This is a genomic window from Chishuiella changwenlii, from assembly GCF_900142565.1.
Lineage (GTDB): Bacteria > Bacteroidota > Bacteroidia > Flavobacteriales > Weeksellaceae > Empedobacter > Empedobacter changwenlii.
On sequence record NZ_FRBH01000002.1, the window covers coordinates 230,686 to 288,356 of the forward strand.

The following is a 57,671-nucleotide window of genomic DNA, read 5'->3' on the forward strand; positions in this document are numbered from 1 at the left end:
TTAATCTATTATTGTCTGCAGTAGTATTATTCCTAGCGGGTAATTCTTTTGTAGATGCTCAGAATTCTAAGAATCCTTGGGCAATTACAGTTGGTGCTCACGCAGTAGACCACAATTCAATTACTGGACCTTTCAACCAGTTTTTTAAAACTGATAACTGGGACATCGTTCCTCCTTTATCTAAATTATCTGTAATTCGTAACTTAAACAGATCTTTTGATGTTGATTTAACTGCTTCTGTTGGAGAAGTTGATAACAACAGATTAAGAGTTAAAGACGAATTATTTATTAATGCAGGTTTAGGTTTACGTTATAAATTAGCTAATGGTTACATTTTAGACGAAAATTCTTGGTTTGATCCTTACATTCGTGTTGGTGCAGGTTACCATAGATACGATTACACAGGATTAGCATTCCCATTAACTGCTTACTACGGTAACGGAGATGGAAATGAAACTTACCAATTAACTGAAACTGAAAACTTAGAGAAAAACCACTTTGTGGCTTCTTTAGGAGCTGGGGTTAACTTTTGGTTTACTAAAAACTTCGGTTTAAACATTGCTTCTGATTATAACTGGTTACCTGCTTATGGAGGAAACAACTATTTTGATTTCTTCCAACATTCTGTAGGAGTTACTTTCCGTTTCGGAAGAACTGATAGAGATAATGATGGTATTCCTGATGATGAAGATGCTTGTCCAGATACTCCAGGTATCGCTACAGGTGATCCAGCTACAAACGGATGTCCTGATACAGACGGTGACGGAATCTTTGATAAAGACGATGCTTGTCCAGACGTTCCAGGTTTACCAGAATTCCAAGGTTGTCCTGATACAGATGGTGATGGTGTTCCAGATAAAGATGATGCTTGTCCAGACGTTGCAGGACCAGTTGAAAACAACGGATGTCCTTGGCCAGATACAGATAATGACGGAATCTTAGATAAAGATGATGCTTGTCCTACAGTTCCAGGTTTACCAGAATTCCAAGGTTGTCCTGATACAGATGGTGATGGTATCCAAGATAGCGAAGATCAATGTCCTACAGTTCCAGGTCCAAAAGAAAACAATGGTTGTCCATGGACTGAAGTTCACGTAGCTAAGAGATTATCTTCTATCTTATTTGAATACAATTCAGATAAAATCGTTCCTTCTTCTTACGAAGATGTACGTGTAGCAGCTCAAATCTTAAACTCTAACGATTTAAAAGAGAAATCTTTCTACATCGATGGTCATGCTGATCAAAGAGGTAAAGATGCTTACAACAAAACATTATCATTAAAACGTGCTCAAGCATTAGTTAACGTTTTAGTTGAAAGAGGTGGAGTTGATAAAGCTCGTTTAACTGCTCGTGGATTAGGTAAATCTCAGTTATTATGTACTGAAGCAACAGAAGAATGTTACCAAAGAAATAGACGTGTTGAGGTATTACCAAGAACGGCTGTTGTAACAGAAACTAAAGTTGTAAAACCAGCAAAAAAGAAATAATTAAATAATATTATATCTTAATAAAAAGGGTCGGATTTTTTCCGACCCTTTTTTTGTTTTAATAATTCTCCTATCTATACAGTTTTAAACCAATTTTAATAAACATAGAATATAATTTTAAGCGGAGTATTATTTATACTGATTTAATATTTTTATTAGTTATAAATAAATTAACATTTATTTAACTAAACAATTCGTTAAAATTTGTTATATAAATAATAAATTAGCGCCTTCATAATCAAACAGATGATTGTGGTTTAACCAACCAAAGAAACTTTTATAAAACCTATGAATTTATTTTTCACTTTCTAGAATACCTAAAACCAATTTCAATAAATATATAATCTATCACTCAAAAAGTGAGTTAACATGCTATTTTTTAATTATAGTGTGAATGATATTTTATTGATTTTTTTATATAAAAATATAAAAACAACATACCAATGAAAATGAAATTAAATTTACTACCTTTTTTAATCACCTTATTTGTTAATGCCCAAGTTGGTATTAATACTATTCCACACAATACTGCAGCTTTGGATATGTCAGGCTCTAAGAAAGGTATATTATCAACTAGAGTTGCGTTATTATCTACAGCAGATGTTTCTACAATTCCCAATGCGAAAGAAGGTTTATTAATTTATAATACAACTTCTGTAAATGGGTTAAGTTCTGGTTATTACTTTTGGAGTAAAAATAAATGGGAGCCACTAAATAACTCAAATAATGAAATCCATCAAGATACATCTACTGGGATTTTTGCATCAAAATTGGGTTATAATCCATCTGGTAAGTCATCAACAGCACCTTCGTCATTCACTTTAAATGGAGTAGTTGCTACAAAAAATGGTAGTTGCAAAGCTTTTACACAACCTTATTCAGGTGCTATTCCTCATAATTATTGCGGGTATAGCTTGAGTAAAGGGGTAGATTGGGAAACAGCATTTAAAATGGCAAAATATCTTAAAGGTTATTTGCCTGTAATTACGAGTACTGAAGAATGGAATTATATAAAAGCGAACTCAATAAATTCGACTGATAACTCAAAGAATAATATTTGGATAGGTTATAATATCATTGCAAACCCCGGAAATCCTGCAGAGTTTATTTGGATTACAGGAGAGCAATCTATGATTAATTGGTCTAACTCTTCTACATTACAAGATGATTATGCTGCCCAAACAAATACCGCTTCTAAGAATTGTGTAAATATTAGCAATTCTACTGCAAATGCAAATAGACAATGGTATAGAAATGCTTGTACAAGTATAACTTCTGATAATGGGACTAGTTTTAATTACTTATTGGTTGAATTTAATTATTAAAAAAATGAAATATTTAAATATTATAATCTTATTAATTACAGTTAATTTTTCTACTGCTCAATTATATATAAATGTAGAACAAGCTAATCAAATAAGTTCTGCTGATTTACAGTTAGATGCAAATAATAAAGGAATTGGAATGCCAATTATTAATCTTGTTTCTGTAGATGACTATTCTCCAATTCGAGAATTACCAAAAGATGGTTTATTGGTTTATAATAATAATGTTACAGATGATTTACAAATAGGTTATTATTATTGGAAAAGTTCACCTTCACCTCATTGGGAAAAAGCAGGAGGAGAAAATACTAGAAGTACAATAATTCAAAATATAGATGAATATGTTTTAGGTTATTCTCCACAAGGTAGTGCAACTTCATCTCCTTCTAATTTTACTGCTGATGCAGGAACATTTTCTAAATCGAGATGTGTTAAATGGGATATAGCTGATGGAGGTAATGGACATAGTTACTGTGCGTATACGCGCTCAAATAGTAGAGCTGCTAGTTTTGAATATGTTTATAATGCTGCTAGAGCTGCTGGTGGATATATTGTTACAATTACATCAAATGCGGAATGGGATTTCGTCAAGAATAATGTGATATATGATGGTTTATCTCGTGGAGGTTCAAACTTGTTAGATGACATGTATATAGGCTACACATCTGTTGCTACACCAGGAAATAGAGTTAAAGAATATATGTGGATAACAGGAGAAACTTGGGATAGTAATTGGGCAAATTCATCTAATACACAATCACAATTTGCACCTATAGCACTTAATGGTACTGCTAATCCAGAGCCAGCTACAGAAAATTATTCAAGATGTTCATACATTGCTGCTGCTGCTGTAAATGCAAATAGACAATGGTACACAAGATCATGTTCTACAGGTGCTACTAATGTTATTATAGAATTTAATCAATAAACTCATGAAAAATATATACAAATTAACTTTTATTACATTTATATTCTTTTCTATAAATGTATATTCACAAATAGGAATCGGTACAGAAACCCCACATGCTTCAACGCTTATTGATGTTGTTTCAACTGATAAAGGGTTTCTTGGACCTCAAGCTTCTTTAGTAAGCAGAACAGATAGGGCTACTATTCCGAATCCTGTTAATGGATTATTAATCTATAATACCAGATCATTAAATGGTAATGCAGATACAGTTCTTTCTCCAGGATATTATTTTTGGAAAGATGGAAGTTGGCAACCATTTGTGACGAAAGTTATTGGTAATGTAACAACAAATGGTGTAATTAAAGATTATTTGGGTTATACAGCTGATGGAACACGTAACTCTTCAAATACTACTGTTGATGGGTTTGCTATGACAGGAAGAGGTTGTAAACAATGGACAGTTGCAGAAGGAGGTAATGGGCACTGGTATTGCGCATTTACACATAGTAATGTTGGATGGCAAACATCATTTAATTTAGGTAAACAGAAAAAAGGTTATATAGTTACCATACTTTCTAATGCTGAATGGAATTGGATTAAGACAAATATAATTGCAGAAACTACAGGATATAATTTAAGAGAGAATATATGGATAGGTTATAATAAGGTAGATTTTAAAGGAAATCCAACAGATTTTGCTTGGGTAACTGGAGAAAAATCAAAATATGTGTGGACGAACTCGCCAAGTACAGAAAGTAATTTTAATGGAGGAGAGCCAAATAATTCTAATGGTGAAGAAGGGTGTGTTCACATAATTGGTCTAGGAACAAATGCGAATAGAAATTGGAATGATTTAAAATGTGATGGTACAAATAATTACGGAGGAAGTTTTAGTAGTACAATCATAGAATTTAATCAATAAATTAGTTATAATAAAAGATTCAAATAAGAGCTTGTTTAGATTTTTAAATATTTAGCTAATTTTCTTTTTTAAACGGATTAAAAAAAAATGGTCTTTAAAGGTTTGACGTTAATAAAATTGAAAAAGCGTAGGATATAGATGATTTAATGAACGAATGTGAATTTTTAAATCATTTCCGTAGCGTTGATAATTTTTAGTCAAAGATTTACGACCTTGATTTTTTTGTTTCGTTTTTTTATCAAGAAAAAAATGAAAGTAAAAATAAAACTATATTTAATAGTTGAATGTCACATTGCACATTAAACAAAAAAGTATAAATAATTTTAAATTTATAATAAGGTTTTCTAGAAATAGAAAACCTTATTATTTTTTCTTAATAATTAGTAGGATAATACTTCCTGCTGTTAAAATAGACATTAAATAACCTATCCAAGCTAGTAATGGCATGTCTAGTAAAAATGGACGTACAGATGTATTGGCTAACATACTTGCACCAATACCAAATGTTAATGTAAGAATGGCTAAAACAAGTTTATTAATGCTATCTTTTGTGAGCTTTTTAATGCTTTCAATTTCGTCAACTTTAAAATTTAAAGCGAGTTGATCGTTATTTATTTTTTCAATTAATTTTAAAGTATCTTCGGGTAAATCATTCAATATATCTTGAATATCTTTAAAATTATTCAACATTTTTTTTCCTACATACTTCGGGTAAAGCTTTTGTCTAGCTAATTTCACAGCATAAGGTTGCATCGATCGTTGTATATTTAAATCTGCATCCAATTGTTGTCCTATTCCTTCTATTAAAGCAATACCTCTCAGTAATAAGTAAACATATTCTGGTAAAAGAATATGATTTTTATGAAGTATTTTATTAAATTTTCTAATAATTATTTGTACCTCGATAGTGTCTATTGTGTTGTATTCAAGATAATCAAAGACATCAGCAATGTCGCGTTCTAATTGCTTTTCATTTTCTATATAATGTTTTAAAGCCATTTTTTTTAATGAACGAACAATTCTTTTAGGATTTTTTAAACCAAAATCAATCACAACATTTTCTAAATCTTGTTTCTCGTTAATGGTTAAAGTTCCCATAGAACCGAAATCAATAAAAACAATTTTACCATCTTTTAAAATAAAAATATTTCCTGGATGAGGATCCGCATGAAAAAAGCCATCATCTAGGATTTGTTTCAAATAAATGTCAAATCCCTTTTTTACAATATTCTTTGGATCAAGACCTAATGCTTCTAATTGTTCAACATCATTTACTTTATAGCCATCAATAAATTCCATGCAAAGGAAATTATTGTTAGAATATTCGCTGTATGTTTTTGGAACATAGACATCTTTACTGTTCTTAAAATTACTTCTAAATCGTTCTATATTCTGTAATTCATTGTTTAATGAGAGCTCTTTTAATATTGCATTTTCGAACGATTTCTCTATTTCAGAAATAAATAGTTTTTGAAGGTTTTCATATTTATTTTCTAAAAAACGAACAATGTCTCTAATTAAAGCTAAATCAGATTCGATGATTTGTTGAATGTTAGATCTTTTTACTTTAAAAATAACATGTTCTCCATTTAATAAAGTTGCACGATAAACCTGTGAAATACTTGCTGCAGCAAAAGGTTGTTTTTCTATAAAAGAAAAATGCTCGTCTGGTTCTATTCCAAATTGATCTCTAATTTTTTCGTAAATATCTATTTCTTCAGCAGGAACATCGTCTTGTAGTTTTTTTAATTCTTCGATAAGAGGTTCTGGAACTAAATCTTTTCGATTACTTAATAGTTGACCAAATTTAATATATGTAGGACCTAATTCTTCTAATGCTAATCTAAATCGTTGATTAAAATTTGAATTAAATAGCTCATTATCCTGATCTTGATGAATAAAATTGTTTCCACGAGATATAATTTCTTCAAATCCATATTTGGAAAGAATTCTGACAATTTTAGAGAATCGTTTTAGCTTTTTTAAATTATCCATTACATCTACTATTAATTAATACACCGAAGTTAGAAATAAATTACAGAGTATTTTTATAATAAATTGTTTAATTTCTTTTAGTTAAAGTAAAAAATCTGTTAAATGATAAAAAATATTTTCATATATTTGCAGTCGCTAAAATGGTACGGAAATCAAGCGGTAAACTATTAAGTTAAACATCTCTCGATCATTTATTTACATTTTATGATTTCTAAATAAACAAGATTGAGATACAAATTTTTAGATTATGTCTGAAGAAAAAAAACAAGAGGAGGTACAAGAAGTTGTAGTTAACACTCCTGCAGTAGATGCGTCTGCTAACGCAAACGTAGCACCAGAATCATTTGATTGGGAATCTTTCGAATCAGGATTAAACGAAGAAGATCGTAAAGAAAAAGCTGAATTAGAGCAAATGTACGACACAACTTTAGAAGACTTACATGAAAATGAAGTTTTCAAAGGACAAGTTGTACGTATTACAGATAAAGAAGCTATCGTTGATATCAACTTCAAATCAGAAGGTGTTATTTCATTAAACGAATTCCGTTACAACTCAGATTTAAAAGTTGGGGATATCGTTGAAGTAATGGTTGATCAACGTGAAGATAAAAACGGACAATTAATCTTATCTCATAAAAAAGCTCGTACATTAAACGCTTGGGATGCTGTTAATAAAGCACATGATTCTCAAGAAATCGTTAATGGTTACATCAAAGCTCGTACTAAAGGAGGTATGATTGTTGACGTATTTGGAATCGAGGCTTTCTTACCAGGTTCTCAAATTGATGTTAAGCCAATCCGTGATTACGAACAATTCGTAGGAAAAACTATGGAGTTCAAAGTTGTTAAAATCAACCCAGAATTTAAAAACGTAGTAGTTTCTCACAAAGCGTTAATCGAGGCTGATATTGAAGTTCAGAAAAAAGAAATCGTTGCTCAATTAGAGAAAGGACAAGTATTAGAAGGAGAAGTTAAAAACATTACTTCTTACGGTGTATTCGTAGACTTAGGAGGTGTTGATGGATTAATCCACATTACTGACTTATCTTGGTCTCGTATCAACCACCCATCTGAAATCTTAGAAGATGGACAAAAAATCAACGTTGTAATCTTAGATTTCGACGAAGATAAATCTCGTATCCAATTAGGTATTAAACAATTAGAAGCTCATCCATGGGATGCTTTAGATGCTGATATTAAAGTTGGTGATAAAGTTAAAGGAAAAGTTGTTGTTTTAGCTGACTACGGTGCATTCGTTGAGGTTGCTCCAGGTGTAGAAGGTTTAATCCACGTTTCTGAAATGTCATGGTCTACTCACTTACGTTCTGCTCAAGATTTCGTAAAAGTAGGTGATGAAGTTGAAGCAGTTGTTTTAACTTTAGATAGAGAAGAAAGAAAAATGTCTTTAGGTATCAAACAATTAACTCCAGATCCTTGGACAGATATTACAACTAAATACCCAGTAGGTTCTACTCACAAAGGTAAAGTTCGTAACTTCACTAACTTCGGTGTATTCGTAGAATTAGAAGAAGGAGTAGATGGATTAATTTACATCTCTGACTTATCTTGGACTAAGAAAATCAAACACCCATCAGAATTCTGTGCAGTTGATGATGTATTAGATGTTGTTGTTTTAGAATTAGACGTTGAAGCTCGTCGTTTATCTTTAGGACACAAACAATTAACTGAAAATCCTTGGGATAAATACGAAGATAAATATGCTGTAGGTACAACTCATACAGGTGTTGCTGTTGACGTATTTGATAAAGGTGCTACAATCCAATTCGAAGATGCTGACGTTGAAGCTTTCGCTCCAGCTCGTACATTAGAGAAAGAAGATGGATCTCGTATCAAGAAAGCTGATGAAACAACTTTCAAAGTAATCGAGTTTAACAAAGAATTCCGTCGTGTAGTAGTTTCTCATACAGCAACTTTCCGTGAGGAAGAAGTTAAAGCTGAGAAATCATCTAACAACAATAATTCTAACTCTAACACAATCGAAACTTCTACTTTAGGAGATATCGATAGTTTAGCAGAATTAAAAAAGAAAATGGAAGAAGGAGGAAACTAATTCTCTAACCGAAATTTTTTAAGATAATAAAGCTGTCCTATTTTTAGGGCAGCTTTTTTTATATTAGAATGATATAATCTTTTACATATTACTTTGTGTCGTTTATAAAATAGTAAACAGTAGAGTTGTTTAATATTTCTATTGAGTATTTTTATGAAAAAGTTTACCTTTAAAACCAAATTGGAAAATAAAAGGAATTTTATTGCCTTTTATTAAAACAATTAATAATTGTTTAGTGTAAATCGCTAAACGCAAACTGAAAAACAAAATGAAACTTTTATTGGTCGAAGACCATCAGGAATTAGCAGATAATATACTTCATTTCTTAAAACAAGAAAATTATGTTTGCGAATGGGCGTCAAGCATAGCTGAAGCAAAAGATATTCTTTCTATGTTCGAGTATGACTGTGTTTTACTTGATATGACTTTGCCAGATGGAATGGGGTTAACATTATTACATTACATAAAACAACTTTATCCATCTACACAAGTAATTATTATATCTGCACAAAATTCTTTAGATTATAAAATTATTGGTTTAGACAGTGGTGCAGATGATTATATTACAAAACCATTTCCATTACCAGAATTACATTCGCGTATAAAAGCTGTTGCTAGAAGAAGTAATAAAGAAACAAATAGCGACTTATTAATTTATAATGAGATTGTGATAGATATGCAATCTATGGAGTGTAAAGTGAACGATAATGTACTTAGTTTAACAAAGAAAGAACTTAACTTGTTAATCTATTTTATTAATAATAAAAATAGAGTCTTATCTCGACAAGCAATTGCAATTCACTTATGGGGAGATTATACCTATAATCTTGATAATGTAGATTTTATTTACCAACATTTAAAAAATCTTCGTCGTAAAATTTCCGAAGCTGGAGGAACTGATTATGTACAAACTGTTTATGGTTTAGGTTATAAATGGACAGATAGCTAATGCGTTTAAGTAAAAAAATAACACAATATCTTATTGCTGTCGTTTTTTGTTCAATGGCATTTGGTTTCTTTGTTTTTTATTTTGCTATAGAAAGAGCAACAACACAATCTGCAATTGGAAAACTAGAACACTTAAATAGTGTAATAGAAAAAAAACTTTCTAAAGAATCAATACCTACAATAGAATCTGCACATAAAAATGTGAAGATTAAAATTCTAGATAAATCAAAGTACGATTTAACAGAAGAAGTCGTTAAACAAGGAAATTATGAATGGGATAATGATTTACAAACAATGGTTAATCATGTATCAGTTGTAACTTATCCTTATATAGATCATGTACATTATCAGATAGAAAGTAAAATTAGTTTAACGATTATAGATGATAAATATTTTACTGGAATTTTAATGGTTATCGCATGGATTTTTGTGTTCGTAATTATTACCATTATATTTTTCGGAGAATTAATATCTAGAAATCTTTATACATCTTTCTATTATTTGATTGATAGAATGAAGCATTTTGATTTAAAAGAAAATCAAGAATTACAAATTGTTCATTCTAATATTAATGAGCTTAATCAACTTAACGAGCTCTTTGTTAAAACATCTCAACAATCTATAGAGCATTACAATGCCTTAAAAGAATTTTCTCAAAATCTTTCGCATGAGCTGCAAACGCCAATGGCGAATATGAAGGCAAAAATAGAATTGATGTTGAATGATGAATTATCCGAAGATCAAATAAAATCTTTAAGTGGTATGTATGATGACTTGAATAGAGTTTCTGCAATTAATCGCTCATTAATTTTATTAATGAGTTTAGAATACCATGAAATATCTGAAGATCAACTCAATTTATCTGAACTAATTGAAGAAATTATTGCAGAACATGAAGATTTGATGTTAATGAATGGTGTAGAGTTGACGTTGAAATTGATTCCGAATGTCTATATTAAGATGAATACATTATTAGCGCATACTGTTTTTAATAACTTGATTAGTAATGCAAATAGACATAATTATCCGAATGGTAAAATTGAAATTGAATTAACCGAATCAAAATTTATCATTAAAAATACAGGACGTCAACAAGAATTTACAAATAAAACTATTTTTCAACGATTTAATAAAAGTAAGTATAATCCAGAATCAATTGGTCTTGGATTGGCTTTGGTGAAAAAGATTTTAGATATTTATAATTATCAAATCAATTATAAATACAATTCAGAAGTACATCAATTCACAATTAATTTAAAGTAAAAATCTGTTGAAATAAAATTTCAAACTTTCTTCAATAAAACTTCAAATTTTCTTCAAACTTCATTTGTTACTTAGTGGTGTATTAAATACACAAATAAATTAAATAACACATTAGAATAAATGAAACTAAAAATCTTATTAACTACATTCGCTTTTTCAGGCTTCTTATTTGCTCAAGATTCCATTAATGTAATCGAAGAAAAAATAGAAGAACCTAAACAAGGACCAAAGTTTAAAACATCTTTAGGAGAGATAAAGTTAAATCTTGATGAATCTGGAGATAAAAACATAAAATTCGGTTTATCGAGTCAAATCTGGTTAAGAAGTATTGATAATAACCCTGGAACATTAGTAAATGGTATTCCACAAACTTCAACATACGATGCAAGTTTACGTCGAATGAGAATTTCCATTTCAGCACAATTATCTAATTACTATTCTATTGTTATGCAATTAGGTATCAATAATCAGTCTTTTATAAGTGGAGGAGGAGCAGGAACTGGCGCTAATGGTCAAGGAAAAAAGCCTCAAATATTTTTTATGGATGCTTATAATGAGTTAGCAATTATTCCAAGAAAAGATGAAATTAAAAAAAAAGAAAATAAACATCATTTATATATAGGTGCTGGTTTACATGGTTGGGCAGGAGTTAGTAGAATGACAAATGCAAGTACAACAAAATTGTTGACAGCAGATTTACCAGTTTTTAACTTTCCGAACATCGAAGTTTCCGATCAATTTTCGAGACAATTTGGTGTTTTTGTTCATGGTGAGTACGATAAATTTAATTACCGAATAGCTGTTAATAAACCATTTGCTACAAATAGAAATCCAGAAGTAGGTCAAATAGTAGATAATAATCAATCGGGTAAATTATCTTATGCAGCTTATGGTATGTATCAATTTTTTGATAAAGAAAATACAGCTACATCATTTTTTGCAGGAACATATCTAGGTTCTAAAAAAGTATTTAATATCGGTGCAGGTTTTTACTCTAACAACGATGCCACTTTGTCTCAACCAACGGAGGGTGTTTTTAAATCACATAACGAATTTATTTTTGGAGCAGATGCTTTTTTAGATATGCCAATTGGAAGAAAAGCGAGAGAAATGTCAATAAGTCTTTACTCGGTATTCTATCGTTATAATTTTGGACCAAATTATTTAAGAACAACAGGATTATTAAATCCAGGAACAGCAGATCCAAATTTTACGGGGACTAAAGCTTTAGAAGGATTTGGTAATGCAAGATTTCTTTTAGGAACAGGAAATATATGGTATTCACAAGCTGGTTTTGTTTTACCAAAATTTAGTGACAGAGTAAAACTTCAACCATTTTTTGCTTATGCTTTAAAAGATTTAGAAGCATTAAATGAAATAGGAAACTATTTTGATATTGGCGCTAATTTATTTATTCTAGCTCAGAATGCAAAAGTTGCTTATCAATATTCATCTAGACCTTTATATACACAAGATACAAAAGAAGTTTTTACAATAAGAGGAGAACACTTAATAACATTACAAATCGCATTTTAAAAATAAATAAATCATAAAAAGATAATATTACACACATGAATACTCAAGAAAATATAACAACAGACTTAACTGTAAAAGATCGTGTAAAAGCGATTGTGGGTGGATCTATAGGTAACCTTGTAGAATGGTATGATTGGTATGCATACGCAGCATTTGCTATTTACTTTTCATCATCATTTTTCCCAGCAGGAGATCAAACAGCACAGTTATTAAATACAGCAGGAATTTTTGCCGTTGGTTTCTTAATGCGTCCAGTAGGAGGTTGGTTATTTGGAACAATAGCAGATAAAATTGGTAGAAAAAGAGCCATGACATTATCTGTATTATTAATGTCTTTCGGATCTTTATTAATTGCATTAACACCAAGTTACGAAACAATAGGAGTTTTAGCGCCAGCACTTTTATTAATAGCGCGTTTATTACAAGGATTAAGTGTAGGAGGAGAATATGGTGTTTCTGCTACTTACTTATCAGAGATGGCGACAGCAGACAGACGCGGTTTTTATTCTTCTTTCCAATATGTTACATTAATTGGAGGGCAATTAATTGCATTAGGAATTTTATTAATCTTACAAAAATTACTTTTAACAGAAGATCAATTACTTTCTTGGGGATGGAGAATACCATTTGTTATTGGTGCAATATTATCTGTAATAGCATTGTATTTAAGAAAAAATCTTCATGAAACAGAAGCGTTTGAGAAAAATAACGATTCAGTTTCTGCAGAGAAAAAAGAAAAGAATGGTAGTATGAGACAATTATTAAAATATCCAAAATCTATTTTAACAGTTGTTGGGCTTACTATGGGAGGAACATTAGCTTTCTATACGTATACAACTTACATGCAAAAATTCTTAGTGAATACGGTAAATCTAACAAAAGAAGAATCGACTTTAATTTCATTTTTATCATTATTTATTTTTGCGGCTTTACAACCAGCTTTCGGTTTATTATCAGATAAAATTGGACGTCGACCATTATTATTAGGTTTTGGTATTTTAGGTACATTATTTACAGTTCCATTACTTACAGGTTTAAGTCATGCGACATCTATGTGGTCTGCCTTTGCTTATTTAATGGTTGCATTAATCATCGTTTCTGGTTACACATCTATTAATGCAGTTGTAAAAGCAGAAATGTTTCCAGCAAATATTCGCGCATTAGGTGTAGGATTACCTTATGCATTAACAGTGAGTATTTTTGGTGGATCTGCAGAATACATTGCTTTATTCTTAAAGCAACAAGGTTTAGAAACATACTATTACTGGTATATAACAGGATGTATCGCTTTTTCTTTAGTTGTTTATTTCTTTATGAAAGACACAAAAGAAAACTCAATGTTGAACAACGATTAAAATCAAAATGTAATTTTTGATTAGTTTTTTATATTGTAAGTAATAAGGCTTTCCATTTTGGAAAGCCTTATTTTTTTTTTGGTGAATAATGATTAGTTTTTAAGTTTTTAATTCGAATTTAATTACGCATGGAAAAAGATTGTCAGAATAACATACATTATTTGATAAATATTTTGAATATTATTCAAATATTTATAATTTTGCACTCGAAATGGATAAGATAGAATTTAATTTAGATGCTACTGATTTGAAAATCATGCGATTAATGCAAGAAAATGCACGTATTAATAATGCAGATATCGCAAGAGAATTAGGAATGGCACCATCAGGAATATTAGAACGAGTAAAAAAACTTGAAAATAAGCAAGTTATTTTAGCTTATCATGCTAAGATAAATCCTATAGCAATTGGTCAAAAATTGTTATCCTTTATTTTCATTAAAACAACTGATATTATTGGTGATGAAACTGTAGGGAAATTACTTGCTGAAATTCCAGAAGTTTTAGAAGTTCATGATATTGCTGGAGAAGACGGTTATTTAATAAAAGTTAGAACAACAGATAACCAAGGGTTGGTAGAATTAATGAGACAATCTCTAAGTAAAATTAGTGGAATAACTTCTACAAGAACAACAATTGTATTACAAACAATTAAAGAAGAACAAAATATCGTTATACCAACGATAGAATAAAAAACAAAGAATTAGAATGAAAGGAAATCAACCAAATAAATGGTCAGTAATATTTGCATATTTCGTAGTTTATGTTGTTTGGGGGTCTACATACTTTTTTATAGACAAAGCTTTACATGGATTTAGTCCATTTATTTTAGGATCGTTCCGTTTTATTGCAGCAAGTACCATTTTAATGGGATTTTGTAAAATGAAAGGGTATAAACTATGGAATAAACAAGTAATTAAACAATGTATGTTTACAGGGTTTATGCTACTTTTTATTGATATGGCTGGTATTATCTGGTCAGAACAATTTTTGCCAAGTGGTATTGTAGCTATTATGGCTGCATCTGCGGCGATTTGGTTTGTGGTTTTAGATAAGCCAAAATGGAAGCAAAATTTTTCTAGTTTGCCAACAATTTTAGGTTTAGTATTTGGTTTCTTAGGTGTGTTAATGTTGTTTTATGAACAAACATCAACCGCACATATAGATCCAGATCAGCAATTCCTTAATATGATTGGATTAATTGTTTTGGTTTTTTGTTCTATTGCTTGGACATTGGGATCTCTTTATTCAAAATATGCAGCAGATAAACAAAAGAAAGAAATAGTAAAGTCTAAAGAAGATTTGCATATTATGGTAAAAACAGCTTGGCAAATGATAACTGCTGGTGTGTTATTTAACCTTGTTGCTATTTGTAATGGTGAATATGCAAGATTTAATTTTTCTAATGTAGCAACTCAAGATTGGTTATCAATGGCTTATTTAATTACATTTGGATCTATATTAGCTTTCGGATCTTATGTATGGTTATTACAAGTTCGTCCAGCATTAGAAGTTTCAACTTATGCGTATGTTAATCCAATAGTAGCAGTTGCATTAAGTTATTTCTTTACAGATGATGTTGTAACTGAGTTACAAATTTATGGATTGATTGTTATTCTTTTCAGTGTTCTGTTAATGAATTGGAGTTTATATAAGAATACAAAACCAATTCAGAAACTTATAAATTTAACGAATGTAAAGCGTTATACTAACGCACATTAAATATTATGATTGATTAAATAAGAAGGCTATTTTGCAAAACTGTGAAATAGCCTTTTTTTATTGTGTTGTATAACTACTAATAAATTATTTTGGGCATTCCTTTAGGTCGGGCTTTTGCTACAATCTTTTTCCTTCGCTAAATCGCTTCGTAAAAAGGATTTTCACTACAATCCCTAATGCGAATTTTTTTTTTACTTTTTAGAAAGCTAGTAATAATCAGGTATAAGAAACTTTTTTTTAAAATATTCGATCTTAAGTGTTTAATATTCTTTACTTTAAATAGTACTTAAGTATCTTAGCACCGAGTTATAAAAGTAACAATAAGTATCAAAAATTTTCATAGAAGTTATTAATTACTAAAGCTGTTTTGCATAATTGTAGAGCAGCTTTTTTTGTAGATTAAAATATAATTAAATCACTGATAATCAGAGTTTAAATTTGGTTTTAAAAAATAAGTGATCTTAAATACTTAATGTTGTTTATTGTAGAATTACTTAAATAAATTTGCAATCAAGTAGTATAAAGATTGATTTTTTCATATAAAATTGATTAAATTGTTTAGGCTGTTTCATATAAATATGGAGCAGCTTTTTTTGTAGATTAAAATGTAATTAAATTAATGATAATCAGAGTTTAAAGTTGATTTTAAAAAATAAGTGATCTTAAATATTTAATATTGTTTATTGTAGAATTACTTAAATAGCTTTGCAAACAAGTAGTAAGAGATTAATTTTTTCATACAAATTAATTAATAGTTGAAGCTGTTCCATATAACATGGAACAGTTTTTTTATTTTAATTAATTTAGAAATCCTTTAATGCAGATTTTTAGAAATAGAACTTCATATATTAAATAAGCTCTTGTAATTTGCTATGTATAAAGATTAATGTAATCAAAACGCTGTAAATCAGATAGTAAATCAATTTATTTAAAATAAATGATCATAAGTATTTAATATAGTTTATTATAAAATTACTTAAATAACTTAGCGATTGAAGTATATAAGTAAGTAAATTACTAAAGATTGATTAAACAAAAAGGCTATTTCACATTTGTGCGATAGCTTTTTTTATATTAAATCCCTTATAGCTGCTAGTTTAAGTAATTTACTATCAATTTAAAAAACATTTTTTTTAAAATAAATGACCTTAAATGTTTAATATTATTTATTTTAATATTCTTTAAATAGTTTTGCGGTAGGGTGATAGAAAGATTAATTTCATATTAATTGTAACGGCTGTTTCACATAATTGTGAAATGGCCATTTTTATAAATTAAATTTCTTTTTTAAAATTTTTGTGTAATTTTTTATAAAAGCTTCTTTATCTTTTTTAATCTCTTTTAATAAAGGTTTGTAATCTTCTGCAACATCAAAATATTTTTCCGCCCAAAGATTAACTTCTATAATAATTGGTAATAAATTTATTCCTTTTTCTGAAAGAGAATAAAGGACTTTAGCTTTACTTTCTGGATGTTCAGATTTTATAATGATACCATTCTCTTCCAGCATTTTTAATCTTGATGCTAAAATATTAGTTGCTATTTTTTCATCAGATTTTAAAAAATCTCCATAAGTACATCGGTCAGAAAAAATTAAATCTCTTATAATTAATAATGACCACTTGTCTCCAACAATATCTAGAGAACAACTAATTAAACAGTTAGATCTTGTTTTAATATTTTTCATAAAAAATAAAATTACTTGCTTTTTGAAAGTGAATTTAATTATATTTGTAATTGCAATATGCAAGCAAATTTACAACTAAATATAATTTAACAATGAAAGAAGAATCATTATTTAATAATTACGAAGAGAATAATTTACAATTAAACAATCGTATTGTAATGGCACCAATGACTCGAGCACGTGCAGATAATAAAGAAAATGTAGCAACAGAACTTATTGCAGAATATTATGCACAGCGTACAACAGCAGGACTTATTATTACCGAAGGTACATTTGTAAGTGAAGAAGGAATAGGTGTAATAAACGTTCCTGGAATTTATACAAAACAACAAATTGATGGTTGGAAAATTGTTACGACTGCAGTTCATGAAAAAGGCGGAAAGATATTTGCGCAGTTGTGGCATACAGGTGCTATGTCTCATCCAGATTTGCACGAAGGAAGATTACCATTAGCTCCGTCTAATTATAATCCAGAGCAACAAGCATTTACAGCAGAAGGTTTTAAACCAACTGTTGCGCCTCGCCCAATGACAATAGAAGATATCAATAAAACAATAGAAGATTTTAAACAAGCAACATTAAATGCAATCGAAGCTGGTTTTGATGGTGTTGAAATACATGCAGCAAATGGATATTTACTTCAACAGTTTTTTAGTAAAAACTCTAATAATAGAACAGATGAGTACGGACAAACAATAGAAAATAGAGCTCGTATTCTTTTTGAAATTTTAGATGAGATTAAAAAAGTTGCAGATATAAAAAGAGTAGGAGTTAGATTAAATCCATCTTTAGACGGAATGATGGGAATTTTTATAGATGATGAAACAATTGCTGTTTACGATTATATTGTTACAAAATTAAATGAATATGATTTAGCATACTTACATTTATTAGAACCATTTACAGATGTAACAAATAATCCGAATGCAGTAAAAGAGGTGGCAAAATATTACCGTAAATTATATGAAGGGACGATTATTATAAACAAGTCTTTTGATAAAGAAACGGCAATTAAAGTGATAGATGCTGGCGATGCTGACTTAGTTTCTTTCGGAGTACCATTTATTGGAAATCCAGATTTAGTGGAGCGTTTTAAAACAAATCAGCCATTGAATAAAGCAGATGATAAAACATTTTATACACCAGGTGAAAAAGGATATACTGATTATCCTTTCTTAAATGAGGAATAATTTGCTGAATAAATAAAAAGGCTCACTATTTAAATAGTGAGCCTTTTTATTTATATAAATTACTTTTTTTGAATATTAAAAATTAAAATCTTTTAATAAACTTACATAACGTTCTATACCATGTTCTATTTCTGATAAATAAATATATTCATCTGGTGTATGAGAACGAGCAGAATCTCCAGGTCCCATTTTTACTGTTTCGAAATTCATCATTGCTTGATCTGACATTGTAGGAGAACCATAAGTTGTACAACCTAATTCTATTCCTTTTTGTACAATTGGATGATCCTCTGAAATGCGAGAAGAATTTAATCGTAACGAACGAGCCTTAACTACAGCTTTAGGTAAATTTTTAATGATTATATCAACTAATTCTTCATTAGAATATAATTCGTTTACACGACAATCTACAACTAAATTACATTCGTCTGGAACTACATTATGTTGCTTACCAGCCTCTATTTGAGTTACAGTCATTTTTACTGGACCTAACATATCAGAAACTCGATCAAACTCGTAAGTTTTAAACCAGTTCATAATCTCAATAGCTTCATAAATAGCGTTTATACCTTCATTTCTAGCTGCATGTCCTGTTTTTCCTTTTGCAATAACATCTAAAACAACTAAACCACGTTCAGCAATTGCCATATCCATTTGGGTAGGTTCACCAACAATTCCTAAATCTATTTTAGGTAAACTAGGTAAAATACTTGCTACATTTAATTCACCAGAACTTTCTTCTTCAGCTGTTATGGCAACAATTAAATTATAAGGTAAATCTTCGTTTAAGAAATTAACATAAGTTGCTAATAAACTAACTGCAGAAGCTCCGGCATCGTTACTTCCTAATCCAACTAATTTATCACCTTCTATGGTTGCTTTTAAAGGATTATAAGTCCAAGAAGAGCCAAACTTAACTGTGTCGTGATGAGAGTTTAATAAAATTGTTTTTTTATTTTCATCGTAATTTGGATGAATACTCCATACATTGTTATTCTGACGATGAGCTGTTGCACCATGTTCAGTTAAAAAATTGAAAATAATATCCGCAGTTTTATCTTCTTCACTCGAAAAAGATTGGGTTTCGATTAATTGACATAATAAATCGACAGCTTTCTTTTTTAGAACAGCTAATTCTAGCATAAAATTGTTTTAATGTCTGAGTTAATGTTACGTGCGTGAACTAAGCATACGTTTTTAACGCCTGCATTAATCACATTGAATGAATTATCCAACTTAGGGATCATTCCTTCAAAAATTACACCTTCTTCCTTTAATTGCAAATATAAAGTTTCGTTAATTTCTGGAATTAAAGTTTCATCATTATTTACATCGCGTAAAACACCAATCTTATCAAAAACAAAATTTAATTCAACATCATTTTGTTTAGACATAGCTACAGCAATTGTAGAAGCAATTGTATCAGCATTTGTATTAAACAGTTGACCATTTCCATCATGCGTAATTGCACAAACTATAGGAGTTATATTGTTATCTATTAATAATTGAAATAAATCTTTATTCACACTTTCGTTATCTAAATCACCTACAAAACCATAATCTATAGACTTTACAGGACGTTTCTTTCCTTTTATAGCATTTCCGTCTGCACCAGATAATCCTAAAGCGTTACAACCAAATTGTTGTAATTTAGAAACAATCAATTTATTAATATTTCCAGCATATAAACCTGTTACAACATCCAAAGTAGGTTTGTCAGTAATTCGTCTTCCATCAACCATTTTAGGTTCTATTCCTAATTGGTTTAATAGCTTAGAAGCGCCTTTACCACCACCATGAATTAATATTTTTGGACCTTCGATTGTAGAAAAAGTTTTTAAGAACTGTTCTAGTTCGATTTCATTATCTATAATTCCACCGCCTATTTTAATAATTTTCAACATGTTAATAAATATGTAAATTTTGTTTGTTTTTTTTGGTTTGACAAAAATAAAGTATTTAACTTTGCATCTCAGTATAATAACTGAATATCTTATTGATTAATGGAAGAAATTATTGAAATTATTCTTCTCAAATGTGAGGATCACTTTCCAAAGGAAAGCAAACTTAACCTTTCTCATAATCTTTTTGTGTGTGATGAAGATAATTCATCTTTTTATCATTCTTTTTTATTAATCAATCCTCTCTTAAATTATGTATGTTAGAATAGCAAATGCAGATGATGCCAAGTACACAGAATTATTGTGCGAATGGTACGAAGAATCCGCTCGTATGAGAAAAACGGGCATTGCTAAACGAAATCCTGTTTACTTAGAGCGTAAAATGCGCAATGGTAATGCAGTGATTGCTTTTGATGACGAAGATCAATTAGCAGGCTTTAGCTATATAGAAACTTACGAAGAAGAAAAATTCGTAGTTAACTCAGGATTAATTGTTCGAACAGATCTAAGGAGTTCTGGAATTGGACGAGAAATAAAACATGCTGTTTTTGAATTGTCACGAACAAAATTTCCTAAATCTAAAATTTTTAGTATTACGACTTCATTAGCCGTAATGAGAATGAATACAAAATTAGGCTACATGCCAGTTACTTTTTCTGAATTAACACAATCTGATGAGTTTTGGAACGGATGTAAAAGTTGTAAAAACTATCACATCTTAATGGAGAATGATCGTGAACGATGCATTTGTACAGGTTTGGTGTATGATAACTTTAATGATGAGTATGCGAAGAAAAATGCCGAAAATAAAGATGAAAATAATAATGAATAAATATACGAATTAAGGTTTTTTTTTGTCTAAAACGAGTATATTTGCATAAAATTTCGAATAAATATTCAATATGAGTAATAAAAAATACAGATTCCAAGTTATAAAAGACCTTATAACAGATCAAGAAATTAGTAATCAAGATGAATTACTGAAAAAATTAATTGATTTAGAAATCTCAGTTACTCAAGCAACTTTATCGAGAGATTTACGCGAATTGAAAGTTTCAAAAGTTCCTAATAATTCAGGACAATACATTTATCAACTTACAGAAAGTACAGCGCCGGCTACAATTGTTACTCATAATGATAAAATGACCTTAACATTTTCTCAGAATATGGGTGTAATAAAAACAAAGCCTGGTTATGCAAACAGAATTGCATTTGAAATTGATAACACATATTTCAAAACAATTTTGGGTACAATTGCAGGAGATGATACAGTATTAATTATCATGAAAGAAGAATGTAGCCGAGAAGAGGTTATTAATGAAATTAGAAGAATTATTCCTAATATAAACAAATAGAAACAAACAACAATGAGCAACAAAGCAGTTTTAGCTTACAGTGGAGGTTTAGATACTTCTTATTGTTTAGTCAACTTAACAAAAGATCAAGGAATGGAAGTGCACACAGTAATTGTAAATACTGGTGGATTTTCTGAAGAAGAATTAAAAGAAATCGAAACTCGTGCATACGAATTAGGTTCTTCAAAACACGTAACTATAGACATTACAGATAAATATTATAACGATTGTGTTCGTTATTTAATTTACGGTAATATCTTAAAAAATAACACATATCCATTATCTGTAAGTGCAGAACGTATGTTTCAGTCTATTGCAATTGCTCAATATGCAAAAGATGTAGATGCGGAATACATTGTACATGGATCTACAGGTGCAGGTAACGATCAAATTCGTTTTGATGTTGCTTTTGCTGTAATCTCTCCAAACTCAAAAATTATTACGCCAATTCGTGACGAAAAATTATCTCGTCAACAAGAAGTAGAATACTTACAAGCGAATGGAGTAAACTATTCTTGGGAAAAAGCAAAATACTCTATTAATAGAGGGATTTGGGGAACTTCTGTTGGTGGAGTAGAAACATTAACATCAAACGAAGCTTTACCAGAAGAAGCATATCCAACTCAATTATCTAGAACTGAACCATCTGTAATTGAGATAGAATTTGAAAAAGGGATTCCAACTGCTTTAGATGGAGAGAAATTATCTCCGGTAGCTTTAATACAGAAATTAAACGAAATAGGAGGAGAATATGCAATTGGTCGAGACATTCATGTCGGAGATACAATTTTAGGAATTAAGGGTCGTGTAGGATTTGAAGCTCCTGCCGCTTACCTTTTAATTAAAGCTCACCACTTATTAGAAAAACATACATTAACAAGATGGCAATTGTTGCACAAAGATTCTTTATCTAATTGGTATGGAACATTGTTGCACGAAGCACAATATTTAGATCCAGTAATGCGTGATGTAGAAGCATTCTTAGAATCTTCACAAAACCATGTAACAGGAAAAGTTAAGGTACAATTAAATCCTTATCATTTTTCTATGATTGGAATTGAATCACCTTATGATATGATGCAATCTAAAGTTGCTACTTATGGAGAAGAAAATGAGGCATGGGATAGTAGAGATGCGAGAGGTTTCATCAAAATATTCGGTAATCAATTAAAGATAGTTCATAGTTTCGACTAATTGATTCATTAAAGTGGGTTCATTAAATTGAATCCACTTTATTTCAATAATAAAAAGAATAAACACGCACAAAAAAATATAAATGACAAATAAAATTAATGTAAGCATTGTTGGTGGTGCTGGCTACACAGCAGGAGAATTACTTAGGATTTTGATTCATCATCCTAACGTTACAATCTCGTCTGTGTACAGTACATCAAATGCAGGTAATCCAGTTACCAAAATACACGACGATTTGTTAGGTGAGACAGACATCATATTTTCGGATAAAATAGACGAAAATGCTGATGTCGTTTTTTTATGCTTAGGTCATGGGAAATCAGCAGACTTTTTAAAGAATAACCAATATTCTGCAAAAACAAAAGTGATTGATTTAAGTAATGATTTTCGTTTAAATACAGACCGTGTATTTCAAGACAGAACATTCGTTTATGGTTTACCAGAAGTGAATAGAGAGGAGATTAAAGGAGCAAATAATATTGCAAATCCGGGTTGTTTTGCAACAGCAATTCAATTAGCCTTATTACCATTGGCTGCAAAAAATGAAATCAAAAATGATATTCATATCAATGCGGTAACTGGGTCTACTGGTGCTGGACAAAGTTTATCTGCCTCAACACACTTTAGCTGGAGAAATAACAATGTGTCGTTCTATAAAGAGTTTTCTCACCAACACGAAGGAGAAATTTATCAAACGATTAATCAATTGGAAGAAGACTTTAATAATAAAGTTTACTTCTTACCAATGCGTGGAGATTTTGCTCGCGGAATTTTAGCAGGTGTTTATGTAAAATCAGATTTATCAGAAGAAGAAGCAAAACAAATCTTTAATGAGTATTACCAAAATGAACCATTTACACATGTTTCTGATGCACCAATTGCCTTGAAACAAGTTGTAAATACAAATAAATGTTTATTACATGTTCAGAAACAAGATGATGTTATTTTAATCACATCGATTATAGATAACCTAACAAAAGGTGCTTCGGGACAAGCAGTAGAAAACATGAATTTGATGTTTGGTTGGGACGAAAATCTTGGACTTAATTTGAAAACGGTGGCTTTCTAAGAAGTAATGAGTTATGAGTAAAGCAATAAGATATATCATCATTTTAACTGTAGGTATTTTAATTAATTCGTGTGGTACATACCAATTGAATAGAACAAAAGAATTTACAAAATTAAATTCTTCAACAGATTTAAATGCTGAATACGTAGCTTATTCTATACCGACTAAAAAACAAGAAACTCCAACTTCAGCATTTCCATTATTTAATATTCAATCATTATCAGATATTAATTATTTTAAAGTAAATCTTTTAGATTCTAAGAGCATTAAAATAGAATATTTTGATTATAAAGAAAATGCAAATAAAGAATTGGTATTTGAAGGAAAATTGAAAAAGAAATTCTTTGAAATTTACTTTGAAAAAAAACAATTAATTATTCCCTTAATAGTAAGTAACATTGATATTAATCGCTTAAGAATAGGAAAAGATAAAAATGATAATTTAGTATTAATGAATTTTTACGAAAATTCAGGCAATTTATTAATAATAGGAGCTGGGTACAGCAGAGAAACTCCTTATTTATTCAAAAAATCTAATCAATTTGATGATTTTAAGCCTTTTAATAAAAATAATAAATGGGGATATAAAGACTCTAATGATAATATAGTTATTGAAACAAAATATGATTATGCAAGTTTTTTCTATAACAATTTAGCAATTGTGCAAAAGAATGGAAAATATGGATTGATAGACAAAGAAGGCAATCAATTAGTAGATTTTGAATATGATAATTTAGAATTAAAATTTGCTTCTGAACAAACATATTATCTTGTAACATTAAATGATAAAAAAGGAGTTTTAAATCTTGAAGGTAAGCTTGTAATTCCTATAAATTATGATGCAATAAGATCTAATACTAAAGATATATTTAATTTAAAAATTGGTAATAAATATGGTTTTGCTTCTTTAGGAAATTTTATCATACCAGCAATATATTCTCGTGAATTTTATTTATCAAGAGGCGATAGATTTATAAAAGTTGAACGAGACGGTAAAAGATTTTTTCTAGATAATGAAGGCTATGAATACGAGTCTGATAATGTAGAACCTATAAAACTAGGTTTTTTAACAATGAATGAATTAGAAGCACCAATTTTATCAACCAAGAGAAAGCCTGAATTAAGCGAACAAAACATAAAATAATTTACAAAATACAAGCATAACTTAAAACGTATCACGTAAAAAAGAAAAAAAATGAAACTATTCGACGTATATCCATTAATGAATGTAACTCCGGTAAAAGCTAAAGATTGTATTCTTTGGGACGAAAACGGAAAAGAATATTTAGACCTTTACGGAGGTCATGCAGTGATTTCGATTGGTCACTCGCATCCACACTATGTAGAAAAAATTACAGAACAAGTAAATAATATAGGATTCTATTCTAATTCAGTACAAATTCCAATTCAACAAGAATTAGCAGAGAAATTAGGAAAGTTATCTGGATATGAAGATTACACATTATTTTTAATCAACTCTGGAGCAGAAGCAAATGAGAATGCTGTAAAATTAGCATCTTTTCATACAGGGAAAGACCGAGTAATAGCTTTTAATGGAGCTTTTCACGGGAGAACTTCAGGAACAGTTGCTTTCACAGATAATCCAAAAATTGTAGCACCATTTAATGCACATCATAAAGTATCTTTTGTAGATTATAATATAGATGAGGTTAAAGAGGTAATTGCAGGAGGAGATGTTGCAGCGGTAATATATGAACCAATTCAAGGAGTTGGAGGTATTATTTTACCATCAGATGAATTTATCCAAGAACTAAGAAAAGTTTGTACAGAAAACGGAGTAGTTCTAATAGCGGACGAAATACAATGTGGTTACGGTCGTTCTGGAAAATTCTTTGCTCATCAACATTCTAATATCAAAGCAGATTTGATTACGATGGCAAAAGGAATGGGTAATGGATTTCCAATTGGAGGAGTTTTAATCTCACCAGAATTCGAAGCTTCTTATGGATTATTAGGAACAACTTTCGGAGGTAATCACTTGGCATGTGCAGCAGCAGTTGCAGTATTAGATGTTATAGAAAAAGAAAACTTAGTAGAAAATGCTAAGGAAATTGGAGAATATATTGGAATCCAATTAAATAAATTTCCAAAAATAAAAGAAGTTCGTGGAAGAGGTTCTATGATAGGAATCGAATTCGATTTTCCAATAGGAGAATTGAAAAACAACTTACTAACAAAGCATAACATTTTTGTAGGATATGCAGGGACAAACGTTATTCGTTTATTACCACCATTAACTATAACAAAAGCTTATGTAGATAAATTTATAAACGCATTACAAACAGAAATAAACACAATCATCAATGGATAAGAATGTAAAGATCGTCTTTCAGGACGGATTGGAAATTGAAGGTAAATCTTTTGGTGCTTACACTTCTGCTGCAGGAGAAATTGTTTTCAACACAGCAATGGTAGGTTACAATGAGAGTTTGACAGACCCTTCTTATAAGGGACAAATTATGGTTATGACTTTTCCTATCGTAGGAAATTATGGAGTTCCAGATGATAACGCTTTAGTTGATGAAATTGAAGCATGGGTAGAATCTAATAAAATTCAAGTAACAGGTTTAGTTGTTTCTTATTATTCTGATGATTATTCACATTGGAACGCTATTCAAAAATTAGGAGATTGGTTAAAAGCACACAATGTTCCTGGTGTTTATGGAGTTGATACTCGTGCAATCACAAAAAAATTACGTGAAGAAGGTTCTACATTAGCAAAAATCGAAGCAGATGAGAAAATAGACTTCTACGATCCAAACGTTATAAATTTAGTGGATGAGGTTTCTATTAAAGAAGTAAAACGCTACAATGAAGGAGCAGATACAAAAATTGTTTTAATAGATTGTGGAGTAAAAAATAACATTATTCGTTGTTTTGTAAAGAGAGGAGTTGAGGTAATTCGTGTGCCTTGGAATTACGATTATTCAACATTAGAATATGATGGATTATTTATTTCTAATGGACCTGGTGATCCAGAAATGTGCGACGTAACTATTTCAAATCTTAAACAATCTTTACAAGAAGATAAACCAATTTTCGGAATCTGTTTAGGAAATCAATTGGTAAGTTTAGCAGCTGGTGCATCTACATTTAAATTAAAATATGGTCACCGTTCTCACAATCAGCCAGTACAATTAGTAGGAACTAAAAAATGTTTCATTACTTCTCAAAATCATGGTTTCGCAGTAGATGATTCTAAATTACCAGAAGGATTCAAAACATTTTTTACCAACTTAAATGATGGGACATGTGAAGGAATTCGCCACGAATCAAAACCAATTTTTACAGTTCAATTTCACCCAGAAGCAATGGGAGGACCTGTAGATACAGAGTATTTATTTGATGAGTTTATCGCAGAAGTAAAAAAATATAAAAACGCATAATCAGAATAACGATGTTAAAAGATATTAAAAAAGTATTAGTATTAGGATCAGGAGCTTTAAAGATTGGAGAAGCTGGAGAGTTCGATTATTCTGGTTCTCAAGCGTTAAAAGCTTTAAAGGAAGAAGGAATCCAAACCGTTTTAATTAATCCAAATATTGCAACGGTACAAACTTCAGAAGGAATTGCAGACGAAATTTATTTTTTACCTGTAACACCTTACTTTGTAGAAAAAGTCATAGCAAAAGAAAAACCAGACGGAATTATGGTTGCCTTTGGTGGGCAAACAGCGTTAAACTGTGCGGTTGAATTAAATAAAAATAAAATCTTTGATAAATATAATGTTCGCGTTTTAGGAACACCAATTTCTGTAATTGAGTCAACTGAGGATCGTGATATTTTTATTGAGAAATTAGATCAAATCGGCGTATTAACTGCTCGTTCAGAAGCTGTAGAAACAGTTGCAGATGCAATGGAAGCTGGAAAAAGAATTGGTTTTCCATTAATTATTCGTGCAGCTTACGCTTTAGGAGGTTTAGGTTCTGGTTTCGCAAATAATGACGAAGAATTATTCGAATTAGTAGAAAAAGCATTCACATACTCTAACCAAGTTTTAGTTGAGGAATCATTAAAAGGATGGAAAGAAGTAGAATACGAAGTTGTTCGTGATGCGGAGGATAACTGTATTACAGTTTGTAATATGGAAAACTTTGATCCAATTGGAGTACATACAGGAGAATCTATTGTTGTTGCACCATCGCAAACATTATCAAATTCAGAGTATCATAAATTACGTGAAGTAGCTATTCGTACAATTCGCCATTTAGGTGTAATTGGAGAATGTAACATTCAGTATGCTTTCGATACTGTTTCAGAAGAATACCGTGTAATCGAAGTAAATGCGCGTTTATCTCGTTCATCTGCTTTAGCATCAAAAGCTACGGGGTATCCATTAGCTTTTGTTGCAGCTAAATTAGCATTAGGTTATACATTAGATGAATTGAAGAATAGTGTTACAAAAACTACTTCTGCAATGTTTGAGCCTGCATTAGATTACTGTGTGGTAAAATTACCTCGTTGGGATTTAAATAAATTTTACGGAGTTCGTAGAAATATTGGTTCTGCAATGAAATCTGTAGGTGAAGTAATGGCAGTAGGACGTTCTTTCGAAGAAGCAATTCAGAAAGGAGTTCGTATGTTAGACATCGGACACAGAGGATTTGTTGCAAATGGATTTAAAATTCCAGAAGGAGAATCATTAGACACTTGGTTATCAGAACCAAATGACGAGCGTTTATATGCCGTTACAGAGGCTTTCAAAGCAGGATATTCTATTGAGAAAATTCATGACTTAACAAAAATCGATTTATGGTTTTTACAACGTTTAGAGCGTATTTTTAATACATCTAAAGAATTTGAAGCTTTAGAAAGATTTGAACAAGTAGATGCTGAGTTAATTGGAAGAGCTAAGAAATTAGGTTTTTCTGATCAACAAATTGCTGTATTAGTTAAAGGAGAAAATGGAGTTCATAGAAACGAATTAACGGTTCGTGAATTACGTAAAAACTTCGGAATAAAACCAGTTATCAAACAAATTGATACATTGGCAGCAGAGTTCCCAGCACAAACAAATTACTTGTACACGACATATCACGGAACAGAAAACGATTTAACACCAGAAACAGAAAAATCAGTTTGTATTTTAGGTTCAGGAGTTTATCGTATTGGTTCTTCTGTAGAGTTTGACTGGTGTGGTGTAAATGCAGCGCAAACAGCAGCTAAAAATGGTTACAAAACAATCATTATTAACTATAATCCAGAAACGGTTTCTACAGATTATGATACTTCGGATAGATTATATTTCGAAGAATTATCATTTGAGCGTGTAATGGATATTTTAGAATTCGAGAATCCTCATGGAACAATTATTTCGACAGGAGGACAAATTCCGAATAACTTAGCAATGAAGTTGTACGATCAGCAAATTCCAATTTTAGGAACATCTCCTTTAAAAATTGATGATGCAGAAAATCGTCACAAGTTCTCTGAAATTTTAGATGAATTAGGAATAGATCAACCACGTTGGAAAGAGCTTTCTTCTTTAGAAGCAATTCATAAGTTTGTGGAAGAAGTTAGTTTCCCTGTTCTTATTCGTCCATCGTACGTACTTTCTGGTGCTGCAATGAATGTAGTATCTAATCCGCATGAATTAGATGCTTTCTTAAAATTAGCAAAAGAAGTTTCACCAGATTATCCTGTAGTAGTTTCAGAGTTTGTACAAGGAGCAAAAGAAATCGAATTAGATGCAGTTTGTCAAAATGGAGAAATTGTAGATTATGCAGTTTCAGAACACGTAGAATTTGCGGGAGTTCACTCAGGAGATGCAACAATGTATTATCCACCACAAAAAGTGTACATTGAAACAATTCGTCAAATGAGAAAAGTGGCTGCTAAAATTGCAAAGAGATTTGAAATTAGTGGACCAATGAATATTCAGTTCTTATCTAAGAACAATACCGTTCGTGTTATAGAAACAAATATTCGTGCTTCTCGTTCTTTCCCATTTGTATCAAAAGTTTCTGGAAATAATTTAATAGAAAAAGCGACAAAAGTTCTTTTAGGAATAGAAGTAGAAAAAGGAAACTCAGAAATCGTTTACGATTTAGATTATGTAGGTGTAAAAGCATCTCAATTCTCATTTACTCGTTTACAGGGAGCAGATCCAGTTTTATCGGTAGATATGTCATCTACAGGAGAAGTTGGTTGTATTGGAGATACAGCGGAAGAAGCATTATTAAAATCAATGTTATCTGTTGGATATAAAATTCCAGAAAAAACAGTATTAATTTCTGGTGGACCAATTGCTTCTAAAGTTGCTTTATTAGAGCCAGCAAAACAATTAATTGCAAAAGGTTATAAAATCTATGCAACAGAGGGAACACACAAATTCTTTACAGAAAATGATGTATATTCTACATTAGTTTACTGGCCAAGTGATAACAAAGAGCCAAATGTAAAAACATACTTACACGATCATAAATTTGATATGGTAATCAATATTCCAAAAAACTTAACAAAAGCGGAATTAGATAACGATTATCAAATTCGTCGTACAGCAGTAGATTTTAATATTCCATTGATTACAAATGCACGTTTAGCTTCGGCTTTCATCAACGCATTTACTAAATTATCTATCGATGATTTAAAAATAAAAACTTGGAATGAATATAGAAATAAATAGAATTAGATTCTAGATATTAGTAATTAGAAAGCCTCGCAATGCGAGGCTTTTTTTAGTTTATTACTATTAATTTTTCTTTGTGAAAACAAAATAATAAAAAAATTATCCTTTACGTTTTATAAAAATATAAGTAAACATTGCTGCTATTACAAATGCCATACATGCAATTATACTAATGTAATTTCGCTCTTTTTCTTTTGATTCATTAATGTAATTATTTAAATTATCAATGTTTATCGAAGGTTTAAAATCACTATAATCAGTTAAATAATCAACTTCTATTTCATTTTCTTTAGTTTTAAACAAATCTATTTGTAAATTTTTTAAAGAATCTAATTCATTTTTAGCAATAAGTTTTAAATCATTTGTTCTTGTACAATAGTTGGTAGATGTGCCAATTATGTTTTTATAACCATAAACTAAATAAGTTTCGTTTAGCTTAAAATTTCTTCCACAACCTCCATACATAGTTGATGTGGGAGTGTATATTGTTGTATAATATTTTTTATTTTTAACTTCATTAAATTCTCTTCTTTTGAATTCTTTTTTAATTTCGAATGTAAATGCAAATACTCTGTTCGAATTAAAATCGTATTTTGTTGAATCTACAGAAATAACTTTACCAATAAAAATAGCATCAGAACTACTAAAGCTTCCCTTAATTGAAGATCTGCTACATGAGCAAGCAAAACTATAAGTTGATATAAATAGTAGAAAGAGTAGAAAATTTTTAGTCATATTATGTGTTTTTACTAAAATACAATTTTATAAGTAATAATTCATTTTTTCTGTCTAAGTTCTCGATACATTTTTCCTTGAAAAACACTCGAACTGACAGAAAGTAAAATCGTTTTAGAGATAGCTAAATCCGTCATTTCGAGTGAAATTCGTTCAGAATTTTGTATCGAGAAATAAGTAAGGATTTACTAAATCTCTAAATGAATTAAAATTTCTTTTAGATTTATATATTGAAAAATAGATGAGTGTTTTCATTTTTTCTGTCTAAGTTCTCGATACATTTTTCCTTGAAAAACACTCGAACTGACAGAAAGTAAACTTGTTATAGAAATAGATAAATCCGTCATTTCGAGTGAAATTCGTTTAGAATTTTGTATCGAGAAATAAGTAAGGATTTACTAAGTCTCTAAATGAATTAAAATTTCTTTTTTGATAAGTTAGGCAAGTGTTCAAAATAATCTTGTATCAATGCTAATTTTTTACTTCGTGACCATTTTTTTATTTGTTTTTCCTTCTCAATAGCAATTTCAATATTATTGAAAGATGTAAAAAATACTAATTTTAATGGTTTTCGATTAAAAGTATATGATTTGTAATCATTATTATCTTGGTGTTCAATAAATCTTTTAAAAACATCATTTGTTACTCCAACATAAAATGATTTATCAGAACATTCAATTATATATACATAATAAATTTTCATATTTTAATGTACAAATAATCTATCACCTTTAATAAACCTTTGAAGAGGTTATGGATATTAAACTTCTAATTTTCTAAATAAAACACAAAAAATCCATTCGAAAGAATGGATTTTTATATTTTTATCGAGATGATGTTTAATTAAAACTCAGCAAAAAAAGCAGTTACTTTTTCAACACCATTTTCGTCAAGAGAATTTAATAATTCAGTTTTAATAGCTTCAACTTCTTTCTTTTTCGCTTTCTTTAAAATAGATTTAGAAATATCTAAAAAGTTTTCAATATTTTCTAATCCACGAGAGCTCAAGAATTTTTCATCAGTTTTTTTCAGTTTAGCATAAACCTGTGTTAACATTGTAGCTTGTTCTAAAGCTAAAGCATATTCTTCTATCGTTTCTAACGTAATCATATAATGCAACATCAATTGTACAGATGGCATATTACGTTGATGACCGTGTTTTGTATACTTATCTAATGCAATGCTAAATGCTTCTTTACTTCTTTCTAAATTTTTATTTAAAGTAGAAGAAATAACGACATTAAACCAATCATCAGAATTATTAGAATTTTCAGCTAATTCAAAAAATGCAGTTTCGGCCTTTTCAAAATCTTGTAAACTATAATAAGATAAAGCAATTAATTTCTTTGCATCGTATAATTGTTTAGGATCTTTAGCATCTAATAAACCTTCACAAACTTTTATACACGTCTCGAAATTATTTTGACCAAATAAATCTCTTGCTGTATTTAAAATAGAATGTGTAGCGTTTTGTTCAAAAGCTTGTTCGTACATTAATTGACGAGCTTTTAAAACATCTTCGTATGTGATATAATCGTAATTGATTTTCATTTTATCTCTTTGCGTTAATTTTTACTAAATTAATTAAATATTGAATAAATGATTAATTTATTTCTCGTTTTTTAATAAATGTTTTACTACAGTTTCTGCTGCATATAAACCAAATAATCCTGGCATCCAAGAATTAGTTCCGTAAAAGGATTTTTTATAGTTTTTTCCGTCTGTTAATTTTAATGAAGTTTCATCTGTTTCTTCTGTAGAAAAAACAGCTTTAATCCCTTTGTCTATCTTTTCTTTTTTTAGACGTTTACGAATTTGTTTAGCTAATGGACAAACCTCTGTTTTACTAATATCTTTTACAAAAACTTTAGAAGCAGACATTTTTCCTCCCGCACCCATGTTACTAACAATCTTAACTTTTTTGCGCTTAGCAGCAATAATTAAGTTTATTTTAGGTGTAACAGAATCTATACAATCCATTATATAATCAAATTCTTTGGTAACAATCTCTAAAGTACGTTCTGGAGATAAAAACTCATTAATACGTGTTAACTGTAATTCTGGATTAATGTCCATTAATCGATCACCAACTATATCAACTTTATGCATTCCTACTGTAGAATGTAGCGCTGGTAATTGTCGGTTAATATTTGTTATATCTACAGTATCACCATCTACAATGGTCATTTTTCCTACACCTGCACGAGCAATAAACTCTGCAGCGAATGATCCCACTCCTCCTAAGCCGACGATTAAAACATGAGAATTTTTAAGTTTTTCTAAACCCTCTTCCTTGAATAATAATTCAGCTCTTTCTTGCCAAACTGCCATTTAAATATTTTTTATGATGATTGAACTTCATAGTCAAAAATTGTTTTCCAATTTTCTGCTTGTTGAAGTTGTAATTCTTTGATTGTTATCTTTCTCAGATTAGCTGCAAAAGTATAAATTTCTTCAATAGAAATATCATTTGCATCATTTTCTAAGAAAAACTGATTGTTAGAAAGGTTTGCAAATGTAGTTTGTAAGTTTTTATTAACAAGAAGATTTTTACCAAATGAAAGAAAACAATTTTGTGAAACAATTTGTTGTGCTAATTGTTCATTTTTATTAAATCCATGAAAGATAAATGGAAGATTAATTTTTAATTCTTTTCTGATTTGTAAAATTTCTTGGTAAGCACGAACCGAATGGATAATTACAGGAAGTTGATATTCTTCTGCAATTTTTAATTGTCGTTCAAAAACTGTTTTTTGCAATTCGAAATCTGTTTCGCATAATTTATCTAATCCTATTTCTCCGATTGCTAAGCAATTATTTTCTGTAATTTTTTGCAAGATAATTTCAATATCATCTTCTAATGTTGATACTTTAATATAAGCAGGGTGTAAACCGATAGAAAATGTTTTTGCATCACGATTCCAATCAGAAGGAAACTGATTGTATAAATCAACAGTATTCTTTTGTTGAGATAAATTATGTGTATGAACATTAAGAAACATACTTCAAATTTAATCTTTTTTCCGAAATTTGATACGTTCAAAAAAAGGAATAAAATTTGAAAAAAAGAGTGTATGAATGATTTAACTGCTGATAGAAAAATATCAAAATTTTTACCTTGGCTTGGCGCTATGGCAATTTTTATGCAAGCTTTAGATGGAACAATTTTAAATACATCTTTACCAACAATAGCAAAAGAATTAGGAAAATCTCCTTTAGAAATACAATCTATAATTGTTTCGTATACTTTAACCGTAGCTTTATTAATTCCACTTAGTGGATGGCTTTCTGATAAATATGGAACGAAGAAAATTTTTCAGTTAGCTATTTTTATTTTTACACTAGGTTCAACATTCTGTGCTCTTGCAACAACTTTACCTTTTTTAGTTATCTCTAGGATTATACAAGCCATTGGAGGATCAATGATGGTTCCAGTTATTCGCTTAGCAATTCTTTATGCTTATCCCAAAAAAGAATTATTAAAAGTAATTAACTTTATTACAATCCCTGGTTTAATAGGTCCTTTGCTTGGTCCAAGTTTAGGAGGTGTTTTAGTTGAAACATTATCTTGGCACTGGATCTTTTTAGTAAATATCCCTTTCGGAATTTTAGCATTGTGGATAACCACTTTTGCAATGCCAAATTTTAAACATCCCGTTTTTAAATTTGATATAAAAGGTTTGCTTCTTTTTAGTGGAGCAATTACAGTTTTTACATTGGTAATGGAATTAACATCATCAAACGTAATTGGACTTACAACTATCCTTTCATTACTATTATTAGCTGTAATACTTGGAGCAATTTATGTTGTTTATTCAAAAAAGAAACAGCATCCTTTAATAGATTTAAAGTTGTTAAATATTAGAACTTTAAAAATAGGTATAATTGGAAACCTTATAACAAGACTTGGAATAGGAGGAATGCCTTTTCTTATTCCATTATTATTACAAGTTGGTTATGGTTACACAGCTACAGTAGCAGGTTTAATTATGATTCCAGCAGCTGCAAGTAATATTGTAGCAAAATCTTTTGTTGTGCCAATTGTAAGTAAATTTGGATATAGAAATACATTAATTGCTAATACAATTTTATTGGGATTAATTATTTGTATGTTCTTTTTCCTACAATCTACTTCACCTATTTATTATATCGTTCCTTTAATGATTTTGAATGGATTTTTTAGTTCTATTCAATTTACTGCAATGAATACTTTGGCTTTAGCAGATTTAAATGAAGATACATCCAGTGAAGGAAATAGTTTATTATCTGTTACACAACAATTATCGTTAACATTTGGAATTTCAGTATCAGCACTTATCTTAGGTTTTTACAGACAATTAGAGTTTATTACCAAGGGAGTTGAGGTACAGGCTTTCCGATATTCTTTTCTAACAATGGGAGTAATGACAATGTTATCTACTTTTATATTTGTTCAATTAAAAAATGCTGATGGGCAACAAATGTCGAGAACTAAAGTTGATTAATTTCTTAAATTATATTTAGTAAAAAAGCCCTTCTCATAGAGAAGGACTTTTATGTGATACTATTTTTTGTTATTTATTTTTTAATAAATCACGAATTTCAATTAATAATTGCTCTTGCGTTGGTCCTGCTGGAGCCTCTTCTTCTTTTGGAGCTTCTTTCTTTAATTTATTAATTCCTTTAATCATTAAGAATAATGCAAAAGCAACAACAATAAAAGAAATGGTTGCAGCTAAGAAACTTCCGTATTTTATAGCAGTTCCAGGTATTACTAATGACGCTAAATCTTCTGCGTTAATAGCTTTTAAAGCTGGACTTAGAAGTGCAGGAGTAATAAGGTCTTCTACTAAAGAAGTTACAATTTTACCAAAGGCACCACCAATAACAACACCGACAGCTAAGTCAACAACATTGCCTTTTACAGCAAACTCTTTAAATTCTTTAAAAAATCCCATAAGTCTTAATTTTTCTTCAAAGTTTAATAATAATATATATCGTTAAAACAAATAAACTAGATATTTGTTTTATAACAGTTAAGTTGACGATAAAGTTATCATTTTATCTTTAAAATACAAATTGTCTTTTTAGGGATTGGTTATTTTTTATTAAATGAAAATGCATTATTTTTATTAAAAAATAGAAATACATTTATCGCTTATAGTGTATTTTTCTCCTTTAATATATCACGAATTTCAGTTAATAAATCTTCTTGTGTTATAGCATCATCATCGTCTTTAAGCGTGTCTTTTTGTATTGTATTAACACCTTTTACAATTAAAAACAACGAAAAAGCTACTATAATAAAAGAGATAGTAGCAGCTAAAAAACTACCATATTTTATAGCAGTTCCAGGAATTACCAATGCTGCTAAATCCTCTGCATTCATAGCTCTTAATGCAGGTGTAAGAATAGCAGGGGTAATAATGTCTTCTACTAAAGAAGTTACAATTTTACTAAAGGCAGCTCCAATAACTACACCAATAGCTAAATCAATTACATTGCCTTTAATGGCAAATTCTTTAAATTCATCAAAAAATTTCATAGGTTTTGGTTTTAGGTTTTTAAAAATTTTACTAATCTACATAGGCTCTATTTCTGGTCTCTTTTTAGATGAAATAAATAAGTACAAACCAATAAGCATAAAAGGAATGCTTAACACTTGTCCATTATTTAGTCCAATGTTCAAAGTTTGGGCAACAGCCTCTTCACCTTGATTTTCTTTAAAGAACTCAACAATAAACCTAATTAGAAATAATAAAAATAAGAAAATTCCTAATAACGCACCAAGATATTTTCGTTTATCTGTTTTATGATATAAATAAAGCATTATAATTCCTAAGATAATATATCCTATTGCTTCATAAATTTGTGCAGGATGTCTCGATACTATTTCTCCATAACCAGAACTTTGTTGATAAAATTTAACAGCCCAAGGTAAGTCAGAAGGTTTTCCAACAATCTCAGAATTATAAAAGTTTCCAACGCGAACTGCAGCTCCACCAAATGGAACAACAACAGCCATTCTATCTAGTAGCCACAAAACATTACGACGTTGTAAATATTTTCTTGAAAATAAATAAGAAGTAATGATAACCCCTAATGCAGCTCCATGACTTGCTAAACCACTAAAACCTACAAATTCATAATTTTGTAATAATCCAAAAAATGTAGATTCTCCTGGAGCATATTGTACAGGTAAAAAGACTTCAATAGGTCTTTCTATAAAAGCAGCTGGATCATAAAATAAATATTCTCCTAATCTTGCGCCAACAATAGCACCAATAAATGTATATAAAAATAAAGGATCAAGTAATTCCTTTTTTTGATTTTCTTTTTTAAAGATGTTAGACATTAAATACCATCCTACAACGAATGCTACTATCCAACATAAACTATAAATATGCACTTTAAATCCTGCTACTTCAAATAAATAAGATTGCGGATTCCAGTCGATAAACGAAATAAAATTAATCATAGATTTTTCTTTTTAGGTACAGGGTCATATCCATGTCCTCCCCAAGGATGACAACGTACAATTCTTTTTGTTCCAAGCCATAAACCTTTTAATAAGCCATGTTCTTTTAAGGCATCAATCATGTATGATGAGCAAGTTGGTTGATATCTACAATTGCTTCCTAACCAAGGCGAAATTGCTAATTGATAAAAACGAACAAGTAAAATAAATGGTTTTATTAAAATGTTATTCATTGAGCAAAGTTAATTATTCGAATGAATATTACATTATCTAACTTGGATAGTTTCTAAATAATATAATATTAAATTATTTTTTAATGTACGAAGCAGGATCTAATGCTTTATAAGACCAACCTTGTAAAAATTCTAATACAACTTTCGGGTCATGACCTTGTGTTTCTTTACTTTCTAGGTAAGCAGAATTTTGTGTATGTATAACCTCTCCCTTACCATTTAATATAACAAATACTGGAAAACCGAAACGTTCCGGATGTTTTAGAGAAGCTAATGTTTCTTCGTTCTTATTTTTTGGAGAATAATTTACGTGAACAATTTCATAATTATTAGCTAAATAATCTTTTATCTCTTGGTTTTCTTTTGTCAATTTATCAAACATCATACACCATGCACACCAATTCCCTCCAATTTGCAACAAAACATGTTTTTTATCTGTAGATGCTTTTTTAACAGCATTAGCAATGTCAATTTTCGGATTTGCTTCTTCGTTGTAAATTTTTGGTTTATCTGCTTGTTGACCAAATGCAAAGCTTAATGATAAAAGCATTAAGCTAAAAAAGATTGATAATTTTTTCATTTTAAAATCTAAATATTCATTCGAATTTACAATAAAAAATATTTTTTTAAGTATTTATAAGGCTATAAAATGAATCTAATTTTTTCTGAATTAAATTTATTTCTCTTTTTTTCTCTGAAGTTTTTAATTGAGAAATTAAATTAATATAAAATGTAGCTTCAAACTCTAATCGATCTAACTCTATTTCGTAAAAATTTATTTGATGATGAATTTGTGTAAAGTAGTAATTAATCAGTTCAGTATAAATTAATTTTAACTCAGGATTTAGTTTTACGAGATAAATAAAATCTTGTAGCTCAATCAAAAATTCAATCATTTGTTTATTGATTTCAATCTGTTTGTCTTTCAATTCAATCTTTTCTAAATAATTAGTAGATTGAATAATTTTATTTCCTAAAAGCTGATGTTTTCTCGTTAAAACTAAAGCGAATTCTAATGCTTCTTTCATCTTATAAAATTTATATTGGCAAAGTAAAAAAATGATAAAGCCAAAATATGTCGTCGAAAAAACTCTTAAGGTTTGATAAAACTTTTACCTAACTTTGAGTTCTAAATTGTTTTTTATGAATGCGCCTCTAGCTGAAAGAATGCGTCCCAAATCGCTCGAAGAATACATAAATCAAAAGCATTTGGTAGGAGAAAACGGACCTATAAAAATGATGCTTCAACATAATATGATTGCATCAATGATATTTTGGGGACCTCCAGGTACTGGGAAGACGACATTAGCTCAATTAATTTCAGAATTAACAGATCGACCTTTTTATACATTAAGTGCAATAAATTCAGGTGTTAAAGAAGTGAGAGAGGTTATAGAAAAAGCTAAAAGCCAAAATTTATTTTCTGGAACAAAAAACCCGATTTTATTTATTGATGAAATTCATCGATTCAATAAATCTCAACAAGATAGTTTATTGGGTGCAGTTGAAACTGGATTAGTAACTTTAATTGGCGCTACAACAGAAAATCCAAGTTTTGAGGTTGTTCCAGCTTTACTTTCTCGTGCGCAAGTCTATGTTCTGAAACATTTAGAAAAAGAAGATTTAGAAGATCTAATTAGAAAAGCAATAGAAAAGGATGAAGTATTATCTAAATTAAATATTCAGTTAGATGATACAAATACTTTATTAAGATATTCTGGTGGTGATGCAAGAAAATTATTGAATGGTTTAGAATTAGTTGTAAACAGTTTTTCACCAACAGATAAAATTATTATTAATGATGAGGTTGTTCATGAAAGAATTCAGCAAAATCTCGCTCGTTACGATAAAACAGGAGAACAACATTACGATATTATTTCAGCATTTATAAAGTCTATTCGCGGATCTGACCCCAATGGAGCAGTCTATTGGTTAGCAAGAATGATAGAAGGAGGAGAGGATTTAAAATTTATAGCACGAAGATTGCTTATTTCTGCATCGGAGGATATTGGTAATGCAAACCCAACAGCGATAATTATGGCAAACAATACTTTTCAGGCAGTTTCTGTTATAGGTTATCCGGAATCTCGAATTCTGCTTAGTCAATGTGCTATTTATTTAGCAAATTCGCCTAAAAGTAATGCAACTTATTTAGCGATAGGAAAAGCACAGCAAATAGTAAAGCAAACGGGAGATTTATCTGTTCCATTACATTTACGTAATGCACCAACAAAATTGATGAAAGATTTGGATTATGGAAAAGAATATAAATATTCGCATGATTTTCCAGGTAACTTTGCTGAACAAGAATTTTTACCAGATGAAATATCGGGAACTGTATTTTATGATCCTGGTAATAATAAACGAGAGCAGCAAGATAAACAGTCCTTAAATCAGAAGTGGAAAGGTAAATATGGTTACTAAATAAAAATCTCAATTGTAATGTGTACAATTGAGATTTTAAGGTTGGTAGTTTAGGTAAAAAATGATTTAAATATATATAATATTTAGGTTGGTTATTCGCCTTTAATCAATTCGTGTGCCAAAAACGATTTTTATAAAAAAATGTTTAAAAAATATTTAAAAAAAATAATTTACACTTTAAAAGAATACTATGAAACAGATACAAATTATAAATGGACCTAATTTAAATTTATTAGGAGTTAGAGAGCCAGAGATATATGGAACACAAACTTTTGAAGATTTCTTTAGAACCATGCAACGTCAGTTTCCTACTGTTTCTTTACATTATTATCAATCTAATCATGAAGGAGATATTATTGATAAGTTACACGAAGTAGGATTTAAATATGATGGTATAATTTTAAATGGTGGAGCTTATACACATTATTCTTATGCAATTGCAGATGCTATAAAAGCAATTAAAACAAAAGTTGTAGAAGTTCATATATCAGATATATATGCTAGAGAAGACTTTCGTAAAAATAGTGTAACAGGAGAAGGGTGTTTAAAAATTATCTCAGGAAAAGGTTTACCAGGTTATATAGAAGCTGTAGAGCTATTTATGAAGTAAAATTGAAATAATAAAAACTATAAATATGAATAAAATTATTTTTGGATTAGCTATCGGTCTATCTGTTATTAGTTGTAATACTAAACCAGATAAAGATGATGAAACATTGAAAAAACAAACAATGGAAGCGTGTGAAAAGGCTGCGATACAACCTAACATGACGGATGGTCAGAAAACAGCATTAAAATCTTACTGTAGTTGTTCTACTGATAAAATGATTGGAGAGTTCTCTTATGTAGAAATGATGCAAATGAATGAGCCTTCACCAGAGTTAAAGAGTAGGTTAGAGAAATTAATTGCTCCTTGTATAAAAGAATTGGAAGTAAAGATGAATGAATTAAAGAATTAATTCAGATTAGAGTAAAATAAAAAAGAGATGTAATAAATTACATCTCTTTTTTATTTTTTAATAAGGTTTAAAACGATCTTTTAATTGTTCGTTTAAACTATCAATGTATCCTGTTATTTCTAATTTTCCAATTTTACTTGTAGAAGAACTTGTAAAAATCTTAGGCAATTCTTCCCAAGTTTTTAATAACTCTGTTTTGTAGTTATTCAAGTTTTTTTGCATTTGCGTACTGGTTAACTTATCAAGTTTTGTAAATACAATAGCAAAAGGAATTTGTTTGTTTCCTAACCATTCCATGAACTGTAAATCAATTTTTTGAGGTTCATGACGAGAGTCTATTAATAAAAAGACATTGACTAGATTTTCTCTAAATTCAATATAATCATAAATCATTTTATTAAAACCACCACGAACACCTTTAGGAGCTTTTGCAAAACCATAACCAGGTAAATCTGCTAAATACCAAATATCATCCATTTCGAATGTATTGATTAATTGTGTTTTTCCTGGAGTTGCAGAAGTTTTAGCCAAAGACTTTTTATCTGCGATCATATTGATTAATGAAGATTTACCAACATTAGATCTTCCAATAAATGCGTATTCTGGTTTATGTGGAGGAGGGCAATCTTTATATTTTTGTGAACTTTTTATAAATTCAGCTTTCTTTATCATATTATGCTTTTACGGTAGAATCAAGTTGTTTCTCGATTAACCATTTTTGTAAAATTTCATTAAATAATTCCGGATGTTCCATCATTGGAGCATGACCACATTCGTCTATCCAATAAAGTGTTGCTTCAGGTAACTCTTGTTCAAATTCAATAGCTACTTCTGGCGGAGTTACATTATCTTGTTTTCCCCAAATTAAACATACAGGAATTTTAATATCTTTTAAATCATTTTTCATGTTAGATTTCATTGCATCACGAGCGATATATAAAGTCTTGATAGCTTTATTACGATCATTTACAGTGCTAAAAACATCATCAACAATTTCTTTAGTAGCAACATTTGGATCAAAGAAAACCTCACGCGTTTTACGTTCAACATATTCATAATCGCCACGTTTAGGATATGTTTCACCAAATGATTTTTCATATAGACCAGAACTTCCTGTAAGACAAAGAGCCTTTACATATTCAGGATGTCTATGGCTAATTACTAAGCCAATATGTCCGCCAAGAGAATTTCCGACTAAAATAGCTGGTTCTTTAACAATTACATCAATAAAATTAGCAACATGTTTTGCGATGTTCTTGATATTTGTATTGATAACTGATAAAGAATATAAAGGTAATTCTGGTGCAAAAACTTTGTATCCTCTTTGAGTATAAAAATTTGTAAGAGCACTAAAATTACTAAGTTCACCCATTAATCCGTGAAGTAAAACGATTGGTTGTCCTTCACCTTCTTCTATATAAGAGAACTTATCTTTCTTTTTTAATCTAAAAAACATTTACTCGATATTAAGTCGACAAATTTAACTATTAATTACGGTTTATGTATACTAATCTAAAAAAAAACTTTATTACATAATTATTATCAATCATTTTACAACTGCTATATAAATAAAAATTTAGAGACTAGTAGGTGTGTTTTAATTATTAATTACTTAACTCATTGATAATAAAAATTAAATTGTTAATAAATAATTAAACAAAAGTGGTAAAAAATGGTATTTAGTGGTAATATTTTTTTATTTTTGAAAAAAATCTATCGTGAATTCATTGATTGGTACATATGAGTGTAAGGTAGACACAAAAGGAAGACTCCCAATTCCAGCGGGTTTGAAAAAACAATTAGCTGATTATTTGGAAGACGGTTTTGTGTTGAAACGCTCTGTGTTTCAGAATTGTTTAGAGCTTCATCCGATGAAAGAATGGGATAAAGTAATGAACGATCTGAATAAACTGAACCGATTTGTGAAAAAAAACAATGATTTTATTCGAATTTTTACAGCAGGTTTAAAACTTGTTGATATTGATTCTAACGGAAGGGTTCAGATATCAAAAGATTTAGTGAAGTTTGCAAATATTAATAAAGATGTAGTATTAAATTCTTCAGTAAATATGATTGAGATTTGGGACAAAGATAAATACGAAGAGGTAATTAACGTAGAAGATTTCGATTTTGCTACGTTGGCTGAAGATGTAATGGGAAAAATAGGAGAAGATGAGTAGTTATCATAATCCAGTTTTATTAAATGAAAGTGTCGATGCATTAATAATTAATGAATCGGGAATATATATAGATTGTACATTCGGAGGTGGAGGACACTCTCGCGAAATATTAAATAGATTAGATGAAAATGGGAAATTATTCTCATTTGATCAAGATGTAGATGCAATTCGTAATAAAATTGATGACAATCGATTTGAATTAGTTGAACAGAATTTTCGCTTTCTTAAAAATAATTTAAGAATTAGAGGAATTAAACAAGTTGATGGAGTTTTAGGAGATTTAGGAGTTTCTTCTCATCAGTTTGATACACCAGAAAGAGGTTTTTCAACTCGATTTGATGGAGAGTTAGATATGAGAATGAATCAAAATGCTAAACTTTCTGCAAAAACAATTATTAATGAATACGAAGAAGAGGATCTGGCGCGTATTTTTTATGATTTTGGAGAGTTGCAAGGTTCTTATCGTTTAGCGAGAGAAGTTATAAAAGCAAGAGCTAATAAATCAATTGAAACAATTGATGAATTGAAGCAAATCTTTTCATTTATTCCTAAAATGAAAGAAAATAAGTTTTTTGCACAAATGTTTCAAGCTTTAAGAATTGAAGTGAACGATGAAATGGCAGCATTAAAAGATATGCTTTCTCAATGTACAGATGTTATTAAGCCAGGAGGTCGTTTGGTTATTATCTCTTATCATTCTTTAGAAGATCGTTTAACAAAACGATTTATGAAAAACGGAATGTTCGAAGGTGAACCAGAAAGAGATGTATTTGGTAATTGGTCAGCGCCATTTAAACCATTGCAATCAAAAGTTATTATTCCAACACAGGAAGAAATAAACGAGAATCCAAGAGCACGTAGTGCTAAAATGAGAATAGCTGTTAGAAACGAAGATTAATAGTAGATGGCGAAAAAGAAAAAAATATTACCAGAGAAAAAAACATTTTCAGGATTGTTAAGAGGAGAGTTTTTAATAAAAACAGGATCTGAGCAAAACTGGAAATTTATGTTGTATTTGGTAGGATTGGCTTTCTTAAGTATTTCTAGTTCGCATTTAGTAGATCAAAAAGTTGTTCGTATAGCAGAATTACAAGATAAAGTTGAGGATTTAAAATCTCAATACACAGATAAGCATCGCAATTTAATGCGTATGCAATTAGAAACAGAAATATTAGACCGTACAGCAGTTTACGGATTAAAGATACCAGATAAACAACCTTATTATATAGTGAACAAGGTATATGACAACGTCAACGAAAAATAAAAACAACATGGTCATCAGAGGATGGGTTTTTGCCGGCGCGCTTGCGATTTGGGCAATACTCATTGTTGTTTTTATGTTCCGAATAAATATAATAGAAGGTGTTGAATTAGAAAAGTTTGCAGAAAAAAATAACTTCAGATTAGATACTGTTGCAGCAGAAAGAGGTAATCTTTATGCTTCTAATGGTGCGCTAATGGCAACAACTGTAACAAAACATAATGTATTTGTTGATTTAACAGTTATTAAAGATGAGTTATTTAAAACAGAAATGCATGGTCTTGCCGATTCTTTAGGTAAGATGTTCTCAAAATCCCCATCTTATTTTTACGATAAATTTTCTACAGAACGTAAAAAGAAGAATCGTTACATGATGCTTGTAAAAGATTTAGATTACGAGCAATATCAGCGTATAAAAACATTTCCAATCTTTAAGAGAGGTCAAAATAAAGGAGGTTTTATTCACGAAACAGAATCTAAAAGAGAATTAATTGTTCAAGATATAGGAATTCGTACAATTGGTTATGATGACCGTAGAGGTAAAGTTGGTTTAGAAGGAGCTTATTCTGATTTACTAAGTGGTACTGAAGGTCGTCGTTGGGAACAATTTATGGGACGTGGTAAATGGAAACCAATGAAAAGTTGGGAACAAGAACCACAGGCCGGTTCATCGGTTTACACAACAATTGATGCTGATTTACAAATGGTTTCTTATGATGCTTTGTATAAACAACTTTCTGAGTTTGAAGCAGAACATGGTTCTGTTGTTATAATGGAAGTTAAAACAGGAAAAGTAAGAGCAATTGTTAATCTATCTCGTAAAAAAGACGGTACTTATATAGATGACTATAATTATGCGGTTGGAGAAGCTGCAGAACCAGGATCAACATTTAAAACTGTTTCATTGTTAGCTGCAATGGACGATGGATTTATTAATAAAAATTCTACAGTTGAAACGGGGAATGGTAGTTATAAATTCTATGGTAGAACAATTACAGATACGCATGGTTATGGAACATTAACTGTGGATGGAGTTGTTAAAAAATCTTCGAACATTGGAACGGCTAAAATAATTAATAAATATTACGGTGAAAGCCCTAAAAAATTCTTCAAAAAAATGGACGAATGGCATATGACATCTCCATTAGGTATTGATATTTTAGGAGAGGGTAAACCTATTATGCACCGTCCAGATAGTAAAGTATGGAGTAATATTACACTTCCTGTAATGGGATACGGTTACGGTCTGCAATTAACACCAATACAAATTGTTACTTTTTACAATGCTGTTGCAAATAATGGTAAAATGTTGAAGCCGTTATTTATGGATAAAATAACAAAAAAAGGAGAAGCAGATGTAAATTTTAAACCAGTTGTTTTGGTTGAGCAATTAACATCGCTAGAAAATATAAAACAAATGCAAGAAATGCTGCGTGGAGCAGTAGAGCAAGGAACTGGAAGAATTATTAGTAATAGTAATTATGATATTGCTGGTAAAACAGGAACAGCACGTGTTGATTATTGGAAAAAAGAAGGAAAAGGAATGCAGTATCGTGCATCTTTTGCGGGATATTTTCCAGCTAAAAATCCAAAATATTCTTGTATTGTAGTTGTTCATAAACCAAATACATCAAAAGGATTTTATGGAGGTAGTGTAACAGCACCAGTTTTTAAGAAAATTGCAGATTGGATTTATTCAAAAACTCCAATTCCTTTACCTCATAATTTGGTAAAGAAAAATGTAGTTAGAGAATTTAAAAAAGAAAATAAAGTAATAGTAGATCAATCTAAAAATATAATACCAAATGTCGCAGGATATGTTGGTTATGACGCTATACAGTCGTTAGAAAATTTAGGATTGAATGTACAATATACAGGATTTGGTAGGGTTTTAAAACAATCTATACCTGCGGGAACAAAGTTTAAGAAAGGTGAAAAAATCTATTTAATATTAGAAGGATGAAAAGTTTAGTTGACTTGCTATATAAAGTATCCATCTTAGAGATTATTAACACGACTAAAATTGAAGTGAATAACATTCAATTTGATTCGAGAAAAATAGAAAAAGATGATGTTTTTGTCGCTGTAAAAGGAGTTACAGTCGATGGCCATCAATATGTAGAGAAGGCAGTCTCGTTAGGAGCAAAAGTAATTATTTGTGAAGTTTTACCTACAGAAATTACAGAAGGAATAACATATGTAAAAGTAGAAGATTCTACAATTGCATTAGGGATTTTAGCTTCTAATTATTATGATAACCCAACAAAAGATTTAAAATTAGTTGGTGTTACAGGAACAAATGGAAAAACCACAACAACAACTTTATTATACGAATTGTTTACAAAATTGGGATATGCTTGTGCATTGGTTTCTACAATAAAAATTGTTATTGATGGAGAAGAAATTCCATCGACACATACAACACCAGATATTTTAACATTAAATAAAATGTTTCGTGAAGCTGTAAACCGTGGCTGTGATTATGCTTTTATGGAAGTTTCATCTCACGGAATACATCAAAATAGAATTGCAGGATTACATTTTGAGGTTGCAGGTTTTACGAATATTACACATGATCATTTAGATTATCATAAAACATTTGCAAATTATATTGCTGCAAAAAAGAAGTTCTTTGATGATTTGCCAAAAACATCAACAGCGATTTCGAATGCAGATGATAAAAATGGTAAAGTAATGCTTCAGAATACAAATGCAACAAAGAAAATGTATGCTTTGAAAACTGATGCAGATTTTAAAGGTAGAATCATCGAACATCAGTTTGATGGTATGCAATTGGAATTTAATAATAAAGAGTTTTGGACATCTTTAATAGGGCAATTTAATGCCTCAAATTTATTATTAGTTTTTGGTGTTGCATCTGTTTTAGAACAAGATGAGATTGAGGTTTTAAAAGCGTTGAGTACATTAGGAAATGTAGATGGACGTTTTCAGAGTTTTAAAACAGAATCTGGAATTGTTATTATTGTTGATTATGCTCATACACCAGATGCATTAGAAAATGTTTTACGAACAATAGAAGCTATACGTACAAGAAACGAAAAGTTAATAACTGTTGTTGGTTGTGGTGGAGACAGAGATAAAACGAAGCGTCCAGAAATGGCAGATATCGCAAGTGAAAAATCAAATTTAGCAATTTTTACTTCTGATAATCCAAGAACAGAGGATGCAGAAGAAATTCTTCGTGATATGGAAGTGGGTGTAAAGGCTCAATTTTATAACCGAACATTAAAAATTACAGATCGTAAAGAAGCTATAAAAACAGCCATTAAAATGGCAGAACCTAAAGATATTATTTTGATTGCCGGAAAAGGGCACGAAACATATCAAGAAATTAACGGAGTGAGAACACATTTTTCTGATGTAGAAATAGCAACAGAATTAAGCAAAATCTTAAACAAATAGAGGATGTTATACTATTTATTTGATTATTTACAAAATTTACATTTTCCTGGAGCTAGAATGTTCCAGTATACATCTTTTCGCTCGGCAATGGCGATTCTATTAGCAATGTTTATCAGTTTGTTTTTTGGAAAAAGAATTATCAATTTCTTAAGAAAAAAACAAATGGGTGAAATTGTTCGTGATTTAGGTTTAAAAGGACAAATAGAAAAAGCTGGAACACCAACAATGGGTGGGTTAATCATTATTTTGGCAACCTTAGTTCCTACAATTTTATTTGCTCGACTAGATAATATTTACATTATAATTCTATTAATTTCTACACTTTGGTTAGGAGCAATAGGTTTTTTAGATGATTATATAAAAGTATTTAAAAAGAATAAAGAAGGATTAAAAGGTAAGTTTAAGATTTTAGGACAATTAGGATTAGGAATTGTCGTAGGATTAATGCTTTTCTTTAGTCCAACAGTTACTGTTAAACACCAAGAAGATAGAACAAAAATAAATTCTTCAACAGAATTTAGACCAGTTACGTTTGGTGAAGAAGAGAAAACATTGGATACAACAATGCCTTTTGTAAAAGGTAACGAATTCAACTATTCGGATATATTATTTTGGATGGATGCATCTGAAAGACCAGTTTGGGCTGTTGCTGCGATTTTTGTTTTTGCCGTAATTTTTATTATTACAGCAGTATCAAATGGAGCGAATTTAACAGATGGAATAGATGGTTTAGCTGCAGGTAGTTCTGCTGTAATAATGGGAGCAATTGCACTGTTTATTTTTGTATCTGGAAATATAATGTTTGCAGATTATTTAAATATCATGTTTATTCCTCGTTCAGAAGAGGTACTTATTTTTTGTGGTGCTTTTTTAGGAGGTTTAATAGGATTTATTTGGTACAATACTTATCCTGCTCAAGTATTTATGGGAGATACAGGAAGTTTAACAATTGGAGGAGTAATCGCTGTTTTAGCAATTATTGTTCGTAAAGAATTGTTGTTACCAATTTTATGTGGAATATTCTTTTGTGAGAGTTTATCTGTTATGTTACAGGTATCTTACTTTAAATATACAAAGAAGAAATATGGAGAAGGGCGTAGAATATTTTTAATGTCTCCGTTACATCACCATTTTCAGAAATTAGGATACCATGAAAGTAAAATTGTTGTAAGAGCAATTATCATGGGAATTGTTTTAGCCGTAGTAAGTATCATCACGCTTAAAATTAGATAAAATGAAAAGAATAGTCGTTTTAGGAGGTGGTGAAAGCGGTGTAGGAACAGCTATTCTTGCAAAGAAAGAAAACTTTGATGTTTTTCTTTCTGATATGGGAATTATAAAAGATAATTATAAAATACTTTTAGAAGAATACGGGATTGCTTATGAAGAAGGTCAGCACACAGAAGATTTAATTCTTAATGCAGACGAAGTAATGAAAAGTCCAGGTATTTCGAAAAAAGCAGCGCTAATTCAGAAAATCGAAACAAAAGGAATTTCGATTGTATCTGAAATTGAATTTGCGTCTCGATATACAGATGCAAAAATTATTGCAATAACAGGATCAAATGGAAAGACAACAACAACAAGTTTGATGTTCCATATCCTTAAGCAAGCTGGATTAAATGTAGGATTAGGTGGAAACATTGGTAAAAGTTTTGCAAAATCTGTTGCTGAAGATAACTACGATTTTTATGTATTAGAGATTAGTAGTTTTCAGTTAGATGATATCAAAACTAATTTTAAACCTCATGTGGCTATTTTGTTAAACATTACACCAGATCATTTAGATCAATACAATTATCAATTTGATTTGTATGCAAAATCTAAATTCAGAATAACTGAAAACCAAGATGAGAACGATTATTTTATCTACAATTTAGATGATCCAAAAATAATGGAGATGATAAATCAGATTGATATTCGTGCGAACCTAAAACCGTTCACAATGATGGATGCAACGAATGAAGCATACGCGAACAACGAATTATTTCGCGTAAATGATTCGAATGGTGATTTTACAATATTAGTAAATGAATTAGGATTAATAGGAAAACATAATGTTTCTAATTCTTTAGCGGCTGCAGTTGCTGCTAAAATTATTAATATTAATAATGAGGATCTAAAGAAAAGTTTATCAGATTTTAAATCTGTTGAACACCGTTTAGAACCAGTTTTAACAGTAGGAGGAATAGATTTTATTAACGACTCTAAAGCAACAAATGTTAATGCAACTTATTTTGCATTAGAAAGTATGACAAAACCAGTTGTATGGATTGTAGGAGGAGTAGATAAAGGAAATGATTATAACGAAGTTTTATCTTTTGTAAAAAAGAAAGTAAAAGCTATTGTTTGTTTAGGTAAAGACAATTCTAAATTAATAGAATTCTTTAGTCCTTATGTTGATACAATCATCGAAACAAATAATATGGAAGATTGTGTAACTAAAGCTTACAAGTTAGCAGAAAAAGGAGAAAAAGTTTTATTATCTCCTGCTTGTGCAAGTTTTGATTTGTTTAAAAGTTACGAAGATCGAGGAGATCAATTTAAAGAAAATGTAAGAAAATTATAATTACGAGTGATGTCAACAATAGTTCAAAAATATTTTAAAGGGGATAAACCTCTTTGGGCTTTCATCTTATTGTTAGCACTATTTTCGTTCTTGCCTGTTTATTCAGCAAGTTCTAACTTAGTGTATACTGTAGGTTCTGGAAGTATTTTTGGGCATTTAGCAAAACATGCGGTAATACTTCTTATAGGTTTATTTATTATTTACGGTTTACAGCGTGTAGATTATCGTTGGTTTGGCTTACTCGCATTGAGTGCTGTTGTTGTACTTGCTATAGTCTTGCTGATTACAATGATTCAGGGACAGACCATTGGTGGAGCAAATGCTTCTCGTTGGTTAACAATTCCAGGTACAGGAATCGGAATACAGCCTTCCATGATTGCTTCTCAAGCATTACTGATTTATATAGCTCGTTATTTAACAAAGAATAGAGATAAAGAATATACGTGGAAAAATATAGCACTTCCGTTACTATTACCAATTTTGGTAATCGTTGGATTAATTTTTCCATCTAATGGATCTACTGCTTTAATGTTAGCAGGAATGTGTGGAATACTTTTAATAATAGGAGGATTCCCATTAAAATATTTACTTTCTATTGCTGGAGTTGGAGTCCTTTTCGGAGGGATATTTATTTGGGTTGCATTAAAACAACCAGATTTAATTTCTAATTCTCGTGTACATACGTGGATGTCTCGTATAGAAAAATTTAATGATGATTCTGGTTTAGAAAGTTATCAAGTTTTACATGCAAAAGCAGCAATTGCAAGAGGCTTAAATGAAATGGCTGGACCAGGTAAAAGTGTTTTTAAACAAACATTACCTCAATCATCTTCAGATTTTATTTTTGCAATTATTGTTGAAGAATACGGAGCAATCGGAGCTATATTATTGATTGGTATATTTTTACTAATTCTGATTAGAATCTGTATCATCGCTTCGAAAATACATACAATTTTTGGTACGTTACTTGTATTTGCAGTTGGCTTGCCAATTATTATTCAATCCATGGTTAATATGGCTGTTGCGGTAAATTTAATTCCTGTAACAGGACAACCATTACCAATGATTAGTTATGGAGGAACATCCATTTGGATGACTTGTATATCATTTGGAATTATTTTGAGTGTTAGTACTCAAATAAAATCGCAAGAAGAGTTAGAACAAGATAGAAAATTATTAAGTGAAGAATACATCGAAGACATCGCCTAGAGTTTTAATTAGCGGCGGAGGAACAGGTGGACATATATATCCAGCCATAGCAATTGCAGACGAAATAAAACGCCGTTTGCCAGATGCTCAAATTTTGTTCGTAGGAGCAGAAGGAAGAATGGAAATGGAAAAAGTTCCAAAAGTTGGTTATCAAATAAAAGGATTACCAATTTCTGGGTTTGATAGAAGTAATATGAAAGCGAATTTAAAATTCCCTTTCAAATTGATAAAGAGTTTAAATCTAGCAAAGAAAATTTATAAAGAATTTAAGCCAGATTTAGCAATTGGTACAGGTGGTTATGCCAGTGGACCAATGTTATGGGTAGCAGGAAAAAATAATGTTCCAGTAATTTTACAAGAACAAAACTCTTTTCCAGGTGTTACCAATAAAATTTTGAAGAATAAAGCTAAGGCAATTTGTACAGCTTACGAATCTATTTCGCAATTTCCACAGGAAAAGATCCATTACACTGGAAATCCTATTCGTGGAGAGATATTTCAAAATTTACCAACAAAAGCAGAAGCAATAGCTGTTTTTGGATTAGATCCCGAAAAACCAACTGTATTATCTGTTGGTGGATCTCAAGGATCAAGAGCAATGAATAATGCTTGGTTAGAAAACTTAGAGGAATTTGTTGCGAGTGGCGTTCAGTTAATTTGGCAAACAGGAAAGTTAGATTATCAGAAGATAAAAGAATTGGTCGGAAATAAATATCCATCTATTCATGTTACAGAGTTTATTTATAATATGAAAGATGCTTATGCAGCTTCAGATTGTATTGTTTCTCGTGCAGGAGCTATGGCAATTTCTGAATTATCTATAATTGGAAAACCAACAATTTTACTTCCGTTACCAACAGCAGCTGAAGATCATCAAACTAAAAATGCTCAAGCATTAGTAGAAAAAGATGCAGCAATTTTAGTAAAAGATGCAGAAGCAAAACAACAATTAGTAAAGCAAGTAATTGCTTTATCTAATGATGAAGAGTTAAAACAAAAATTATCTCAAAATATTAAGCAATTAGGTAAACCTAATGCGACAAAAGAGATTGTTGATATAGTACTGAATTTATTATAATGAATATTTTAGATAAGACATATTACTATTTTATCGGAGCAGGAGGAATCGGAATGAGTGCTTTGGAGCGTTTTTTTCTTTCATTAGGAAAAAATGTAATAGGTTACGATAAAACACCAACGGAACTTACTGCAGAATTAATTGCAGAAGGAGTTGATATTCATTTTGAAGATAATATAGAATTAATTCCAGAAGGAATTAACCAAGATAATACGTTGGTGATTTATACACCAGCAATACCTAAAGATCAGACAGAACTAAATTATTTTTTAGTGAATGACTTTAAGGTAATGAAGCGTTCTGAGGTTTTAGGTGAAATTACAAAACATACCTACAATATTGGTGTTGCAGGAACTCATGGTAAAACAACAACTTCATCAATTTTAGGGCATATTCTTAAAGTTACGAATGTAGAAGCAACAGCTTTTTTAGGAGGAATTGCAGAAAATTATGATTCGAATATCATCTTAAATGGTTCTAAATATACAGTTGCTGAAGCAGATGAATTTGATCGTTCTTTTTTACGCTTATCTCCAAAATTAGCTATTATAACATCTGATGATGCAGATCATTTAGATATTTATGGAGAGAGAGAGGAAGTAAAAAAATCTTTTCAGGAGTTTGCAGCAATTGTAGAAGAAAAATTGTTTGTTCATAAAACACTCAATTTTGAAAATGCCATAACATATGGTGTAGACTTAGACGCAGATTATGACGCTAATAATGTAAGAATTATTGACGGGCATTATGTGTTTGATGTAAAGACGCCAAACGGATCTTTAAAAGATGTGGGGATTTTATTGCCAGGACATCATAATATGGAAAATGCAGTAGCTGCATTAGCTGTAGCAGATTACATGGGTGTTCCACACGAGAAAATAAAAGAAGCATTATCTACTTTTATTGGTGTTAAAAGACGTTTTAATCGTTTCGAAATAAATGGAAAAATTTATATTGACGATTATGCACATCATCCAACAGAATTAAATGCTGCAATACGTTCTGTAAGAGAATTATATCCAGGTAAAAAAGTGTTAGGAGTATTTCAACCTCACCTTTTTACAAGAACAAGAGATTTTGCTGATGAGTTTGCAGAAAGCTTATCAGAATTAGATAGTTTAATTTTGTTAGACATTTACCCTGCAAGAGAACTGTCAATAGAGGGAATTACCTCAAATTGGTTGCTAGAAAAGGTGAATTTACAAGAAAAAGTAGTATCTTCATTAGAAGATAGTTTAACACACATTAAAAGCAAAGATTTTGATGTCATAGTTACATTGGGAGCTGGTAATATTGATACAATTGTTAAACCAATAAAAGAGTGGTTAGGTGAAGCGTAAATTGAAAATCATAAAAGTGATTTTTGGAGTTGTCTTGCTAATAGGATTAATTAGTTTTACGACAATTCGTAATGCCACACGCCCAATAAAAAAAATAAATGTTGCATTTATTCAGCCTGTTGATAACTATTTTATAGATGATCAAACCATAAGAGAATTAGCTAACAAAAATGGAGGCGATATTTTAAAACAGACAATTAGCGAAGTTAATGTAAAAGATATCGAACAAAAAGTAAGCGAAAGTCCTTTTGTAGATTCTGTACAAGTAAGTAAAAGTATTGACGGATCTATTGATTTAGAAATAAAAGCGAATACAGCAGTAGCAAGAGTAAAGCCAGTAAATGGGCAACAATTTTACATTACAAGTAAAGGAAAAAAGATGCCAATGTCTAAAATTAGTTCGGCAAATGTAATTCTAGTTTACGGTGATGTAAAACCAAATGAATACGAAGATTTAAGTGAATTTGTACAAGCTTTGAAAGAAGATGATTTATTAAAAAATCATATCATCGCCATTCAAAAAGTAGGTTTACGTTCATTTAATTTAATTGTTAATAAAGGAAATTATTATATAGAGCTAGGAACTCTAAACAATTTTAAAAAGAAGTTGAATAATCTGGTTTTATTTTATAATCAATATATAGATTATATAGGAACTGAAGATTATGAGAAATTGAGCTTGAAATATGTGAATCAAGTTGTAGCAACCAAACGTGTAAAAAATGGAGAACAATAGTAAGATTGCAGTTGGCTTAGATATAGGGACTACGAAAATTGTAGCACTTGTCGGAAGAAAAAATGAAAATGGAAAAATAGAAATTCTTGGATACGGAAAAGCAAAAAGCTTAGGTGTTCATAGAGGGGTTGTGAATAATATTACGCAAACAATTAATTCTATAAAAGAAGCAATAGAAAAAGCTGAAAGAAATTCTGGCGTAAAAATTACAGACGTTACAGTAGGTATTGCAGGACAACATATTCGTAGTTTACAACATAGTGATTACATTACACGTGCTAATTCAGAAGATGTGATTGATGATAACGATTTAAAATTGTTAACAAATCAAGTCTATAAATTAGTAATGTTGCCAGGTGAAGAAATTATCCATGTTCTCCCACAAGAATTTAAAGTAGATAACGAAGGAGAAATTCGCGAACCTATCGGAATGTATGGAAGTAGATTAGAAGCTAACTTTCATGTTGTTGTAGGACAAGTTTCTTCTATTAGAAATATTGCACGTTGTGTAAAAGCTTCGGGCTTACGTTTGGCTAGTATCACATTAGAACCAATTGCATCGTCTAGTGCAGCACTTAGTGAAGAAGAAAAAGAAGCTGGTGTAGCATTAATTGATATAGGTGGTGGAACTACAGATATTGCTATTTTTAAAGATAACATTATTCGTCATACATCGGTTATTCCTTTTGGAGGTAATGTTATAACAGAAGATATAAAAATTGGATGTTCTATAATTGGTAAACAAGCAGAAGCATTAAAAGAAAAATTTGGTTCTGCATGGCCAGGAGAAAATAAAGAAACAGAAATTGTATCTATACCAGGTTTAAAAGGTAGAGAAGCAAAAGAGATTTCTCTTAAGAGATTATCGCAAATAATTCATGCTCGTGTACAAGAAATTCTAGAGCAAGTATATCTAGAATTAAAAAATTACGGGTGCGAAGATCAAAATAAAAAGCTAATCGCTGGTATAGTTTTAACTGGTGGAGGATCAAAATTAAAGCACATTCGTCAACTAACTGAATATGTTACGGGAATGGATGTACGTATTGGTTACTCTAACGAACATATAGTTGGTGCAAAAGCTGAGGAAATTAGTGGACCAGAATATGCAACATCGGTAGGATTATTGATGAAAGGTTTAGAAGAGTTAGAAGCGAATTATCAGCACGAAATTTTTGAGAAACCAGTTATCAATAACTTAAATACACAAGAAGAATTAGAAATAGGTATTCACACTCCTAGAACAGAAACTGCAAAACAAGTACAACCAGTAGAAGTTGTAGCAGAAAAAGAGATAGTGAAACCAAAAAGAGAGGAGTTAGTTGATGATTTACTTGACCAAGAAATTGGAGAAAAAGTACAAAGTAAAACTAAACCAGAAAAGAAAAGCTTCTTTTCTAAATGGACGGATAAGTTTATCCAAATGATTAACGAAACAGAATAAAATAAGAATAACTAATATAAATTACGAACCAATTAATAAGAAGAATATGAGTGATATGTTAACAGGAGATATTGTGTTCAACTTACCAAAAAGTCGATCTCAAGCAATCAAAGTGATTGGTGTTGGAGGTGGTGGTAGTAATGCTGTAAACTACATGTTCGAACAAGGAATCGCAGGTGTAGAATTTGTGATTTGTAATACAGATTCACAAGCATTATCAAATAGCCCAGTCCCGACTAGAATACAATTAGGACAAGCAATTACAGAAGGTTTAGGAGCAGGAGCAAATCCTGAAGTAGGAGAGCAATCTGCCATTGAAAGTATGGATGATGTGAAAGCTGTTTTAGACGAAGGTACTAAAATGGTCTTCATTACTGCTGGAATGGGTGGTGGTACTGGAACAGGTGCAGCACCAGTTATTGCAGGTATAGCAAAAGACATGGATATCTTAACAGTAGGTATTGTAACAGCGCCATTCTTTTTCGAAGGAAGAATGAGGTTGGAACAAGCCGAAAAAGGTATCGAGAAGCTAAGAAAAAATGTAGATTCATTAATTGTTATCAACAATGATAAATTACGTGAACTATATGGAAACTTAGGTTTTAAAAATGGATTTTCTAAAGCCGATGAGGTTTTAACTACAGCTGCAAAAGGTATTGCAGAAGTTATTACTCAACACTATGCAATGAATATCGATTTACGTGATGCGCGTACAGTACTTAAAAATTCTGGAACAGCAATCATGGGATCGGCAAGAGCAGAAGGTGAAAATAAAGCAAAAGATGCAATTTCTTCAGCATTAGATTCACCGTTGTTAAACAACAATAAAATTACAGGTGCTCGTAATGTATTGTTATTAATTTTATCTGGTAATAACGAAATTACAATGGATGAAATTGGTATCATCAATGATTATATTCAGCAAGAAGCTGGTAATAGTGCAAACATTATTATGGGTATTGGTGAAGATTTAGAATTAGGTGATGCAATTTCTGTTACTGTAGTTGCAACTGGTTTTCCAACAGAAGATCAAGCATATACAGGA

At 30.3% G+C, this 57,671-nt stretch carries 54 protein-coding genes (2 of these 54 only partly in view); 37 read left to right on the forward strand and 17 right to left on the reverse strand.

Translation table 11 applies throughout. The annotated features are described in order from the left end of the window. The 4 genes from BUA86_RS02735 to BUA86_RS02750 all read left to right on the forward strand — a co-directional run. Positions 1 to 1,487 carry the 3' portion of an OmpA family protein gene (locus BUA86_RS02735; protein ID WP_072929615.1) on the forward strand. 10 nt of this gene lie to the left of the window's left edge, so 1,487 of the gene's 1,497 nt are visible here — the last part of the coding sequence; its start codon lies off the left edge, out of view; its stop codon occupies positions 1,485 to 1,487. Between the two features lie 443 nt (positions 1,488 to 1,930). Further along, positions 1,931 to 2,812 carry a C-type lectin domain-containing protein gene (locus BUA86_RS02740; protein WP_083580278.1) on the forward strand — a complete coding sequence of 294 codons (882 nt, stop codon included), beginning with the start codon at positions 1,931 to 1,933 and terminating at the stop codon, positions 2,810 to 2,812. A 4-nt stretch (positions 2,813 to 2,816) separates the two neighbouring features. Continuing rightward, the gene (locus BUA86_RS02745; protein ID WP_143147221.1) at positions 2,817 to 3,740 is read left to right on the forward strand and encodes a C-type lectin-like domain-containing protein; all 924 of its coding nucleotides are present in this window, start codon (positions 2,817 to 2,819) and stop codon (positions 3,738 to 3,740) included. Between the two features lie 4 nt (positions 3,741 to 3,744). Further along, complete coding sequence (locus BUA86_RS02750; protein WP_072929621.1) at positions 3,745 to 4,644, forward strand: C-type lectin domain-containing protein; 900 nt, start codon at positions 3,745 to 3,747, stop codon at positions 4,642 to 4,644. Positions 4,645 to 5,007: 363 nt separating this feature from the next. On the opposite strand, the gene BUA86_RS02755 is transcribed toward BUA86_RS02750, so the two are convergent. Further along, positions 5,008 to 6,639, reverse strand: coding sequence for an ABC1 kinase family protein (locus BUA86_RS02755; protein ID WP_072929623.1), 1,632 nt, complete (start codon positions 6,637 to 6,639; stop codon positions 5,008 to 5,010). A 247-nt stretch (positions 6,640 to 6,886) separates the two neighbouring features. On the opposite strand from BUA86_RS02755, the gene rpsA reads away from it, so the two are divergent. The 7 genes from rpsA (at position 6,887) to BUA86_RS02790 (ending at position 15,533) form a co-directional block, all read left to right on the forward strand. Then, on the forward strand, positions 6,887 to 8,710 hold the full coding sequence (gene rpsA, locus BUA86_RS02760) for a 30S ribosomal protein S1 (protein WP_072929625.1): 1,824 nt from the start codon (positions 6,887 to 6,889) through the stop codon (positions 8,708 to 8,710). Positions 8,711 to 8,978: 268 nt separating this feature from the next. After that, on the forward strand, positions 8,979 to 9,659 hold the full coding sequence (locus BUA86_RS02765) for a response regulator transcription factor (protein WP_072929627.1): 681 nt from the start codon (positions 8,979 to 8,981) through the stop codon (positions 9,657 to 9,659). Beyond that, positions 9,659 to 10,921 (forward strand): sensor histidine kinase, encoded by a 1,263-nt coding sequence (locus BUA86_RS02770; protein ID WP_072929629.1) that lies wholly within the window; start codon positions 9,659 to 9,661, stop codon positions 10,919 to 10,921. The genes BUA86_RS02765 and BUA86_RS02770 overlap by 1 nt, the downstream gene beginning before the upstream one ends. A 120-nt stretch (positions 10,922 to 11,041) precedes the next feature. Next, positions 11,042 to 12,457 carry a porin gene (locus BUA86_RS02775; RefSeq protein ID WP_229731850.1) on the forward strand — a complete coding sequence of 472 codons (1,416 nt, stop codon included), beginning with the start codon at positions 11,042 to 11,044 and terminating at the stop codon, positions 12,455 to 12,457. A 35-nt stretch (positions 12,458 to 12,492) separates the two neighbouring features. Next, positions 12,493 to 13,812 (forward strand): MFS transporter, encoded by a 1,320-nt coding sequence (locus BUA86_RS02780; protein WP_072929631.1) that lies wholly within the window; start codon positions 12,493 to 12,495, stop codon positions 13,810 to 13,812. Positions 13,813 to 14,032: 220 nt separating this feature from the next. Then, positions 14,033 to 14,503, forward strand: coding sequence for an Lrp/AsnC family transcriptional regulator (locus BUA86_RS02785; protein ID WP_221405185.1), 471 nt, complete (start codon positions 14,033 to 14,035; stop codon positions 14,501 to 14,503). A 16-nt stretch (positions 14,504 to 14,519) separates the two neighbouring features. Further along, positions 14,520 to 15,533 (forward strand): EamA family transporter, encoded by a 1,014-nt coding sequence (locus tag BUA86_RS02790; RefSeq protein ID WP_072929635.1) that lies wholly within the window; start codon positions 14,520 to 14,522, stop codon positions 15,531 to 15,533. 1,267 nt (positions 15,534 to 16,800) lie between these two features. On the opposite strand, the gene BUA86_RS02795 is transcribed toward BUA86_RS02790, so the two are convergent. Continuing rightward, complete coding sequence (locus BUA86_RS02795; protein WP_072929637.1) at positions 16,801 to 17,220, reverse strand: winged helix-turn-helix transcriptional regulator; 420 nt, start codon at positions 17,218 to 17,220, stop codon at positions 16,801 to 16,803. Positions 17,221 to 17,312: 92 nt separating this feature from the next. Here BUA86_RS02795 and BUA86_RS02800 point away from each other — a divergent pair, with 92 nt between their 5' ends. Beyond that, on the forward strand, positions 17,313 to 18,410 hold the full coding sequence (locus BUA86_RS02800) for an alkene reductase (RefSeq protein WP_072929639.1): 1,098 nt from the start codon (positions 17,313 to 17,315) through the stop codon (positions 18,408 to 18,410). Positions 18,411 to 18,485: 75 nt separating this feature from the next. Here BUA86_RS02800 and BUA86_RS02805 read toward each other — a convergent pair whose 3' ends face one another. Then, complete coding sequence (locus tag BUA86_RS02805) at positions 18,486 to 19,553, reverse strand: M20 family metallo-hydrolase (RefSeq protein ID WP_072929641.1); 1,068 nt, start codon at positions 19,551 to 19,553, stop codon at positions 18,486 to 18,488. Further along, the gene (gene argB, locus BUA86_RS02810) at positions 19,547 to 20,314 is read right to left on the reverse strand and encodes an acetylglutamate kinase (RefSeq protein WP_072929643.1); all 768 of its coding nucleotides are present in this window, start codon (positions 20,312 to 20,314) and stop codon (positions 19,547 to 19,549) included. Before argB ends, BUA86_RS02805 begins: the two co-directional genes overlap by 7 nt. A gap of 250 nt (positions 20,315 to 20,564) precedes the next feature. Here argB and BUA86_RS02815 point away from each other — a divergent pair, with 250 nt between their 5' ends. From BUA86_RS02815 to carB, 8 genes are all read left to right on the forward strand, one after another. Next, on the forward strand, positions 20,565 to 21,143 hold the full coding sequence (locus tag BUA86_RS02815) for a GNAT family N-acetyltransferase (RefSeq protein WP_072929645.1): 579 nt from the start codon (positions 20,565 to 20,567) through the stop codon (positions 21,141 to 21,143). Between the two features lie 70 nt (positions 21,144 to 21,213). Continuing rightward, positions 21,214 to 21,666 (forward strand): arginine repressor, encoded by a 453-nt coding sequence (locus tag BUA86_RS02820; RefSeq protein ID WP_072929647.1) that lies wholly within the window; start codon positions 21,214 to 21,216, stop codon positions 21,664 to 21,666. 12 nt (positions 21,667 to 21,678) lie between these two features. Further along, positions 21,679 to 22,860, forward strand: a complete 1,182-nt coding sequence (gene argG / locus BUA86_RS02825; protein WP_072929649.1) for an argininosuccinate synthase — start codon at positions 21,679 to 21,681, stop codon at positions 22,858 to 22,860. An 82-nt stretch (positions 22,861 to 22,942) separates the two neighbouring features. Beyond that, complete coding sequence (gene argC / locus BUA86_RS02830; RefSeq protein ID WP_072929651.1) at positions 22,943 to 23,929, forward strand: N-acetyl-gamma-glutamyl-phosphate reductase; 987 nt, start codon at positions 22,943 to 22,945, stop codon at positions 23,927 to 23,929. A 13-nt stretch (positions 23,930 to 23,942) separates the two neighbouring features. Next, a complete protein-coding gene (locus tag BUA86_RS02835) occupies positions 23,943 to 25,073 on the forward strand; it encodes a WG repeat-containing protein (protein WP_072929653.1) in 1,131 nt (376 codons plus the stop codon). Between the two features lie 51 nt (positions 25,074 to 25,124). Then, positions 25,125 to 26,261 (forward strand): aspartate aminotransferase family protein, encoded by a 1,137-nt coding sequence (locus BUA86_RS02840; protein ID WP_072929655.1) that lies wholly within the window; start codon positions 25,125 to 25,127, stop codon positions 26,259 to 26,261. Then, positions 26,254 to 27,336 carry a glutamine-hydrolyzing carbamoyl-phosphate synthase small subunit gene (gene carA, locus BUA86_RS02845; protein ID WP_072929657.1) on the forward strand — a complete coding sequence of 361 codons (1,083 nt, stop codon included), beginning with the start codon at positions 26,254 to 26,256 and terminating at the stop codon, positions 27,334 to 27,336. Before BUA86_RS02840 ends, carA begins: the two co-directional genes overlap by 8 nt. 11 nt (positions 27,337 to 27,347) lie before the next feature. After that, positions 27,348 to 30,575 (forward strand): carbamoyl-phosphate synthase (glutamine-hydrolyzing) large subunit, encoded by a 3,228-nt coding sequence (gene carB, locus BUA86_RS02850; RefSeq protein ID WP_072929659.1) that lies wholly within the window; start codon positions 27,348 to 27,350, stop codon positions 30,573 to 30,575. Positions 30,576 to 30,677: 102 nt separating this feature from the next. Here carB and BUA86_RS02855 read toward each other — a convergent pair whose 3' ends face one another. From BUA86_RS02855 to BUA86_RS02875, 5 genes are all read right to left on the reverse strand, one after another. Next, a complete protein-coding gene (locus tag BUA86_RS02855; RefSeq protein WP_072929660.1) occupies positions 30,678 to 31,313 on the reverse strand; it encodes a hypothetical protein in 636 nt (211 codons plus the stop codon). A gap of 415 nt (positions 31,314 to 31,728) precedes the next feature. After that, complete coding sequence (locus tag BUA86_RS02860; RefSeq protein WP_072929662.1) at positions 31,729 to 32,016, reverse strand: GIY-YIG nuclease family protein; 288 nt, start codon at positions 32,014 to 32,016, stop codon at positions 31,729 to 31,731. Between the two features lie 140 nt (positions 32,017 to 32,156). Continuing rightward, a complete protein-coding gene (locus tag BUA86_RS02865) occupies positions 32,157 to 32,864 on the reverse strand; it encodes a hypothetical protein (RefSeq protein ID WP_072929664.1) in 708 nt (235 codons plus the stop codon). 57 nt (positions 32,865 to 32,921) lie between these two features. Beyond that, positions 32,922 to 33,644, reverse strand: a complete 723-nt coding sequence (locus tag BUA86_RS02870; RefSeq protein WP_072929665.1) for a tRNA threonylcarbamoyladenosine dehydratase — start codon at positions 33,642 to 33,644, stop codon at positions 32,922 to 32,924. 11 nt (positions 33,645 to 33,655) lie between these two features. Then, positions 33,656 to 34,315, reverse strand: coding sequence for a TatD family hydrolase (locus BUA86_RS02875; protein ID WP_072929666.1), 660 nt, complete (start codon positions 34,313 to 34,315; stop codon positions 33,656 to 33,658). 72 nt (positions 34,316 to 34,387) lie between these two features. On the opposite strand from BUA86_RS02875, the gene BUA86_RS02880 reads away from it, so the two are divergent. Continuing rightward, positions 34,388 to 35,797, forward strand: a complete 1,410-nt coding sequence (locus BUA86_RS02880) for a DHA2 family efflux MFS transporter permease subunit (RefSeq protein ID WP_072929668.1) — start codon at positions 34,388 to 34,390, stop codon at positions 35,795 to 35,797. Positions 35,798 to 35,866: 69 nt separating this feature from the next. Here the strand turns inward: BUA86_RS02880 and mscL (BUA86_RS02885) are convergent, their stop codons facing one another. From mscL (BUA86_RS02885) to BUA86_RS02910, 6 genes are all read right to left on the reverse strand, one after another. Continuing rightward, complete coding sequence (mscL, locus tag BUA86_RS02885; protein WP_072929670.1) at positions 35,867 to 36,250, reverse strand: large conductance mechanosensitive channel protein MscL; 384 nt, start codon at positions 36,248 to 36,250, stop codon at positions 35,867 to 35,869. A gap of 200 nt (positions 36,251 to 36,450) precedes the next feature. Next, entirely contained in the window at positions 36,451 to 36,837 is a 387-nt protein-coding gene (gene mscL / locus BUA86_RS02890) for a large conductance mechanosensitive channel protein MscL (protein WP_072929672.1), read from the reverse strand. Positions 36,838 to 36,873: 36 nt separating this feature from the next. Continuing rightward, the gene (gene lgt / locus BUA86_RS02895) at positions 36,874 to 37,770 is read right to left on the reverse strand and encodes a prolipoprotein diacylglyceryl transferase (RefSeq protein WP_072929674.1); all 897 of its coding nucleotides are present in this window, start codon (positions 37,768 to 37,770) and stop codon (positions 36,874 to 36,876) included. Further along, a complete protein-coding gene (gene yidD / locus BUA86_RS02900; RefSeq protein ID WP_072929676.1) occupies positions 37,767 to 38,003 on the reverse strand; it encodes a membrane protein insertion efficiency factor YidD in 237 nt (78 codons plus the stop codon). The genes lgt and yidD overlap by 4 nt, the downstream gene beginning before the upstream one ends. A 73-nt stretch (positions 38,004 to 38,076) precedes the next feature. Beyond that, positions 38,077 to 38,583, reverse strand: a complete 507-nt coding sequence (locus BUA86_RS02905) for a thioredoxin family protein (protein WP_072929678.1) — start codon at positions 38,581 to 38,583, stop codon at positions 38,077 to 38,079. Between the two features lie 46 nt (positions 38,584 to 38,629). Next, positions 38,630 to 39,031, reverse strand: coding sequence for a hypothetical protein (locus tag BUA86_RS02910; protein ID WP_072929680.1), 402 nt, complete (start codon positions 39,029 to 39,031; stop codon positions 38,630 to 38,632). A gap of 115 nt (positions 39,032 to 39,146) precedes the next feature. Here BUA86_RS02910 and BUA86_RS02915 point away from each other — a divergent pair, with 115 nt between their 5' ends. The 3 genes from BUA86_RS02915 to BUA86_RS02925 all read left to right on the forward strand — a co-directional run bounded on the left by BUA86_RS02915 (position 39,147) and on the right by BUA86_RS02925 (position 41,386). Further along, the gene (locus tag BUA86_RS02915) at positions 39,147 to 40,427 is read left to right on the forward strand and encodes a replication-associated recombination protein A (protein WP_072929682.1); all 1,281 of its coding nucleotides are present in this window, start codon (positions 39,147 to 39,149) and stop codon (positions 40,425 to 40,427) included. 190 nt (positions 40,428 to 40,617) lie between these two features. After that, on the forward strand, positions 40,618 to 41,037 hold the full coding sequence (locus tag BUA86_RS02920) for a type II 3-dehydroquinate dehydratase (RefSeq protein ID WP_072929684.1): 420 nt from the start codon (positions 40,618 to 40,620) through the stop codon (positions 41,035 to 41,037). Positions 41,038 to 41,062: 25 nt separating this feature from the next. Continuing rightward, positions 41,063 to 41,386, forward strand: a complete 324-nt coding sequence (locus BUA86_RS02925; RefSeq protein ID WP_072929686.1) for a hypothetical protein — start codon at positions 41,063 to 41,065, stop codon at positions 41,384 to 41,386. A 57-nt stretch (positions 41,387 to 41,443) separates the two neighbouring features. Here the strand turns inward: BUA86_RS02925 and yihA are convergent, their stop codons facing one another. Both yihA and BUA86_RS02935 read right to left on the reverse strand, forming a co-directional pair. Then, positions 41,444 to 42,058: a ribosome biogenesis GTP-binding protein YihA/YsxC gene (gene yihA / locus BUA86_RS02930; protein WP_072929688.1), complete on the reverse strand. Its 615-nt coding sequence runs from the start codon at positions 42,056 to 42,058 to the stop codon at positions 41,444 to 41,446. Between the two features lies 1 nt (position 42,059). Next, complete coding sequence (locus BUA86_RS02935) at positions 42,060 to 42,842, reverse strand: alpha/beta fold hydrolase (protein ID WP_072929689.1); 783 nt, start codon at positions 42,840 to 42,842, stop codon at positions 42,060 to 42,062. 262 nt (positions 42,843 to 43,104) lie between these two features. Between BUA86_RS02935 and mraZ the strand changes: the two genes are divergently transcribed. The 13 genes in view from mraZ to ftsZ are tightly spaced (at most 55 nt apart) and all read left to right on the forward strand, a layout consistent with a single transcriptional unit that may run on beyond the window. Then, complete coding sequence (gene mraZ, locus BUA86_RS02940) at positions 43,105 to 43,566, forward strand: division/cell wall cluster transcriptional repressor MraZ (RefSeq protein ID WP_143147222.1); 462 nt, start codon at positions 43,105 to 43,107, stop codon at positions 43,564 to 43,566. Then, positions 43,559 to 44,464, forward strand: a complete 906-nt coding sequence (gene rsmH / locus BUA86_RS02945) for a 16S rRNA (cytosine(1402)-N(4))-methyltransferase RsmH (protein WP_072929693.1) — start codon at positions 43,559 to 43,561, stop codon at positions 44,462 to 44,464. Before mraZ ends, rsmH begins: the two co-directional genes overlap by 8 nt. A gap of 6 nt (positions 44,465 to 44,470) precedes the next feature. Beyond that, positions 44,471 to 44,830 (forward strand): FtsL-like putative cell division protein, encoded by a 360-nt coding sequence (locus BUA86_RS02950; protein ID WP_072929695.1) that lies wholly within the window; start codon positions 44,471 to 44,473, stop codon positions 44,828 to 44,830. Further along, positions 44,808 to 46,790 (forward strand): penicillin-binding protein, encoded by a 1,983-nt coding sequence (locus BUA86_RS02955; protein ID WP_072929697.1) that lies wholly within the window; start codon positions 44,808 to 44,810, stop codon positions 46,788 to 46,790. The genes BUA86_RS02950 and BUA86_RS02955 overlap by 23 nt, the downstream gene beginning before the upstream one ends. After that, positions 46,787 to 48,250: a UDP-N-acetylmuramoyl-L-alanyl-D-glutamate--2,6-diaminopimelate ligase gene (locus tag BUA86_RS02960; protein WP_072929699.1), complete on the forward strand. Its 1,464-nt coding sequence runs from the start codon at positions 46,787 to 46,789 to the stop codon at positions 48,248 to 48,250. The genes BUA86_RS02955 and BUA86_RS02960 overlap by 4 nt, the downstream gene beginning before the upstream one ends. Positions 48,251 to 48,253: 3 nt before the next feature. After that, positions 48,254 to 49,483: a phospho-N-acetylmuramoyl-pentapeptide-transferase gene (gene mraY, locus BUA86_RS02965; protein ID WP_072929701.1), complete on the forward strand. Its 1,230-nt coding sequence runs from the start codon at positions 48,254 to 48,256 to the stop codon at positions 49,481 to 49,483. Position 49,484: 1 nt separating this feature from the next. Next, complete coding sequence (murD, locus tag BUA86_RS02970) at positions 49,485 to 50,819, forward strand: UDP-N-acetylmuramoyl-L-alanine--D-glutamate ligase (RefSeq protein WP_072929702.1); 1,335 nt, start codon at positions 49,485 to 49,487, stop codon at positions 50,817 to 50,819. A gap of 9 nt (positions 50,820 to 50,828) precedes the next feature. Continuing rightward, positions 50,829 to 52,028, forward strand: coding sequence for an FtsW/RodA/SpoVE family cell cycle protein (locus BUA86_RS02975; protein WP_072929705.1), 1,200 nt, complete (start codon positions 50,829 to 50,831; stop codon positions 52,026 to 52,028). Beyond that, positions 52,000 to 53,106 carry an undecaprenyldiphospho-muramoylpentapeptide beta-N-acetylglucosaminyltransferase gene (gene murG / locus BUA86_RS02980; RefSeq protein ID WP_072929707.1) on the forward strand — a complete coding sequence of 369 codons (1,107 nt, stop codon included), beginning with the start codon at positions 52,000 to 52,002 and terminating at the stop codon, positions 53,104 to 53,106. The genes BUA86_RS02975 and murG overlap by 29 nt, the downstream gene beginning before the upstream one ends. Next, positions 53,106 to 54,446 carry a UDP-N-acetylmuramate--L-alanine ligase gene (gene murC, locus BUA86_RS02985; RefSeq protein ID WP_072929709.1) on the forward strand — a complete coding sequence of 447 codons (1,341 nt, stop codon included), beginning with the start codon at positions 53,106 to 53,108 and terminating at the stop codon, positions 54,444 to 54,446. Before murG ends, murC begins: the two co-directional genes overlap by 1 nt. A 1-nt stretch (position 54,447) precedes the next feature. Continuing rightward, positions 54,448 to 55,182, forward strand: coding sequence for a cell division protein FtsQ/DivIB (locus BUA86_RS02990; RefSeq protein WP_229731847.1), 735 nt, complete (start codon positions 54,448 to 54,450; stop codon positions 55,180 to 55,182). Beyond that, entirely contained in the window at positions 55,169 to 56,626 is a 1,458-nt protein-coding gene (ftsA, locus tag BUA86_RS02995; RefSeq protein WP_072929713.1) for a cell division protein FtsA, read from the forward strand. The genes BUA86_RS02990 and ftsA overlap by 14 nt, the downstream gene beginning before the upstream one ends. Before the next feature lie 55 nt (positions 56,627 to 56,681). Further along, a protein-coding gene (gene ftsZ / locus BUA86_RS03000; RefSeq protein WP_083580283.1) for a cell division protein FtsZ crosses the window boundary here: on the forward strand, positions 56,682 to 57,671 show its 5' portion. It continues 882 nt past the right edge of the window; 990 of the gene's 1,872 nt are visible here — the first part of the coding sequence; the start codon lies at positions 56,682 to 56,684; the stop codon falls past the right edge of the window.

Excerpts from the sequence above, each read along its gene's own strand:
- BUA86_RS02740 (WP_083580278.1), top strand. The coding sequence starts at position 1,931 with ATGAAAATGAAATTAAATTTACTACCTTTTTTAATCACCTTATTTGTT.
- BUA86_RS02745 (WP_143147221.1), top strand. The coding sequence starts at position 2,817 with ATGAAATATTTAAATATTATAATCTTATTAATTACAGTTAATTTTTCT.
- BUA86_RS02750 (WP_072929621.1), top strand. The coding sequence starts at position 3,745 with ATGAAAAATATATACAAATTAACTTTTATTACATTTATATTCTTTTCT.
- BUA86_RS02755 (WP_072929623.1), bottom strand. The coding sequence starts at position 6,639 with ATGGATAATTTAAAAAAGCTAAAACGATTCTCTAAAATTGTCAGAATT.
- rpsA (WP_072929625.1), top strand. The coding sequence starts at position 6,887 with ATGTCTGAAGAAAAAAAACAAGAGGAGGTACAAGAAGTTGTAGTTAAC.
- BUA86_RS02765 (WP_072929627.1), top strand. The coding sequence starts at position 8,979 with ATGAAACTTTTATTGGTCGAAGACCATCAGGAATTAGCAGATAATATA.
- BUA86_RS02770 (WP_072929629.1), top strand. The coding sequence starts at position 9,659 with ATGCGTTTAAGTAAAAAAATAACACAATATCTTATTGCTGTCGTTTTT.
- BUA86_RS02775 (WP_229731850.1), top strand. The coding sequence starts at position 11,042 with ATGAAACTAAAAATCTTATTAACTACATTCGCTTTTTCAGGCTTCTTA.
- BUA86_RS02780 (WP_072929631.1), top strand. The coding sequence starts at position 12,493 with ATGAATACTCAAGAAAATATAACAACAGACTTAACTGTAAAAGATCGT.
- BUA86_RS02790 (WP_072929635.1), top strand. The coding sequence starts at position 14,520 with ATGAAAGGAAATCAACCAAATAAATGGTCAGTAATATTTGCATATTTC.
- BUA86_RS02795 (WP_072929637.1), bottom strand. The coding sequence starts at position 17,220 with ATGAAAAATATTAAAACAAGATCTAACTGTTTAATTAGTTGTTCTCTA.
- BUA86_RS02800 (WP_072929639.1), top strand. The coding sequence starts at position 17,313 with ATGAAAGAAGAATCATTATTTAATAATTACGAAGAGAATAATTTACAA.
- BUA86_RS02805 (WP_072929641.1), bottom strand. The coding sequence starts at position 19,553 with ATGCTAGAATTAGCTGTTCTAAAAAAGAAAGCTGTCGATTTATTATGT.
- argB (WP_072929643.1), bottom strand. The coding sequence starts at position 20,314 with ATGTTGAAAATTATTAAAATAGGCGGTGGAATTATAGATAATGAAATC.
- BUA86_RS02815 (WP_072929645.1), top strand. The coding sequence starts at position 20,565 with ATGTATGTTAGAATAGCAAATGCAGATGATGCCAAGTACACAGAATTA.
- BUA86_RS02820 (WP_072929647.1), top strand. The coding sequence starts at position 21,214 with ATGAGTAATAAAAAATACAGATTCCAAGTTATAAAAGACCTTATAACA.
- argG (WP_072929649.1), top strand. The coding sequence starts at position 21,679 with ATGAGCAACAAAGCAGTTTTAGCTTACAGTGGAGGTTTAGATACTTCT.
- argC (WP_072929651.1), top strand. The coding sequence starts at position 22,943 with ATGACAAATAAAATTAATGTAAGCATTGTTGGTGGTGCTGGCTACACA.
- BUA86_RS02835 (WP_072929653.1), top strand. The coding sequence starts at position 23,943 with ATGAGTAAAGCAATAAGATATATCATCATTTTAACTGTAGGTATTTTA.
- BUA86_RS02840 (WP_072929655.1), top strand. The coding sequence starts at position 25,125 with ATGAAACTATTCGACGTATATCCATTAATGAATGTAACTCCGGTAAAA.
- carA (WP_072929657.1), top strand. The coding sequence starts at position 26,254 with ATGGATAAGAATGTAAAGATCGTCTTTCAGGACGGATTGGAAATTGAA.
- carB (WP_072929659.1), top strand. The coding sequence starts at position 27,348 with ATGTTAAAAGATATTAAAAAAGTATTAGTATTAGGATCAGGAGCTTTA.
- BUA86_RS02855 (WP_072929660.1), bottom strand. The coding sequence starts at position 31,313 with ATGACTAAAAATTTTCTACTCTTTCTACTATTTATATCAACTTATAGT.
- BUA86_RS02860 (WP_072929662.1), bottom strand. The coding sequence starts at position 32,016 with ATGAAAATTTATTATGTATATATAATTGAATGTTCTGATAAATCATTT.
- BUA86_RS02865 (WP_072929664.1), bottom strand. The coding sequence starts at position 32,864 with ATGAAAATCAATTACGATTATATCACATACGAAGATGTTTTAAAAGCT.
- BUA86_RS02870 (WP_072929665.1), bottom strand. The coding sequence starts at position 33,644 with ATGGCAGTTTGGCAAGAAAGAGCTGAATTATTATTCAAGGAAGAGGGT.
- BUA86_RS02875 (WP_072929666.1), bottom strand. The coding sequence starts at position 34,315 with ATGTTTCTTAATGTTCATACACATAATTTATCTCAACAAAAGAATACT.
- BUA86_RS02880 (WP_072929668.1), top strand. The coding sequence starts at position 34,388 with ATGAATGATTTAACTGCTGATAGAAAAATATCAAAATTTTTACCTTGG.
- mscL (WP_072929670.1), bottom strand. The coding sequence starts at position 36,250 with ATGGGATTTTTTAAAGAATTTAAAGAGTTTGCTGTAAAAGGCAATGTT.
- mscL (WP_072929672.1), bottom strand. The coding sequence starts at position 36,837 with ATGAAATTTTTTGATGAATTTAAAGAATTTGCCATTAAAGGCAATGTA.
- lgt (WP_072929674.1), bottom strand. The coding sequence starts at position 37,770 with ATGATTAATTTTATTTCGTTTATCGACTGGAATCCGCAATCTTATTTA.
- yidD (WP_072929676.1), bottom strand. The coding sequence starts at position 38,003 with ATGAATAACATTTTAATAAAACCATTTATTTTACTTGTTCGTTTTTAT.
- BUA86_RS02905 (WP_072929678.1), bottom strand. The coding sequence starts at position 38,583 with ATGAAAAAATTATCAATCTTTTTTAGCTTAATGCTTTTATCATTAAGC.
- BUA86_RS02910 (WP_072929680.1), bottom strand. The coding sequence starts at position 39,031 with ATGAAAGAAGCATTAGAATTCGCTTTAGTTTTAACGAGAAAACATCAG.
- BUA86_RS02915 (WP_072929682.1), top strand. The coding sequence starts at position 39,147 with ATGAATGCGCCTCTAGCTGAAAGAATGCGTCCCAAATCGCTCGAAGAA.
- BUA86_RS02920 (WP_072929684.1), top strand. The coding sequence starts at position 40,618 with ATGAAACAGATACAAATTATAAATGGACCTAATTTAAATTTATTAGGA.
- BUA86_RS02925 (WP_072929686.1), top strand. The coding sequence starts at position 41,063 with ATGAATAAAATTATTTTTGGATTAGCTATCGGTCTATCTGTTATTAGT.
- yihA (WP_072929688.1), bottom strand. The coding sequence starts at position 42,058 with ATGATAAAGAAAGCTGAATTTATAAAAAGTTCACAAAAATATAAAGAT.
- BUA86_RS02935 (WP_072929689.1), bottom strand. The coding sequence starts at position 42,842 with ATGTTTTTTAGATTAAAAAAGAAAGATAAGTTCTCTTATATAGAAGAA.
- rsmH (WP_072929693.1), top strand. The coding sequence starts at position 43,559 with ATGAGTAGTTATCATAATCCAGTTTTATTAAATGAAAGTGTCGATGCA.
- BUA86_RS02950 (WP_072929695.1), top strand. The coding sequence starts at position 44,471 with ATGGCGAAAAAGAAAAAAATATTACCAGAGAAAAAAACATTTTCAGGA.
- BUA86_RS02955 (WP_072929697.1), top strand. The coding sequence starts at position 44,808 with ATGACAACGTCAACGAAAAATAAAAACAACATGGTCATCAGAGGATGG.
- BUA86_RS02960 (WP_072929699.1), top strand. The coding sequence starts at position 46,787 with ATGAAAAGTTTAGTTGACTTGCTATATAAAGTATCCATCTTAGAGATT.
- mraY (WP_072929701.1), top strand. The coding sequence starts at position 48,254 with ATGTTATACTATTTATTTGATTATTTACAAAATTTACATTTTCCTGGA.
- murD (WP_072929702.1), top strand. The coding sequence starts at position 49,485 with ATGAAAAGAATAGTCGTTTTAGGAGGTGGTGAAAGCGGTGTAGGAACA.
- BUA86_RS02975 (WP_072929705.1), top strand. The coding sequence starts at position 50,829 with ATGTCAACAATAGTTCAAAAATATTTTAAAGGGGATAAACCTCTTTGG.
- murC (WP_072929709.1), top strand. The coding sequence starts at position 53,106 with ATGAATATTTTAGATAAGACATATTACTATTTTATCGGAGCAGGAGGA.
- ftsA (WP_072929713.1), top strand. The coding sequence starts at position 55,169 with ATGGAGAACAATAGTAAGATTGCAGTTGGCTTAGATATAGGGACTACG.